Here is a 57,671-nt window from a genome sequence, read left to right on the forward strand (position 1 = left end):
CTGACCAGCAGGCCGACCCGGCAGCCCGCGCGGAGCAGGGTCAGGGCGGCGGACCAGCCGGCGGGTCCGGCGCCGACGACGACCGCGCGATCGCCAGACGGTGGTGACCTCGCAGAACTCGCGGATGCCCTGGCCCGACAGCTCCCGGCCGTAGCCGGAGCGCTTGACGCCGCCGAAGGGGAAGGCGGGATGGGAGGCCGTCATCCCGTTGAAGAACACCCCTCCGGCGTCGATCTCCCGGGCGCAGCGGGTCATCTCCCGCTCGTCCCGGGTCCAGACGTTCGAGCTGAGGCCGAAGGGCGTGTCGTTGGCGAGGGTGATCGCCTCGTCCAGGTCGGCGGCCCGGTAGACGGTGGCGACCGGGCCGAACGTCTCCTCGCGGTGGATGCGCATCGCCGGGCCGATGCCGGTGAGTACCGTCGGCTCGTAGAACCAGCCGGGTCCGGCGCCCTGGGGGCGGGCGGCGCCGCACAGGGCCCGGGCGCCGAGGGCCAGGGCGTCGGCGACCAGTTCCTCCAGATCGGCCCGGCCGCGTTCGGTGGCGACCGGTCCGATCTCGGTCGTCTCGTCCAGCGGATCGCCGACGACGAGGGCCCGCATGGCCTCGGTGAAGCGGTCGCAGAACGCGTCGTGGACATCGGTGTGGACGATGAACCGTTTGGCGGCGATACACGACTGGCCGTTGTTCTGGGTCCGGGCGGTGACGGCGGTCTCCACGGCGCGGGCGAGGTCGGCGGTGGGCAGGACCAGGAAGGGGTCGCTGCCGCCCAGCTCCAGGACGGTCTTCTTGACCTCGTCGCCCGCGACGGCGGCGACGGCCCGCCCGGCCGGTTCGCTGCCGGTGAGGGTCGCGGCGGCGACCCGGGGGTCGCGCAGTACGCCCTCGACGGCGTCGGAGCCGATCAGCAGGGTCTGGAAGCAGCCCGCGGGCCAGCCCGCGCGGCGGAACAGTTCCTCCAGGTAGAGGGCGGTCCTGGGCACGTTGGAGGCGTGTTTCAGCAGGGCCGTGTTGCCCGCCATCAGGGCGGGGGCGGCGAACCGTACGACCTGCCACAGGGGGAAGTTCCACGGCATCACCGCGAGGACCGTGCCCACCGGCCGGTACCGTACGACGACCCGGGCGGCGCCCGAGTCGGCGACGTCGGTGGGGTCGGGGTGCTCGTCGGCGAGCAGCCCCTCGGCCCGGGCCGCGTACCACCGCATGGTCCGGGCGCACTTCGCCGCCTCGGCCCTGGCCTGGGTGAGCGGTTTGCCCATCTCGGTGGTCATGGTGCGGGCGATGTGCTCGGCGTCCTCCTCCAGGAGTCCGGCGGTACGGAGCATCAGCCGGGCCCGGTCGGGGAAGCCGGTGGTGCGCTGGCCGGTGAACGCCTCGTGGGCGAGGGCGAGCCGTTCCTCGATCTCCCCGGGCCCCATCGGCTCGAAGGTGCCGAGGGTCTCCCCGGTGGCGGGGTTCACCGTGGCGATGGGCATGACGTTCTCCTCCTGGGTGCCGCGGGGCGGCCGGTACGGCGGCGGCGCGGGCCGTGGTGGCGGTGACCGTCCGGCCGGCGCCCTTCGACCCTCACCCGGCGGGCCCGTCCCCGCAACGCGACGGCCGGGCCGTGACGGGGCCCGGCGGGTCCGCCGGGGCGGTCACGGCCCGGCCGGGGGCGGTCAGGCGGCCCGGCTGAGCAGCCGCAGCTGGACGTCCTTCTCCTGGTCGCCCGCGGCCGTGCCCTGCCGTTCGACCCGGAACGCGGTGGTGAGGGTTTCCGTCATCCGGTCGACGGCCCAGTAGCCGCCCTGCATCTCGGCCTCCACCGGGGTCGCCAGCGATACGGGCCCGGACGGGGGCCGGGCGGAGGCGGCGTCGAAGGTGGCGGTCCAGACGGTGGGGTGGTCCGGGGAGACGTACTCGGGCCGGTCGGCGGCGCCCCGGTCGCAGTCGTAGGAGTGCCGCAGGAACTCGAAGACGGCGTGGGCGTCCTCCTTGGCGCAGCCGCTGATGGTCACCACGACGGGTTCGGTGTGCTGATCGGGCCTGTTCACGGTGGTCACGGTGGTCCCTCCTCCTCCGGTACGGGCCCTCGCGCGGCCCGCGAAGGGGTGTCGTCTCCAGCCTCGCGCGCCCCGGGCCGGGAGGCGAATCGGCTGCCGGTCCCGGGCCGGGTACCCGGGGCGCGGGCCGTCCACACCAGGATCAGTACGGAGGCGACCGCCGCCAGGGCGCACCAGGTGGAGACGAACGCGTTCCGCCAGAGCAGGGCGCAGACCACCGCGCCCGCGCCGGTGACGGCGCCCAGCAGCCGCAGTACCGGGTCGCGGGCGAGCAGCAGCGCGCCGACGGTGGCCAGCAGATAGCCGGTGATCACGGCGGCGGGGGCGGGCAGCCCGACGGCGTAGCCGACGGTCCGTTCGTGGATCTCGGCGGTCACGGTCGTGTCGGCCAGCCGGTGGGCGAGGACGGCGGAGGTGACGGCCCCGGCGGCGAGGGGGACGGCGATCCGGAGCGGTACGGCCGGGAGCCGTCCGGCGGGGGTCCGGCCGGGCAGGGTGGCGGCGGCGACGGCGAGGGGCAGGTAGAGCGGCAGCAGGGGCAGGGCGATCACGGCCCAGAGCACGACGGCGGGCCCGGTGCCGCCGCCGTCGTGCCAGAGCCGGGCCTCCACGATCTGGTGGGCGCCGAGGAGGAGCGGCAGGGCGGCGAGCGGCAGATCGCGGATCCGGCGGGCCGGGTCGCCGCGGAGGACGCGGACCACGCAGACGGCTCCTACGGCCCCGATCGCGGTGCCCGCGACGAGGTCGGCGGTCGCGCTCCAGCACACGGCGGGGCCCCGGGCTACCGCAGCTTGCGGTTGGCGAGGACGGGGATCGCCGCCCGTACGGTGGCCACCTCGCCGGGGTCGATATCGGCGACCAGCAGGCCGGGGCCGGACATCAGCCGCTCCCGTACGGTGCCGTCGGGGCCGATGAGGGCGCTGTGGCCGATTCCGGTGGGTGCCCGGCCGGTGACGGCGGTCCCGGAGGCGGCCGGGTCGGCCTGGCCGACGGCGGCGACCCAGAGGGTGGCGTCGAGGGCGCGGGCGCGGACCAGCAGGTCCCACTGGTCGCGTTTGCCCTCGCCCGCGCCCCAGGACGCGGGCAGCAGGGAGAGGACGGCCCCGGCGTCGGCATGGGCCCGGAAGAGTTCGGGGAACCTGACGTCGTAGCAGGTGGCGAGGCCGATGGTCAGTCCGTCGAGGTCGAAGGTGACGACCTGTGATCCGGCGGCGACGGTGGTGGACTCGGTGAAGCCGAAGGCGTCGTAGAGATGGATCTTGTCGTAGGAGGTCTCCACGCCGGGTCCGGTGACGAGCAGGGTGTTGGTGACCCTGCCGTCGTCGGCGGGGGTGAACATCCCGGCGACGAGGACCAGCCCGGTCTCCTTGGCGATCTGCCGCACTTCGGTGGCCCAGGGCCCGTCGAGGGGTTCCGCGAGGGGTGCCAGTGGGGTGCCGAAGCGGGCCATGGTGGCTTCGGGGAAGACCACGAGCCGTGCTCCGGCGTCGGCGGCGAGCCGGGCCTGTTCCCGGACGAGTCCGAGGTTGCGGACCGGGTCGGGTCCGGAGGTGAGCTGGCTCAGGGCGATGCGCATGGACGTCCCCCAGAAGGGTCGCGGCGGTCCGGTCCGGTCGGCCGGGTCTCACTCCCAGCATGCTCCAGGCCGCCGCCCGGCGGTGCGCGGGGGCGGATTCGGCGCTGTCCCGGCGCCCGGACAGCGGCGACATCCGGACAACCGGCGCCCGGACGGCGCGGCACGGTCCTTTGGGCCGTCGGCCGGTTCCCGTACGCGGCGGGGCGCCGACTCCGCGCGGGCCGCTGCCGTCAGCCGGTGCCGTCCGGTGGGCGGGCGGCGGGCGGCTGGTGGAGTCCGAACGGCGATCCCTGGTCGTCGTGGCAGAAGGTGAACCGTCCGAAGCGGGCGGTGCTCGCGTCGTCCTGTTCCAGGTCGAAGTCGTCGACCCGGCCGCCGAGTTCGACGACCCGGGCGAGCGCGGCCGACATGTCGTCGACCCGGAAGAAGACATACGGGCCCGCGCCGGTGTCACCGCCGTGGATTCCGCCCGGCACATTGGGTGTACGGACCTCGTAGCCGCCGCCTTCGCCGCTGCCGGGGCCGAAGGACCAGCCGAGGAGCGCTCCGTAGAACGTCCGGGCCCGGTCCGGGTCGGTCACGCCCAGTTCGACGAAGGAGATCTCACCGGTCATCGGAGGGGCACCTCCTCACCCGCGGGCCGCGTCCGACGGCCCGCCGCCGCGGTCCTTCCCACGGTACGGGCGGGCGGGGCGGGCCGCACCCTTACCGGTCCGGGACCGACCCCGCAATACCCCCTACTCCCCCGCGACTCCTTGACGTGCGGTGACGGCGGCGACCAGGGTGGGACCGCCGTCACCGGGCCATCGACCGGCCGGGCGCGGTGAACTCCGCACCGTGCGCCGTGGCCGCGAACCGGCCGCCGCCGGTCGGCGCGCGACGCCCCGCCGGACGTACGGTCCGGACGGCCCGGCGGCCCGGCCCCGCACGGCCGGCCGTGACGCGCGCCCGTGCGCCGGTGCCCCGGACCTCCCCGACGACGAAGCAGGGTGACTCCTTGACAGCAGTGACTTCAGCGCCGCCCGCGGTCCGTGCCCCGGGCGCCGGGCCCCGGACCTGCCCACCGCCCCACGGCGGCGGGCCGTTCCCGGCGTTACGGCACGGTGCGGATGACCATCGGGGTGATGGTGCCGTCCTGGGTCGGGTTGGTGTTCCGCGCGGACACCGAGAAGAACTCGCCGGACGGGAAGACGCTGGTGAAGAAGATGTCGGCGGCGGCGGCCCCGCCGGTGAACGCGCCGCCGCCGGTGGGCACGGAGCCCGCCGGGCACGCCACGGTCACCGTCAGCGAGTGGTCGGCGATGATGGTCTGTTCCTCGCCGACGATCTGGTTGTGCGGGTTCGCCCGCCGGGGCGCGGTCGCGAGGGCCTGGGCGGTAATAGTGCCCGCGGCGAGCAGGGCGAGGGTCGTCAGGGCGATGGCGAGACGGCGCACGGTCGGTTCCGATGGCCGTACGGGACGAGCCGGAACGGGCCCGGGGGACCTTCGCGGTCTCCGCGGCCGACGGCAGGAGCGGGCAGGCCGGACCGCACCGGCTGGTGCGCCGCTGGAGTCCCGCTGGTGAGCCGCTGGAGTTCCGGTGGCACCCGAACGGCACCATCGTCGGCGGGCCGTAAGCTCCCCCGTACCGCGATGACGTGCGTGATCATGGCATTCCGGGGCAAGGGGGACTGTTCGCCGGAGGGCAAGCTCACACTTGGCACGTCTGCTGCGCAGGTGTGCGAATGTCCTAGCATCCGGGCATGACCGTGCTCCCCGACCGCCCCTTCGAGGGGTTCACCCTGGCCGGTGACTTTCCCGACGCCACTCACGAGGAGTGGCGTCGGCTCGCCGCCGGTGTACTGCGCAAGGCGGGCAAGGACGTTCCCGAGACCGCCGCGGAGGACACGCTCGCCACGCTCGTGGAAGACGGTCTGACCGTCCGTCCGCTGCATACCGCCGAGACCGCGCCCGACCCGGCGTCCGCCGCCGGGTTCCCCGGCTTCGCGCCGTTCGTCCGGGGCGGCAGCCCTGCGGGCGGCGCGGTCGCCGGATGGGACGTACGGGCGCGGCACGACCGGCCGGACCCGGCCGCCGCCAACGAGGCCGTACTCGCCGATCTGGAGCACGGGACGACGTCCCTGTGGCTGGCCGTGGGGGCGTCCGGTGTCCCCGTCGGTGGTCTGGCCGCCGCGCTCGACGGCGTGCTGCTCGACCTCGCGCCGGTCGTCCTCGACGCCGGGGACGACACCGGCGCCGCCGCCTCCGTCCTCTTCGACCTCCTCAGGGCCGGGGGCGTACGGCCCGCGCCCGGCGGCAATCTGGGCGCCGATCCGCTCGGGCACGCGGCCCGTACCGGCGGCTGGGACATCGTTCCCGAGCGGCTGCGGGCCGCCGCCGCACTGGCCCGCGACTGCCACGAGGAGTGGCCGGAACTGCGGGCGCTGACCGTCGACGCGCTGCCGTACCACGAGGCCGGGGCGTCCGCCGCGCAGGAACTGGGCTGCTCCCTGGCGACCGGCGTGGCGCTGCTGCGGGAGCTGACGGCCGCCGGGCTGCCGGTGGACGCGGCCCTCGGGCAGCTGGAGTTCCGCTACGCGGCCGGTGCCGACCAGTTCCTGACGATCGCGAAGCTGCGGGCCGCCCGGCGGCTGTGGGCCCGGGTCGCCGAAGCGTGCGGCGCCGGGGCCGGGGCGGGCGCCCAGCGCCAGCACGCGGTCACCTCACCGGTGATGATGGTCCGCCGGGACCCCTGGGTGAACATGCTCCGCACCACGGTCGCCGCGCTCGCGGCCGGGGTCGGCGGCGCGGACGCCGTAACGGTCCTGCCGTTCGATCACGCGCTGGGGCTGCCGGACGCCTTCGCCCGGCGGATCGCCCGGAACACCTCCACGATCCTGCTGGAGGAGTCGGGCGTGGGCCGGGTGATCGATCCGGCGGGCGGCTCCTGGTACGTGGAGCGGCTGACGGACGATCTGGCGCACACCGCCTGGGCCTGGTTCCAGGAGGTGGAGGGTGCCGGGGGCCAGCTCGCGGCGCTCCGTTCCGGTCTGGTGGGCGAGCGGATCGCGGCGGTCTGGGAGGGCCGCCGCCGCAAGCTGGCGACCCGCCGGGAGCCGGTGACGGGGGTGAGCGAGTTCCCGCTGCTCTCCGAGCGGCCGCTGGTCCGCGATCCGGCGCCGATGCCGCCGTCGGGCGGGCTGCCGAGGGTCCGCCGCGACGAGGCGTTCGAGGCGCTGCGGTCCCGTTCGGACGCCTTCATGGCCGAGACGGGGGCCCGGCCGAAGGTCTTCGTCGCGGCGCTCGGCCCGGCCGCCGCGCATACGGCGCGGGCCGCCTTCGCCGCCAATCTGTTCGCGGCGGGCGGTATCGAACCGGTCCACGACCCGGTGACCGTGGACGCCGCCTCGGCCGCCGCCGCCTTCACCGCGTCCGGCGCCGAACTCGTCTGCCTCTGCTCCAGCGACGCGCTCTACGCCGAGCGGGCGGCCGAGGTCGCCGAGGTACTGAAGGCGGCCGGGGCGCGCCGGATCTATCTGGCCGGACGCCCGGGTGAGCTGCGGGAATCGTATGAACGGGCCGGGGTGGACGAGTTCGTGTTCGCGGGCGGTGACGCCGTGGCCGTCCTCACCCGGGCTCTCGATCTGATCGGAGTGGCGCCGTGACCATCCCCGACTTCACCGGGATCGCGCTGGGGCGGGGCGCGTCCGCCGCCGACCAGGACCGCTGGCGCGCCGCGGTCAAGGAGTCCACCGGGCGGGACGTGGACGACCTGGTCTGGGAGACCCCGGAGGGGATTCCCGTGAAGGCGCTGTACACGGCGGACGATCTGGCCCCGGTGGACTTCCTGGGGACGTATCCGGGGATCGCGCCGTTTCTGCGGGGCCCGTATCCGACGATGTACGTCAACCAGCCCTGGACGGTGCGGCAGTACGCCGGGTTCTCCACCGCCGAGGAGTCCAACGCCTTCTACCGGCGCAATCTGGCGGCCGGTCAGAAGGGGCTCTCCGTCGCGTTCGACCTGCCCACGCACCGGGGGTACGACTCGGATCACCCCCGGGTCACCGGCGATGTCGGGATGGCGGGCGTCGCGATCGACTCGATCTACGACATGCGGCAGCTCTTCGACGGCATCCCGCTGGACCGGATGAGCGTGTCGATGACCATGAACGGCGCGGTGCTGCCGGTACTGGCGCTGTACATCGTGGCCGCCGAGGAGCAGGGGGTGGCGCCGGAGAAACTGGCCGGGACCATCCAGAACGACATCCTCAAGGAGTTCATGGTCCGCAATACCTATATCTATCCGCCGAAGCCATCGATGCGGATCATCTCCGATATCTTCGCCTTCACCTCGCGGCGGATGCCCCGCTACAACTCCATCTCGATCTCCGGATATCACATCCAGGAGGCGGGGGCGACGGCCGATCTGGAGCTGGCGTACACGCTCGCCGACGGAATGGAGTATCTGCGGGCGGGAATCGGCGCCGGGCTCGATGTGGACGCCTTCGCGCCCCGGCTGTCGTTCTTCTGGGCGATCGGGATGAACTTCTTCATGGAGATCGCCAAGCTGCGGGCGGCCCGGCTGCTCTGGGCGAAGCTGGTCCGCACCTTCGGCCCGGAGAACCCCAAGTCGCTTTCGCTGCGGACCCATTCGCAGACCTCCGGCTGGTCCCTCACCGCGCAGGACGTCTACAACAACGTGACCCGTACCTGTGTGGAGGCGATGGCGGCGACCCAGGGGCACACCCAGTCGCTGCACACCAACGCGCTGGACGAGGCGCTGGCGCTGCCGACGGACTTCTCGGCCCGGATCGCCCGCAACACCCAGCTGCTGCTCCAGCAGGAGTCGGGGACGACCCGGGCGATCGACCCGTGGGGCGGCAGCGCCTATGTGGAGCGGCTGACGTACGACCTGGCGCGCCGGGCCTGGCAGCACATCGAGGAGGTCGAGGCGGCGGGCGGCATGGCGCAGGCCATCGACGCGGGCATCCCCAAACTGCGGGTCGAGGAGGCGGCGGCCCGTACCCAGGCCAGGATCGACTCGGGCCGTCAGCCCGTGATCGGCGTCAACAAGTACCGGGTCGACTCCGACGAGCAGATCGAGGTGCTGAAGGTCGACAACTCGGCGGTCCGGGTCCGGCAGATCGAGAAGCTGCGGCGGCTGCGCGAGGAACGGGACGAGACCGGGTGCCAGGACGCGCTGCGGGCCCTGACGGCCGCCGCCGGATCGACGCCCGGCCCGGACCTGGAGGGCAATCTGCTGGCGCTGGCGGTCTCGGCGGCCCGGGCGAAGGCGACGGTCGGGGAGATCTCGGACGCCCTGGAGGCGGTCTACGGGCGGCACTCGGGCCAGATCCGTACCATCTCCGGTGTGTACCGAGGTGAAGCGGGACAGTCCCCGTCCGTGACGCGGACCCGGGCCCTGGTCGACCGGTTCGAGGAGGCGGAGGGCCGCCGGCCGCGGATCCTGGTGGCCAAGATGGGCCAGGACGGGCACGACCGGGGACAGAAGGTGATCGCGACGGCCTTCGCCGACCTGGGCTTCGACGTGGACGTCGGCCCGCTGTTCCAGACCCCGGACGAGGTGGCGCGGCAGGCCGTGGAGGCCGATGTGCACATCGTCGGGGTGTCGTCGCTGGCGGCGGGCCATCTGACCCTGGTACCCGCCCTGCGGGAGGAACTGGCGGCGCAGGGCCGGGAGGACATCATGATCGTGGTCGGCGGGGTGATCCCGCCGCAGGACGTGGCGGCGCTCCACGAGGCGGGCGCGACGGCCGTGTTCCCGCCCGGCACGGTGATCCCCGACGCGGCGCACGATCTGGTGACGACCCTGGCCGCGACCCTGGGCCACGCGTCGTGAGGCGGCGGGCCCGGCGGGGCGGGGGCACGGGGCCGCGATGCCGGTGATCGACCTCGACGCGTACGCGAAGGGGGTACGGGAGGGCTCCCGGGCCCATGTCGCCCGCGCCGTCACCCTGGTGGAGTCCCGCCGCCCGGACCACCGGCTGCTGGCCCAGGAACTGCTGACCGAGCTGCTGCCGTCGGCGGGCGGCGCCCGGCGGATCGGCATCAGCGGGGTCCCCGGGGTGGGCAAGTCGACCTTCATCGACGCGCTGGGCACCATGCTGACGGGCCTGGGGCACCGGGTGGCCGTCCTGGCCGTGGATCCCTCGTCCCGGCGGACCGGCGGCTCCATCCTCGGCGACAAGACCCGGATGGAACGGCTCTCCACGGACCCCGCCGCCTTCGTCCGGCCCTCGCCGTCGGCGGGCACGCTGGGCGGAGTCGCCAGGGCCACCCGGGAGACGATGGTGGTGATGGAGGCCGCCGGATACGACGTGGTGCTGGTGGAGACGGTCGGCGTCGGCCAGTCGGAGACCGCGGTGGCCCAGATGGTCGACACCTTCCTGCTGCTCACCCTGGCCAGGACCGGGGACCAGCTCCAGGGCATCAAGAAGGGCGTCCTGGAGCTGGCGGACGTGATCGCGGTCAACAAGGCCGACGGCCCCCATGAGCGCGACGCCCGCTCCGCCGCCCGCGAACTGGCCGGGGCGCTCCGGCTGATGCACCCGGCGGACGCGGCGTGGAACCCGCCGGTGCTGTCGTGCAGCGCCCGTGAGTCGGCGGGCCTGGACACGGTGTGGGAACGGATCGAGCAGCACCGCGAACTCCTGACCTCGACCGGGAGGCTGGCCGCGAAACGCCGTGAGCAGCAGCTCGACTGGGTGTGGTCGATGGTCCACGACGAGCTGACGGAGCGGCTGCGCACCCATCCGGCGGTCCGGGAGGCGATCCCGGACATGGAGCGCGCGGTCCGCGACGGCGAACTGACGGCGACCCTGGCGGCGCGCCGGATCCTGGCGGCGTTCGAACGGCCGCGCTGAGGTCGGCGGCGCTCCGGGGCTGCGGACGGGGATGTTTGCGGGCCGCCGGGAGGTGTAGTAGTTATTCAGGTGGACCCCCGCCAGGATCTGGGAATCCGTATGGCGGGGGCCCACGCGGTGAAGCGAGCCTGATCTGAGCCCCGTATGTGGGGGCTCAGATCAGCCCTTCAACCACCTCCCCAGCTTCCACGCGATCCGGACCAGCAGGTCCTCGGCGCGCTGCCGCATTGATGGTTTCGGCTTCCCGCGACGCCCCATGGGCGCCTCCCCTCGGAACCGGCCGCCGAAATCCCGGTCGACGGCCCTCTTTCGGATTCGGGCCGGGCCCCGAAGGGGTGGGGCCCGGATCGTCCGTGAGGGGAGGCGCACCGCGGTGCGCGTGAGCACAGTACCGCCGAGTCGGCGACGGGTCCGACACTCCGTCAACCTCCGTCCGTACGGCTCACCCTCACGGGCGACGGGTGGCGTTCCGCGTTAGCCTGCGGGTATGAGCCACTCCCCCATGACACACGTTCTGACCTGGGAAATCGTCGACAACCAGGGATATGAGACGGCCTGGGTCGACCTCGGTGACGGTGAGCTGGAGGCGCGGGGGCGGGCGGTCGGGATCAGTCCGGAGCCGTACTGGATCGGCTACACCCTGCGGACCGGCGCGGAGTGGGTGACCCGGGAGCTGAGGGTGACCGCCGAATCGGCGGACGGGGCCCGGGAGCTGGTGCTGGCCCATGACGGGGCGGGGGCGTGGACCGTGGACGGGGAGGCGCGGCCCGATCTCGACGGGGCGCTCGACTGCGATCTGGGGCTCTGTCCGCTGACCAACTCCATGCCGGTGCTCCGGCACGGGCTGCACCGGGCCGGGGACGACGAGCGGACGTTCACCATGGCCTGGTTGTCGGTGCCCGATCTGACGGTGCGCCCGTCGACGCAGACGTACACCCCGCTGGGTCCGACGGAGGACGGCGGCGGGCTGGTCCGGTACGAGTCGGGCGACTTCCGCCGGGACGTCGAGTTCGACGCCGACGGCTTCGTCGTGGACTACCCGGATCTGGCGTATCTGATCGGCCGCAGCTCCCGGGGGTGATCGCGGAGCGCGCGGCAGGTAGCGTGCGCGGTGTGCCGAGTGAGCGACGATCCGACCAGTCCCCCCGCCAGTACCGCGCCCCGGGGGTGACGGCATGAGGCTCGCGCTCCTGGGCGGCGGCGGGTTCCGGGTGCCGCTGGTGTACGGCGCGCTGCTCGGCGACCGGGCGGAGGGCCGGGTCACCGAGGTCGTCCTGTACGACGTCGACGCCGGGCGGCTCGCCGCGGTGGCCCGGGTCCTCGCCGACCAGGCCGCCGGTGTCCCGGACGCGCCCGCGGTCCGGGTGACGACCGATCTCGACGAGGCGCTGCGCGGCGCGGACTTCGTCTTCTCGGCGATCCGGGTGGGCGGTCTCGCGGGGCGGGCGGCGGACGAGCGGATCGCGCTGGCGGAGGGCGTCCTCGGCCAGGAGACCGTGGGCGCGGGCGGGATCGCGTACGGGCTGCGGACCGTGCCGGTGGCCGTGGAGATCGCCCGCAGGACGGCCCGGCTGGCGCCGGACGCCTGGGTCATCAACTTCACCAACCCGGCGGGGTTGGTCACCGAGGCGATGGCCGCGGTGCTGGGCGACCGGGTGATCGGGATCTGCGATTCGCCGGTCGGTCTGGGGCGCCGGGTGGCCCGGGTGCTGGGGGCCGATCCCGGGTCCGCCTTCGCCGACTACGCGGGCCTCAACCATCTGGGCTGGCTGCGGGGGCTGCGGGTCGGCGGGCGGGACGTGCTCCCCGGGCTGCTGGCGGATCCGGCGCTCCTCGGCTCGTTCGAGGAGGGCCGGCTGTTCGGCCCGGAGTGGCTGCGGTCGCTGGGCGCGATCCCCAACGAGTATCTGCACTACTACTACTTCAACCGGGAGACGGTGGCCGCCTACCGGAGCGCCGAGCGGACCCGGGGCGCGTTTCTGCACGAGCAGCAGGACCGGTTCTACGCGGCGATGGGGCGGCCGGGGGGCGCCCCGGCGCTGGAGACCTGGGACCGGACCCGGGCCGAGCGGGAGGCGACCTATATGGCGCACAACCGGGAGGCGTCGGGCGCGGGCGAACGGGACGCCGCCGATCTGGAGGAGTCGGGCGGCTACGAGCGGGTGGCACTGGCGCTGATGCGGGCCGTCGCCCGGGACGAGCGGGCGACCCTGATCCTCAATGTCCGCAACCGGGGCACCCTGCCGTCGCTGGACGACGAGGCGGTGGTGGAGGTGCCGTGCCTGGTCGACGCGAACGGGGCGCATCCGGTCTCGGTCTCCCCGCTGACCGGGCACGCGGCGGCGCTGGTGGGCGCGGTGAAGGCGGTGGAGCGGGAGGTGCTGGCGGCGGCGGAGTCCGGGGACCGTGAGCGGGCGGTGTCCGCCTTCGCGCTGCATCCGCTGGTCGATTCGGTGACGGTGGCGCGCCGTCTGGTGGACGCGTACACGGCCGCCCATCCGGGTCTGGCGTATCTGCGGCGCTGACCGGCGCGGTCGGCTCGGTCGGCGCGCGCCCTGCGGCCCGGCGGGCGCCGGGCCGCGCCCGCCGATAAAATCGGGGGCATGGGCGAGCGCCATATCGCGCCGACCGCCCCCGAACTGCTCATCGAGACGGCCGCCGGGTCAACGGTGATGCGTCCGGGCCGGGCCTATCACGTCGGACGCGACCCGCTGTGCGAGATCGTGCTCGACGACGACCGCGTCTCCTGGCACCACGCGGTGCTGCGCGCCGACGACGGTCACTGGACCGTCGAGGACGAGAAGAGCACCAACGGCACCTACGCCGACGGCGTCCGGATCCGGGTCCGGGACGTGGGCGCGGGCAGTGTGCTGCGGTTCGGCAGCCTCGCCGACGGTCCCCGCGCGGTCCTGGTGGACCACGCGGAGCCCCCGCCGCCGACCCGGGTGGCCCCGCTGCCCGGCGCGCCCGGCGACTCCCCCGGCATGTCCGGTCCCCGGGTCTCCGCGCCCGCCGCGACCGGCACGTTCCGGCAGCCGACGTCGGTCCGGCCGCTGCCCGCCAGGACCGTACGGATCGGCCGGGCCCCGGAGAACGATCTCGTCGTCGACGATCTGACGGTCTCGCGGCACCACGCCGAACTGAGGACCCGGCCGGACGGCTCGTACGAGATCGCCGACATCGGCTCCCACAACGGCACCTTCCTCAACGGTGTCGCCGTGTCGGTGGCCGCCGTCGGCGAGGGCGATGTCGTCGGCATCGGCCACTCCGCGTTCTGCCTCGTCGGTGCCGAACTGCGGGAGTACGTCGACACCGGCGAGGTCAGACTGGACGTCCAGGATCTGACGGTGGCCGTGGACAAGGGCCGGCGCGTCCTCGTCGACGGGTTGTCCTTCCCGGTCGCCGAGAAGTGTCTGCTCGCCGTCGTCGGCCCGAGCGGCGCGGGCAAGTCGACCCTGCTCAACGCGCTCACCGGGCTGCGGCCCGCCGACGACGGCACGGTGCTGTACGACGGCCGGGACCTGTACCGGGACTACGCCGAGCTGCGGCAGCGGATCGGGCTCGTACCGCAGGACGACATCCTGCACACCCAGCTGACCGTACGGGCGGCCCTCGGCTATGCGGCCGAGCTGCGGTTCCCCCGGGACACGGCCAAGGAGGAGCGGCGGGCCCGGGTCGCCGAGGTGATCGGCGAACTCGGGCTCGGGGAGCGGGCCGACCAGCCGGTGCACCGGCTCTCGGGCGGGCAGCGCAAACGCGTCAGTGTGGCGCTCGAACTGCTGACGAAGCCGTCGCTGCTCTTCCTCGACGAGCCGACGTCCGGTCTCGACCCGGGCATGGACCGCTCGGTGATGCAGATGCTGCGGGCCCTCGCCGACGACGGCCGGACCGTCATCGTGGTCACGCACAGCGTCCTCAGCCTCGATGTCTGCGACCGGCTGCTGGTACTGGCACCCGGCGGCCGGATCGCCTACTACGGGCCGCCGGACGAGGCGCTGGGCTACTTCGGGCACGAGCGGTGGCCGGAGGCGTTCGAGGCGTTCGAGAACGACCGCGACCGGGACTGGGCGGGCGCCTACGCGGCCTCGCCCTACCACCGCCGCTATGTCGAGGACGCCTCGGCGCAGCCGGTGCGGTCCGGGCCCGTACCGCGGGCGGGGACGGCCCCGGCGCCGCCGCCGAAGCCCCGCGGCTGGGGCGCCCAGCTGTGGACCCTGGTACGGCGGTACACTGCGGCGCTCTCCGCCGACCGGACCTTCCTCGCCGTGATGATCGCCCTGCCGTTCGTGATGGGCGCCATGGCCCGGGCGCTCGCGGGCAGCGCCCTGACCCGCGAGACCGCGATGAACGCCCTGCTGATCCTCTGCGTCGGCGGGGTGCTGACGGGTGCCGCGAACGCGGTCCGCGAACTGGTCAAGGAACGGGCGATCTACCGGCGGGAGCGGGCGGTGGGGCTCTCCCGGTCGGCGTATCTGATGTCGAAGGTAGTGGTGCTGGGCACCGTGACGGTACTTCAGGCGGTGGTACTCACCCTGATCGGCCTGGCGGGGGTACGGCTGAACGCGCCGGGCGGCCGGGGCGTACTGCTGCCACCGCTGCTGGAGCTGGTGCTCGCGGTGGCTCTGCTGTCGTTCACCGCGATGATGCTCGGTCTGCTGATCTCCGCCCTGGTCCGCAAGGAGGAGGTGACCATGCCGCTGCTGGTGCTGCTGGCGATCGTGCAGGTGGTGTTCTGCGGGGCGCTGCTGAGGCTGGACGGGCTGCCGGTGGCGGAGCAGCTGGCGTGGCTGGTGCCGTCGCGGTGGGCGCTCGGGGCGATGGCGGGCACGATCGGCCTGTCCCGGCTGGTGCCGGGCACGCTGACCGCCGATCCGCTGTTCGAGCACTCCACGGCGGTGTGGCTGACCAATATGGGCATGATGCTGGTACTGGCCGTGCTGTACGGCTGGCTGGTCGCCCGGCTGCTGCGCCGCCAGGAGCCCGCCGTGATGCGGAAGTAGGCACCGCGTATGTCCGAGGAGTTCAGCCCCACGCATGTGGTGCCGCCGGGCGGGCTGGCCGCCTTCGAGACCGCCGGTACGGACCGGCCCACGGCGTCGCTCGACGCGCTGCTCCCGGTCCGGCTGGCCGATCGCACCGGCGACTGGGGGCGGATCGTCTGCGCCAACGGCTGGTCCGCCTGGGTGGACGGACGGCTGCTGGTGGCGGTTCCGCAGCCGCCGCCCGCGACGGGCAGACCACTGACCCGCACGGCCGACCAGCGGCCCCAGCTCGCCCGCGCGGGCGAGGCCGTCGGCCGCTACCGGGGCGCCGCCGACGACCTCGCGGAGGGCCGGATCGACCGGGCCGCGTTCCGGGACCGCACCCGGGGCCTGCGGGCCGGGGTGGTGATCGACGGCGAGTCGGTCTGGCTGTACGACGCCGAGCACGAGCGGTGGGTGTACGGCGACGGGCTCCGGCTGAGTACGTACGCGGCGGCGGGCGCTCCCCGGACAGCCCCGGAGTCCGGCACGCCGGACGGTACGCCGAACGGCCCGGATGCCGCGGCGGGCGGGGAGACCCGGGCGGCGGGGGCTTCGGGGTTCCCGGCTTCCGGGGGCGGCGACCGGCCGGGTGAGCCGCAGTTCGCGGAGACGGCGGAGAAGACGGCGGTCGCCGGGGCGGACGACACCCCGGGCGGATCGGGAGCCGCGCCCACCCGGGCCGTGGGGGCGGAGCCCCCGGCCCGCCCGGACGGTGAGGGCCGGTGACGGCCCCGGGCGGCGAACCGGAGGACACCGCCGCCGGACCGCCGCCCGCGTCCGGCGCGGCGCCGGAACACCCCTCGGGCCTGGTGACCGATCTCGCGGGCCGGAGGATCGCGGACTACCTGGTCGAGGAGGAGGTGGGCCGGGGCGGAATGGCGGTCGTCTACCGGGCCAGGGACCTGCGCCTCGACCGTACGGTGGCCCTGAAACTGCTCGCCCCCGAACTCGCCCGCAACGACACCTTCCGGCAGCGGTTCGCCCATGAGTCCCGGGTGGCCGCCGCCATCGACCACCCCCATATCGTGCCGGTGTTCGAGGCCGGCGAGGCCGACGGGCTGCTCTACATCGCCATGCGGTTCGTCCCCGGCCAGGACCTGCGCACCCTGCTCCGCCGGGAGGGGCCGCTGCCGGTCGCGGTGGCGGGCCGGATCGCCGCGCAGACCGCGTCGGCGCTCGACGCGGCGCACCGGCACGACCTGGTCCACCGCGATGTGAAACCGGGCAATGTGCTCGTCGCCGAAGGCACCGACAGCGACCACCCCGAACACGTCTATCTGACGGACTTCGGACTGACGAAGAAGTCGCTCTCCCTGACAGGCTTCACGACAGTCGGCCAGTTCGTCGGCACACTCGACTACGTGGCACCGGAACAGATCTCGGGACGGCCGGTCGACGGGCGCTGCGACGTCTACGGGCTGGCGTGCGTGGTGTTCGAGATGCTGGGCGGCGCGCCGCCGTTCCAGCGGGAGGACGACATGGCACTGCTCTGGGCCCACCAGTTCGACCCGCCACCACCGCTGACGGCCCGGCGCCCCGACCTCCCCGGGGCGGTGGACGAGGTGATGGCCCACGCGCTCGCGAAGCTGCCGGACGACCGGTACGGGTCGTGCGGGGAGTTCGTGGCGGCGTTGCGCGCGGCGGCGGGGCGGGGGGCGACGCGCCTGGTCACAGCGGCGCCACCGGCGCGGGTGTCCGGCGGGCCGACACCGCCGCCGCCCCCACCGCCGTGGGCCCGTCCGGCCTTCCCGGGCCTCCCTCTGTAGCCCCTTTCCGGGCGCGCCCGGACGGCCCGGTTTGTTCGCGGTCCGCGGACCGTACGTGGTTGCTCTCGCAGTTCCCCGAGCCCCTGGGTTGTCCTCCTCACCGCTCAGGTAGCAGGCGGGGCTCCCTTCCAGGAGCCGGGAGTGGGAGAGCGTTCAGGGGCGCGGGGAACTGCGAGACAAGCCACGTACGGTCCGCGGATCGGGACCGGGCAGCAACCCTCCGGACGCCACGGGGTCTCAGGGCGCACCATCGGAGGCGCGGCGGCCCCGGAGGGTGGACGCGCCCGCGAGGAGACCCGTGACCACACCCCAGAGCGCCGCCGCGAGCAGCGCCGTCCACCAGCGGGGCGCCAGCTCGACGTGTCCGGCGAGACCGCCGTCGACATCGCCGAGGCCGAGCAGCGAGAGCCCGTATCGCGCGTCGATCCGGCAGAGCAGACAGACCGTCAGCACGGTCAGGACGAGCCCGGCTCCCATCCGCAGTCCGTGCTGCCACGCCCGGGTGCCCGCCGGGGAGCGCCGTGCGGCGACGATCGCCGCCGCGACCGCCCCGACGGCCGCCGCGACCAGCAGCCACCATGCCGCGCTCTCCTCCGACGCGAGGCCGCGCAGGTCGAGGGTCGTACCGCCGGGGGCGCGCAGGACGGTGTCCAGGGCGCGGGGTACGGGCAGCCCGAACGGACCCTCGGCGGTGCCGTCCCAGACGGCGCCGAGGCCGAGGGTGAGGGCGAGCCAGGCCAGGTTGGGCAGGCCGAGCAGGATCACCGCGAAGGTCTCGGCCGGGTGGCCGCGGGTCGCCGCGGTGACGAGTCCGGCGACGAGTCCCAGGGCGACGTACCCGAGCAGCAGGAGCACCATCGCGTGGGCGACGGGCCGGACGGGCCCGAGGGGGCGTACCAGCCGGGCGGGGACGGCGGCGCCGTACGAGGCGAGCAGGGCCACCACCAGCAGGGCGGCCAGCCAGAGGAGCCCGTACAACAGGCTCAGGGGTACGTCGGCGGCGAATCCGGCGGACGCGGTGATCCCGAAGATGTCGCCGATGTCGGCGATCGTGCCGCCGGGGGTGAGGTCGAAGTCGTGCCGCGCGGCAGCGGCGAGTCCGATCAGGACGACGGCCCACAGCAGGGCGAGCCTGGCGGCCCAGGCGGCGAGTTCACGGGCGCCGACGACGGCGTGCAGCCGCAGGGGCCGCAGAAATCCATGGGCGAGGGCGAGGGCGCCCGCGAGGGTGACGGAGAGGGGGACGACGTCGAGGACGCCGCCGCCGACGGCGAGCGGTCCGGCGGAGCCGGTGAGTTCGACGGTGCCGCCCGCGCCGAGGACGGCGACGGCGGCGACGACGCCGGGGAAGGAGCCGTCGGGCAGGTCTGCGGCGCCCGCGGCCCACAGTCCGAGCGCGGCGGTGACGACGAGCGCGACGAGTCCGGCGGCGACGGCGAGGAACGCCTGGATCCAGCCGTAGGGGGTACGGCCCGCGGGGAAGGGGGCCGGGCGGCGGCGCCCGGGCTCCGGCTGCTGGGTCACGTCGTCACGCTATGCGGCGGTGGCGCGGCCCGCGCGCCGGGCTGGTCCGACGGCGTAGCGCCGACGGCCCGTCCCGGCTTGCGGGTGGTTCGCGGTGGACGCACACAATGGGGCTGCGGACACGCCCCGGGGCGGCCGGGAAGCCCGGCGCGCCGGGTACGGCCCGCCCGGCGGCGCGATGTCCCCGGGCCCGGTTCCCGTACCGCCCGGCACCCGGCACCCGTCCGTATGTCCGATCGATCTCCTCCGAGCAGGGGTGGAGCACGTGAGCGCCGAACCGCCGCCGTCCGAACGTCCCACCGGTCCGCCGTCCGGTCCGCTCGCCGGGCCGGACTCCGCGCCGCCGCCCACCCGGGTGTCGGAGCAGGTCCCGGCCGGGCCTTCGGGCCCCGGCGACGACGACGGGGACCGGTACGGAGGCGGCGGGGGCGGCAGCGGTGGCGGGGGTGACGGCGGCGGTCCGGGGAAGCCGAAGAGCCCGGACGACGGCGGGGGCGGCGGCCCCTGGTGGCGGTCGGCGCCCAGGGTCGCGCTGCTGAGTCTCGGGGTGGTCGCCGCGGTCGCCGTGATCCTGGTCCTCACCCTGCCGGGTGATTCGGACGAGCCGGGTTCGGGCACCACCGCCTCGGGGGAGATCTTCCTCCAGGCCGCGAGCGCCACCGGGCCGGATCCGTATACGGCGTCGACGGCGAAGGAGAGCAGGCCGCTGTCGGAGACTGCCCAGCCGACGGGCCCGCCGCCGGACGGGAACGAGGTCCGTTCGGTGTCGGGGGCGACCCCGGGGCTGTACGGCGGGACGCGGGACCGGCCGAGTTGCGACGTCCAGGCGCAGATCGGTCAGCTCGCCGCCGACGGGGCGAAGAACGCGGCCTTCGCCGAGGTGCTGGGAATCGAGCCGAACGCCGTCCCGGATTATGTGCGGTCGCTGACACCGGTTCAGCTGCGGATCGACGCCCGGGTGACCAATCACGGCTGGCGCGACGGCGCGACGACCACGTACCAGGCGGTCCTCCAGGCCGGAACGGCGGTCCTGGTCGACACCAGGGGCGTACCGAGGGTCCGCTGCAACTGCGGCAATCCGCTCACCCGGCCGGTGGCCCAGTCGGGTACGCCCCGGATCGAGGGCGACGCGTGGCCGGGGTACTCGTCCGACCGGGTGGTGGTCGTGGCACCGGCGACGAAGCATCTGAGCGAACTGACGGTCCTCGCCCCGGACGGGGGCTGGTTCACCCGGCCGACGGGGTCCACGGGGTCGGGCGACCGTCCGACGAAGCCCCCGGAGCAGAAGCTGCCGTCGTCCCCGCCGCCGTCGGACGAGCCGTCGGATTCGGCGTCGCCGTCCGCGTCGGATTCGGCGTCGCCGTCGAAGCCGGATCCGGACTCGTCGCCGCCGTCGTCGAAGCCCGCGGAGCCCGGGTCGTCGCCGCCTCCGGAGGAGTCGGCTCCGGGGCAGGTGTCCCCGCCGCCGGAGTCCCCGCCGGAGTCGCCGCGGCAGCCCGAGCAGCCGTACTCGCCCGGCGGCACCCCGGCCGCCCCGGACACCGGGCCGGCGAGCTGAGCCGTCTCGTCCCGCCCCGGCCCGGCTCCCGGGCCGGGGCGGGCCCGCGCGGCGCGCCCCGGAGTTCCCCGGCCCGGTGCCGTGGCCGGGTCAGCCCAGTTCGAGACTGGTGACGCCGAAGACCCGCTCCGTACGGACGGCGGGCGCGGGGCCGGTGTACATCCGGGTGGTGGGGAACTGGGCCGTCAGCCCCCTGCCGACGGCGAGCGCGGCGCCTTCCCGGTGGGGTTCGGGGACGTCGACGGCGACCGCGTCGCCCTCGGCGAGTCCGGCGGTCAGGCTGTCGAAGAGGGCTTCGGCGTCCTCGGTGGTGTCGGCGAAGAGGGGGCCGATCCGGTGGGCTTCGCGGCCGGGCCTGATCGCCCCGTAGCCGGTGATGCGGCCCCGGTCGAGCCGGACGTACGCGGTGTGGCCCGGCGCGGTCAGCCAGCGGGCGACGAAGGCGTCCCGTTCGGCGGGGAAGCAGGTGCGGTCGTACGCGCCGATCGCGGTGAGCAGATCGGCGGTGACCGGTACGACTCCGGGCGCGATGCCGCCGCCCCGGCGGGGGACGCCGCCGTACCGGAGGGTGTTGTACGCGGCGCCGAAGCCGGAGCGCTCGTAGTTCCCCTGCTGGGCGGGGACGGCGTCGAGGCCGATCAGCCGGGTTCCGGCGTGCGGCAGGGCGGCGCGCCAGGTCGCCAGGCCGATGCCGCGGCCGCGCAGTTCGGGGCGGACGAGGTAGTGGCCGAGGAAGGCGTAGTCGGCGCCGTAGCGGACGATGGAGACGGCGGAGACGACGGCGCCGTCGATCCGGCCGACGAAGAAGCCCTCGGGGTCGGTGGGGTGGAAGCAGGCGGCGTCGCCGTCGCCGGGGTTCCATCCCTCGGCGGCGGCCCATTCGGCGATCCGGCGCCACTCCTCCAGGGTGGCCGGGGCGACGGTGAGGTCGGTGGTGTCCTGGATTCCGGTGAGGGGCTCGGTCATCTGAGGTGCGTCCCTTCAGGGGGTGGTTGCTGGGGAGGTCGGGAGGTCGGTGTCCGGTGGGGCGGCGGTGGCTCGCGGGCCCCGGCCCCGGTGGTGGTCGGCGGGTCAGATCAGGTCCATCGCGGCCACCTCGTCGGGGCTGCCGTAGCTGACCGGCCCCGAGAAGCGCCGCCGGGCGGTGGCGAACCACCACACGGTGGCCACCAGGACCACCGCGACCAGGGCGATCGGAGCGTAGTTGAAGGTGGTGGGGGTGATGGGCAAGGCGTGCGGAAGAACGAAGAGGACACTGCTCAGTCCGATCCAGACGACGGCGATCCGGGCCACCGGCACACCCCATCGGCCCAGGTTCCAGGGGCCGGGCCGGAATTCGCCCTTGAGCCGTAGCCGCAGAAAGATCGGGATGCCGTAGGCGAGATACATGCCGACGACATTGACGCTGATGATGGCGGCGAACGCGGTATGGGACCAGGTGCCGGGCACGGTGAGGACGAAGGAGCATCCGGCGGCCAGCCAGACGGCGTTGACGGGGGTCCGGGTCCGGGGGCTGACGGTGTGCCAGCGCCGGGACCCCGGCATCGCGCCGTCCCGGGAGAAGGCGAAGATCTGCCGGGCGTTGCTGGTCATGTTGGCGAGCCCGCAGAACAGCATGGAGCCGATCACGACGAGGAGCAGCAGTCCGGCGACCCCGGTGCCGAGCCCGTCGACGAGGACGCGGACGGGGGGCGCGGAGGCGGCGGCCGTGGCGGCGTAGTCGTCGATGGAGTAGACGAGGGCCAGCATCAGGGCGAGTCCGGCGACGGCGGACCAGGCGATGGCCCGGACGATGCCGCGCGGGGTGCTGACGGTGGAGCGGACGGTCTCCTCGGACATGTGGAAGCTGCCGTCGAAGCCGGTGTAGGTCCAGCTGGTGACCAGCAGGCCGAGGAGTGCGGCGTAGACCCCGCTGGTGAAGCCGGTGTCGTTGACGAAGTGGGTGATGAAGGCGGGTGACCGGTGGCCGTCGGGGATGACGACGAGACAGCCGACGATCAGGGTCACCCCGCCCGCCAGCCACCAGACGGAGATCCGGGTGACCACGACGACCAGGTCCACGGTGTAGGTGTTGGCCAGGGCCTGGGCGAGCAGGATGACGGCGGTGATGGCGACGGTCCTGGGGCCGGTGGGTTCATAGGCCGGGTGGCCGAGGGCGATGAACGCCTGGATGAAGGTGGCCGCGGCATAGGCGGTGGCCGCCGTACCGCCCACCTGTCCCACGAAGTTGAGCCAGCCGGTGAACCAGGACCAGGCGCCCCGGTGGTTTCTGGCGAGCTTTCCGGCGGCGAAGTAGAGCGCGCCGCTGGTGGGGTAGGCGGAGGCGATCTCGGCCATCGCCGCGCCGACGAACAGCACCATCACGGAAACCGCTATCCATCCCGCGACCAGGATCAACGGGCCGCCCGCCGCCATTCCGTAGCCGAAGGCGGAGAAAATTCCGGAGATGACATTGATGATGGTGAAGGAAATGGCGAAGTTGTCGAAGGCGCGAAATCTCCGGGTGAGTTTGCGCGGATATCCCATGGCGTGCAGAGTGGCGTCGTCGTCGAGGGCGACGGTCCCGTCGTCGCGGTGACGATTCCTGCGCCGGACGGCTGCGATGTTCTCCGGCACCGGCGGCCCCTTTCCGAAGTTTCCCGAAGTTCCCGAATTCTCGTACGGCCCCGTGGGGTTTCCGGGCGGTCCCGGGCCCGCCCGCGGCATCCGGTACCGGTCGCGGCCGGGCGGGCGGTACGGCACCGAGGTGCCGTACGGGTCGTACGGGGACCGGATCCGGCCTCCGCGGCGGGCGTCGCCGGTCCGGACCGGGCCGGGCACCCGGCACGCTCCGGCGACACGGTGCGGGGACTTCGGGCGGTACGGTCCGCTCATGCGGCGGGTACCGGCAGGCCCAGGGTCCGCCGGGCCCTGGTGAGCTGGTCGCAGGGGTCGCCGAAGGCGCTCCACGGCATCCGCGCGGCGTACGGCCCCATCGCCGTCAGCACCTCCCGCGCCTCCGCCTCCTGACGGCTCATGAAGAGGGCGTGGGCGAGATAGGAGAGGTCGAGGACGGGGGTGAAGCGGTAGCGGGGAACCTCGGGCAGCCAGTGCCGGTGGCCGTGGAGGGCGGTGGCCACCCACTGCGGCCGGCGCCAGGCCCGGTGGGCCAGCAGCGACGAGGGGTCGTACTCCTCGGCCAGGGCGACCAGCGGCAGCAGCCGCAGCGCGGAGGTGACGGGGGCCCGGTTACTGAGGAAGGCGGCGACGTCCCAGCGGGCGCTGGCGGTGCCGCCGTAGCGGGCGAAGAAGAAGGCCAGAAAGCGATGGTGGGCCTCGCGGTTCCAGGGGTCGAGCCGCAGTACGCGGGCGAGCAGCGGCCAGGGGCCGGGGGGCGCGGTGAGGAGTCCGGTGGGCGCCGGGTCGCGGGGGCGGCGGATCCGGGCGAGCGCCAGCTGGACCACCCAGGGGGTGGGGTCGCGGGGGTTGAGCCGGGCGGCCCGTTCGCAGGCGCCCTCGGCGATGCCGAGCAGGGTTCCGGCGTGCCGGGCTCCGGCGTCGTCGGCGCGCAGCGCCCTCAGCATGGCGACCCGGGCCCACAACAGGGCGGACTCGGGGCCCGGTTCCTCGGCGAGCCACCGTTCGGCGAGGTCGGAGTCGGCGGCCTCGGAGGCCAGGACCAGGGAGCGGTGGGCCCGGGTGGAGAAGTCGGCCCTGGTCTCGCGCAGGGCGCGTTCGGCGCCGAGGTAGCGGCCCGCCTTGACGTCGATACAGGCGCGGGCCAGCCGACGGTCGTCGGCCGCCGGATGCCAGACGTACTGTCCCCCGAAAGACCCGGCAGGCACGTTCCCCTCCCCCGTCGCCCCTGACGTCACCGCCTCCGGCGCGCATTCCGGTGACGGGCCCGGTCACGGCCGTCGGAATGCGGCCGGTTCCCCGTGGATCACCGGCGGCGGGACCACACCCTACTCATCAACAAGTGGCGGAGAAAACACTCGTCCGGGTAACGGATGCGTTCTTCACCCCGAAGGGGTCGGTGACGGTGGCCGGTTCCGGCATATGCCACCACCGCACGCCACCAGCCCCTTTACCATGCGCCACAGAGGATTCCCCAGAGTTTACCGAGCAAACTCACCCGAAGGAGGGGATCGCCGTCTTTATCTCCGTCCGTTCCGGGCGGCGTTTGGCCAATTGGCGACTTGACCCGGAGTGAGCCTCCGCTCCGCCGCTCCGGCATCCGCTCCGGCCCCGGGGGGCGGTATCGGCGGGACGGCGGGACGGCGACGGCCGGTGCGCCCCGGGGGCGATCGGTTACGGACGGTCGCCGATGGCCGGATCCACCGGGTCCCGTCGGCCCGTCGGGGAGGCCCCGAAGGGGGCCGCCGTTCAGCCGATCCCGCGCGCCGGGATCATGATCAAACGATTCGTCCGGCGGTGTGGCAGGCCGACACCGGCCCGGTCCGGGCTCGTTGGGCGGGCATGATCAACGCTCGCCGCGCCGCGGTTCTCCCGACGCTCGCCCTCACGGCCGCCCTGACGGCCGTTCTGCTGCCCGGTACCGCCCGGGCCCAGTTCGCCCCCGCTCCTCTCACCGTCGACTCCACCGCGAAGCTCGCCGCCGACGGGTCGGTCACCCTCACCGGGACGTACTACTGCGCGCCCGGCTCCGGACCCGTCCTCCTCGACGGCGAGGTGGTCCAGGGCGACCGGCGGGCCGACCTGGACGGCGTCCTGGCGGTCTGCGACGGCCGGCTCCGCACCTGGAAGGCCACGGGCAGCCCCGATTCGGGTTCGTTCAAGCGCGGCGCCGCCCGGGGCGAGGCCGTGCTGATGGAGCTGTCGAAGGGGCTGCCGTTCCCGGTCGGCGTACGGACCGCGGAGAAGGCGATCACCCTGACCCGCTGAGCCGCCGGCCCGGTGGGAGTGACGGCCGCGCGGCCGTCACTCCCACCGGGTCGCCAGCAGCAGCGCGATGTCGTCCGGGCGGTCCTCCGCCTGACGCGCCTCCCTGATCAGCCGGTTGGCGACCTCGGCCAGCGGGTCGTCGCCGTGGTCGGCGAGGGCGGCGCGCAGCCGCTCGACTCCGGTGTCGATATCGGCGCCCGCCTGTTCGACCAGGCCGTCCGTGTAGAGGGCGAGCAGCGCGCCGGGTTCCAGCGTCAGTCCGGTGACGGGGTACGAGGCCGCCGGATCGACCCCCAGCACGACACCGCCCGCCAGATCGAGGACGTCGGTTCGCCCGTCCGGGTGACGGAGCAGCGGCTGTGGATGTCCGGCCCGTACGGCCTGGGCCCGGCCGGTCGCCGGGTCGAGGAGCAGATAGACGCAGCTGGCGAACTGGCCCGGGTCGAGGTCGATCAGCAGCCGGTTGGTGCCGCTCATCACCTCGGCGGGGTCGTGGCCGCCGAGGGCGAAGGCCCGCAGGGCACTGCGAAGCTGGCCCATGGTGGCCGCCGCGGCGACACCGTGTCCCTGGACGTCCCCGATGACGAGGGCGATCCGGTCACCGGTCTCCACCACGTCGTACCAGTCGCCGCCGACGTCCATGCCCTGGGTGCCCGGGAGATAGCGGCCGACGGTGTCGACGTGGTCGAGCACCGGCAGCCGGTGCGGCAGCAGGGCGTCCTGGAGCCCCCGGGCGAGGGCGGCCTCGGTGTCGTACCGGCGGGCCCGCTCCAGCGCCTGGGCGATCAGTCCGGCGAGGGCCGTGAGGACGGCACGCTCCTCGGCGGAGAAGTCGCGCGGCTGGTCGAAGCCGAGGATGCAGGATCCGACGGGCCGCCCGGAGGCGATCAGCGGGAGGAAGGCCCGGGCGCCGACATGGGCGTCGAGGGGGATACCGGGATAGGCGGCGGCCAGATGCTCCATGGACTCGAAGAAGATGGGGCGGCCGGTGGTCAGGGTCTCGACGCCGGGCAGTCTGGCGTCCAGGCCGACGCCGTCGAACCGGTCGAGGAAGCCCTGCGGGAAGCCGGTCTCCCAGGCCAGGAAGAGATGGCGCTCGTGGAGCAGGTAGATCGCCAGCTGACGGCCGCCGAACGCGGGCAGCAGCTCGTCGGTGACGACGGCCGAGACCTGGCGGGCGGTGACGGCCTCGGTCAGGGCGATGGCGAGGGCCACCGGCCGGTAGAGGCCGGTGGACCGCCCGGTCAGGGCACTCAGCGGACCTGCGGGACGGTCACCCGGCGGCCCGGCCGGGGAGCCGACCGGCCGCTCCGCGGGGTCGAGGGTGACGGTGACCCCGTCGTGGCCGGAGTACAGGGTCACCTGGAGCCAGCCGTCGTCGCCCCGGCGGGCTGTGAACGAGACGGGGGCGCGGGCCATCAGGGCGGCCCGGAAATGGTCCTCGTAGGCGGGTTCGGCGAGCCAGGGCAGGGCCTCCCAGAGCACCCGCCCGGCCAGTTCGGGGCGGCCCCGCCCGAGCATGGTCTCGGCGCTGTGGTTGGCGTAGGTGACCCGGCCGAGCCGGTCGAGGGAGAGCACACCGCGCGGCAGCCGGTCGCTCGCCTCGGTGACGGCCTGCCCGGGGCCGAGGTCGACGAGGAAGCCGTGGAGTACGGCCGGACCGGCACCGGATCCGGCCCCCGGGGCGCGGGTCGGGGCGCCGCCCGCCGGGCCCGGCCGGGCCGGGAAGGCGACGGGCCCGCCGCCGTGACCCGGCTCGGGCTCGGGGCGGACCGGTGTGACGGAGAGTTCCACGAGATGCGCCCGGCCGTCGACCCCGCGCAGCCGGATCCGCCGGGACTCGGCGCCGCCCACCTCCCGCACCCGGCGGGCGACCGCGCGCAGCCCGAGGCCGTCCTCCGGGGTCAGCCGGTCGGTGAAGGCCGTCAGGGTGCCCGGGAAGTCCTCCGGGCTGTGCCCCAGGACGCGGCAGAACAGGGCGTCCCCGGTGACGGTGTCGGTCCGGAGATCCCAGGTGAAGTGGCCGACCCGGACGGGCGGGGCGCTGAGCGACGGCAGCTGCGCCGAGAGGGGGTCGGCGGTCCACACGACGTCCGTACCGCCGTCCCGCAGGGCGTCGAGCGCCGCGCCGAGCCGACGGGCCGCCTCGTGCATCCGGCGCCGGTCGCCGTGGAGCGCGGCCCGGCCGGGGGTGACCGCGCGCAGGACGGCGAGCACCCCGTACCGCTCGGGTCCGTCGCCCACCGGCGCGTAGAACCCGCTGAACGGGAACGGCAGGCTCACCATCAGCTGCGGGAAGCGGCGCATGGCCTCCTCGGCGTCCGCGAGATACACGGGGCGCCCCGTGCGGAAGACCCGGGCCGCGGGGAAGGGCCGGTTCAGATGCACCCGCCACCAGGGGCGGAAGAGCCTGCTGGGCAGCCCGGTCATCACGGCGAGCCGGAGCAGTCCCTCCGTACCGGACCGCAGATAGACACCACCGGAGAAGCCGCCGACCGCCTCCGTGGCCCCCACGGCGGCCTCGGCCAGCAGAAGCTCCAGCTCCGTCGGTGTGCCGGGGGCGGCGGGAGGCCGCTGGGGGGTGTCCCCGGTCGCGCCGTGCGAGGTCACACAGCCAGCATGCCCGGGGGGCGCGCGGGGCGCGCGCCGCGCGGGGTCCGTACGGGAAACCGGGCCCGGCCTCCGGGGGCCGGGCGGGCGGTGGCTTCCTCCGGAGGAGTTCGGGCCGCGGACCGTCCGCAGCCGCTCGCGCGGCTCCCCGCGCCGCTGGATCCTCGCGGGTGATCGGCCCTCCGAGGGTCCGTCACGGCGCCCTTCACCCGGGCGGGAGCTACCGTCCGGTATCCGAGATGGTGCGCCATCGCACCCCTGATGCGCCCCCTGGACTGGGCTATGTTGAGCGGGAGCGGGACGAGAAGGAGTGACACCGGTGCCATCAGATCAGCGGGCACGCGCACAGGCGTCTGCGATCACGCCGGGAGGGCGGGAGCCCGCCGACGAACCCGCCCCGGCGGACCGCGTTCTGGCGCTCTTCGGCGGGCACCGGCTCTCGCCCGGCCAGCGGCGGATCGCCCGGTACATCACGGACCATCTCACCGAGGCCGCGTTCCTCTCGATCACCGATCTCGCGGACCGGGTCGGGGTGAGCCAGCCGTCGGTGACCCGGTTCGCCGGGTCCGTCGGGTTCAGCGGCTATCCGGCCCTGCGCGAGGCGCTGCAGCCGATCGCCCTGAACGCGATCGCGGGGATCACGGACACCCGCGCGGAGATCCGCCGCAATGAACTCCAGGCGGCGGTCGACGCCGAGATCGAGAATCTGGAGAGTCTGCGGCGGCTGCTCGCCGACACCGACCGGGTCCTGGACATCGGCCGTGAGCTGGCCCGTTCCGTCCCGCTGACCGTGCTCGGCCTGCGGATCTCGGTCTCCCTCGCCGAGTACTTCGCCTACGCGGCCCGCCGGATCCACCCCGATGTCCGAACGGTCACCCGGGGCGGGAGCGTGGCGTACGACGCCCTGCTCCAGTCCCGGGAGGCGGGCGGCACCTGGGTGCTGGCCTTCGCGATGCCCCGGCACGCGAACGAGACCCTGGCCGCGATGCGGGCCGCCCGTACCGCCGGGCTGAAGGTCGCCCTGATCACCGATCTGCCGCTCGGACCACTCGCGGACGAGGCGGACGAGACCCTGGTGACCGCCACCGGGTCACGGCTGGTCTTCGACTCGTACGCGGCACCGGGCGTACTGTCGGCGGCCCTGCTCCAGGCGATGGCGGACGCGGATCCGCAGCGCACCCAGACCCGGCTCGAAAGCTATGAACACGCGGCCGAGCAGCACGACTTCTTCCTGGACGACTGAGCCCGGCTCGTCACGCGCGCCGGAACCGGCTCCGTTGCGACATCCCGCCGGAACAACCCTGTTGGACATTCCCCGATCAACCGGACTGCATGAAAATTTTCTTACCCTTGCTTACTCGACGGTATATATATTTACTTCGGGGAGTGGCCCGGAGATCAACCGGATCGATCGGATCCCGTGACCGGCCACGCCCCCAGGAAGGCCGGCCGCCCGCGACCATGCAGACGTACCACCGCGCCACCGGCCTCCCTCTCCCCGGCGCACCACGCGCCGCGCAAGAACCGGGCATCGCGCCCTGACGCTCTCCTCCTCGCGTCCACACCGCGATGTCCCGTACGGGCCTCCGTCCCCTCGGAAGCCCACCCGGCGGCCTCGGCCAACCCCTAGGCCGGGGCCGCCAGAACCCTCCCGGGCGGCCGCCCGCCGCCCCGGACCCGCCACGGCTGGAGCGACGACGATGCCCCGGACCCCCTCCTCACCGGCCTCTCCGGACTGGCCTCTCCAGGTCGCCGCGCCCGGCACCCCGGAGTGGGAGCGGACCGCCACCGACTGGCTGCGGACCCTGGTCCCGGCGCGATACGCGGCGTATCCGACCCTCACCCGCCATCCCGTCGTACTCGCCCGGCACGCCCAGCTCCAGCTCCAGCACGAGATCAGGGCCGTACGGGCCGGACTCCAGACCTGCCGGGCCGAGTTGCCGCCGCTCGGCGTCTCCCCGCGGATCGCGGAGAGCACGATCCTGATGTACGCGGCCGAACTGGACCAGCTCGACCGGCTGGCGCGCGGGGTACGCCTGGTGACCGCGGCGCTCGTCGCCGAGGCCCGGCACCGGACCGAGCCGGCCGCGACCGGGCCGTCCGGCCGCCGGGGCCGCGCCGCGGTCTGACGCCACCCACTCGCCCACCGCCCGGCGTGCCGATCAGGCATCGCCGGGCTTACGCATGCCATCGCCCCTGCTCAGCGGCGTACGGGGCGGACAAGGCCGCCCTCCCCCAGGCCCGGGAAAAAGATCGCCGTCCCCCCTTGCACATTCGATACCCCCTAGGGGTATATTCCTTCTCGCCCGAGGGGGATACCCCCGAGGGGTATCGAACTCATAGAGGAGGGGACGGTCATGCCAACCGTCAATCCACGGCGCTGGTGGGCACTTCTGGTGCTGGCCACCGCGCAGTTCATGGTGATCATGGACACTTCGATCATCGGTGTGGCGCTCCCCGAGATGCAGCGCGATCTCGGCTTCGCGCCCGAGGACCTCCAGTGGGTCTTCAACGCCTATGTGATCGCCTTCGGCGGACTGCTGCTCCTGGGCGGCCGCCTCTCCGACCTGCTCGGAGCCCGCCGGGTCTTCATCAGCGGCTGGGTGGTACTGATCGCCGGATCGGTGGTGGCCGCCGCCGCGACCACCGCCTGGGTGGAAGTCGTCGGCCGCGCCGTACAAGGCGTCGGCGGCGCGCTGATAGCCCCCGCTTCGATGACGCTGCTGATGATGCTCTTCGGACACAACCCGAAGGAACTGGGCAAGGCGATGGCCCTCTACGGTGCCGCCGCACCGGCCGGCGGCACCGCCGGAGTCTTCCTCGGCGGGGTCTTCACCGAATGGGCGAGCTGGCCGTGGATCTTCATCATCTACGTTCCGATCGGCCTCGCCACACTCGCCGCCGCCGGGCTCCTGCCCGCCGCCGCGCCGCGCCGGGGAGCCGTCGACGTCCTGGGCGCCGCCGCCGTCACCGCCGGTCTGGCCCTCGCGGTCTTCGCCGTCGTCCGGGCCCCCGAAGTCGGCTGGGGCGCCACCGCCACGATCCTCCAGCTGATCGGCGCGGCCGTCCTGCTCGGCCTCTTCCTGGTCATCCAGAAGTCGATCCGCACCCCGCTGATGCCGCTCGCCATCTGGCGGACCCCCGGCCTCGGCATCTCCAACCTCGGGATGGCGCTCCTGGGCGCCGCGTGGATCCCGATGTGGTACTTCCTCAACCTCTACCTCCAGCAGGTCCTCGGCTACGGGGCCTTCGCCAGCGGCGCCGCGCTCCTCCCGATGACGGCACTCCTGATGATCTTCATGACCCTCATCACCGCACGGCTGCTGGGCCGATGGGGCGCCAAGCCGCTGATCTCCGGCGGACTGCTGGTCCTCGCGGCCGGACTGCTCTGGCTCTCCGCGATCGAGCCCACCGGCAGCTTCCTGGTCGACGTACTGCCCGCGTCGCTGGTCGCGGCGGTCGGCATGTCACTCGCCTACATCCCGGCGATGATGGCCGCGATCTCCGGCGCCAAGCAGGAAGAGGCCGGGCTCGCCTCCGGCATCGTCAACACCACCTACCAGGTCGGCTCCGCCCTCGGACTGGCCGCGCTCACCGCGGTCGCGACCTCCCAGGGCGCCGGGAAACTGGGCGACCTGCCCGCCCTCACCGACGGCTTCAGCGCGGCGTTCGTCGGAGCCGCGGCCGTCGCGGCGGTCGGCGGAGTCCTCACCGGCACGCTGATGCGGAGCGGCAGCCGGGCGGGGGGTGAGGGCTGATTGCCCCGGTGTAGCCCCCGCCGCCGACGCGCCGCCCCGTTACCCCCTCCTCCACGACCCGCCCCACGCCGGGTCGTGGAGGAGTTTTTAGGCGCCATGCCCCTGATCCCTGTGCCGCGGCCCTCCGGGGAGGACCCGTCACTACCGGGCCGCGCCCGGCAGCCTGATGTTGTTCGCGGCCTGCGGACCGTGGGTGGCTGGTCGCGCAGTTCCGCCCCCTATGCCTTCGGCAATGAGGGGGGACCCCCAGCGCCTTGGCCCTCCGGGTGAGGCCCACAACCCCGGGCCGCGCCCGGCAACCTGATCTTGTTCGCGGCCTGCGGGCCGTGAGTGGCTTGTCGCGCAGTTCCCCGCGCCCCTGGTTGCTTTCCCGACCGCCCTCGGAATGGTGATGCCCTCCGGGCGGGGTAGGTAGTGCTTCCTCCGGAAGTGTTTCGACTGCGGGCCGTCCTGGGCCGTTCGCGCAGTTCCCCGCGCCCCTAAAAGCCTCTCCCTCGCACCGGATAACGAGAGGGGAACCCACTCCTCCCCGGAGGAGCCCCGCACCTGGAGCGGGGGCCCTTTCGGAGGGCGGCAACGGGGGGAACCAGGGGCGCGGGGAACTGCGCGACAAGCCCACCACCGGGCAGCGGGTGGACCGACAAACACCAGGTCGCACCCTCCCCCTCCCCCGGGACGGGCTCCAGCCCCGGGGGACAAGTTCAGTCGGCGTGGTCGGGGGGTGCAGGGTCGCCCCCGCAACGGACGGCGGAAAAGAAACGGGTCTCCCAGACAAGACCCCCACTTCCGCCGTCCGTGAGGAGGTGAGCCCGGAGGCCACCGACCCTCCCGACGCCGAACAAGACCGCCCGCATACCGCCGGAGCAACGGTCACATCTTCAACAGCCCCTTGGGGGTCCCCCCAAAGGCAGCTTTGGGGGAGGCTGAGGCGCGAACACCCCGCACGCCACGAGGAACCCCACACCAGGCGGCGGGGACCCCTCAGCGGGAGGCGCCCCGGCGCGAGCGCGTCAGCGACCAGCCCAGGCCCCCCGCCGCCACCAGCGCCAGCGCCAGTTCGGGCCAGGCGCCCGCCCGCGTCGCCGGGGTCAGGGACGAACGCAGCGGCACCTCCGCGACGAGTGCGCCGGGGGTGAAGAGCTTCGTCTGCTCGACGACCTTGCCGTCCGGCATGATCACGGCGCTGACGCCGCTGGTGACGGGGACGACGACGGTGCGGCTGTGTTCGACGGCCCGGATCCGGTCCATGGCGAGCTGCTGGTAGGTCATCTCGCTCCGGCCGAAGGTGGCGTTGTTGCTCGGTACGGAGATGAGCTGCGCGCCGTTGGTGACGGTGTCCCTGGCCATGTCGTCGAACGCGGCTTCGAAGCAGGTGACCAGCCCGACTTTGGTACCGGCGAGATCGAAGACGCCGACTTTGTCGCCGGGGCCGAAGTCGCGGCGGACCCGGTCGACGTCTTTGCTGAAGAGCCGGACGAAGGACCGCATGGGGATGTATTCGCCGAAGGGCTGGACGTGCCGCTTGTCGTAGGTGTTGACGGGCCCCTGTTCGGGGTCCCATTCGATGAGGGTGTTCCGCAGCTTCCCGGTTTCGGGGGTGATGACGGCGCCGACGACGGTGGGGACGCCGATCGCCTTGACGGCCCGGTCGATGACCATCCGGGCGTCTTCGTTGGCGTACGGGTCGATGTCGGAGGAGTTCTCGGGCCAGAGGACGAAGTCCGGCTGGGGTTCCTTGCCCGCCTTCACGTCGGCGGCGAGTTGTTCGGTCCGGCGTACGTGGTTGTCGAGTACGGCGCGCCGCTGGGCGTTGAAGTCGAGGCCGAGCCGGGGGACGTTGCCCTGGACGGCGGCGACGGTGGCCGTTCCGTCTTCGGCGGCGGTGTCGATCAGGGGGCGGGCGGCGACGGCGGCGGTCGCGGGGACGAGGACGGCGAGCAGCGCGGCGGCGAGCGGGCCGCGCGGCAGGGGTCCGCCGCGCCGCCGGTGGGCGAGGATCCGGCGCCCGGTGTCGTAGAGCCCGAATCCGCACAGGACGACGGCGAAGCCCAGGACGGGCGTGCCGCCGAGGGCGGCGAGCGGCAGGAACACGCCGTCGGCCTGGCCGAACGCGATCTTGCCCCAGGGGAAGCCGCCGAACGGGACTCGGGCGCGGGCGGCCTCGCCGAGGATCCAGACGGCGGCGGCCCAGACGGGCCAGGCGGGGAGCCGGGAGACGACGGCGATCCCGGCGCCGGTGGCTCCGATGAAGAGGGCTTCGACGGCGGCGAGGGCGACCCACGGCACGGGGCCGACGTCCTCACCGGTCCAGATCAGCAGCGGCAGCAGGAACGCGAGCCCGGCGAGGTAGCCGAGGCCGAATCCGGCGCGGGCGCGGCGACCGCGCAGTGCCCAGCCGAGGAGGGCGAAGGCGGGCAGCGCCAGCCACCACAGGGGGCGTGGCGGAAAGCTGAGATAGAGCGCGGCGCCGGCCACCAGCGCGGCCCCGGGCCTGAGCAGCCGCGCCAGGGGGTGCGGCGGCGCCGGGTCGGGCGCGGTCGGTTCGGTCGGGGCGAGGGTGGCGGTCACAGCGGCGAGTCTACGGGAGGGGGGTATGGCCTTCCCGGGACCCCGGCCAGGTCGGGGCTGGATCGGGGGCGGGGCGCACCACTACGGTGAACGCGGCGGGCGACGGGGACCGCCGGAGTACGGCTCGGGGGGTCGGCATGATGACGGCTGCGCGGGGGGAGCGCACCAGTACGGCGGACGGCGTGGGGATGGCGGTGCTGGGTGCCGCCGTCGGCTGGGCGCTGGTGAGCGCGGCGGGTCGGCAGGCCGGTCCTGAGGGGGTACTGCTCGCGGTGGTCGCGGTCGCGGCGGGGTACGCCTGCGGCCGGATGTCGGGCGCGCTGGTGCCGGTGGGGTCGGCGACGGCGGCGTCCCTGGCTCTGCTGGGTCTGGCGGTGTTCTCGCCGGAGGGGGTGCCGGGGGTGAACGCGCAGTCGCCGGTGGAGCCGGGTGACACGGGCGCGGCGGCGGCTCTGCTGGCGGTGAGCGCGGGGGCGGCCTGTTGTGCGGCGTCGGCGGCGCGGCGGCCGGGGACCCGGATCGTATTGCGGGTGCTGGCGGTGGGTGTGGTGGGTACGGCGGTGGCCCTGGGGTCGGCGGCCGGGGTAGCGGCGTCGGCGGCGGTGGTGCTGTGCGCGGTCGCGGTGTCCGGGCACCGGCGGCGGGCGGCGGCACTGGCCGGGCTGGCCCTGGTGACGGTGTCGGTGGCGGCGGTGTCGTGGGCGGTGGCGAAGGGCGCTCTGCCGGACGGTCCGGCGGAGTACGCGCGGACGCAGCTCACGGAGAACCGGGTGGCGCTGTGGCGGGACGCGGTCGCCCTGGCGGAGGAGGAGCCGGTACGGGGGGTGGGGCCGCAGCGGTTCGAGCATCTGAGCGGCACGGCGCAGCGGACGACGGGTTCCGACGGCAAGCCGCATTCGGCCCTGTTCCAGCAGACCGCCGAGCAGGGGCTGGTGGGGGCGGGGCTGCTGGCGGCGGCGTACGGCTGGCTGCTGTACGGCCTGTGGCGCTCGCCGCGGCCGACTCCGGTGGTGCTGAGCGCGGCGGCGGCGCTGACGGCGCTCGCGGTATTGGCGCTGCTGGGCAACGCGCTGAGCTTCGCCCCGGTGACGGCGGGGGCGGGCCTCCTGGCGGGCCTGGCGACGGCCCGCCCGCCGTCGCCGGCGTTGCCCCGCACGGCGTGCGGGCCGCCGACGCGGGTCGCCTGACGCGTGTCGCCCCTCCCGGTTGCCGCCCACTACCCGGGCCGCGCCCGGCGACCCGCGGCCCGCCTGTGGCTGGTCGCGCAGTTCCGCCCCCTGCGCTTTCGGCGATGGGGGGACTCCAGCGCCTCGGTTCTCCGGCTGAGGCCCACAACCCGGGTCCCGCCCGGCGACCCGATGTTGTTCCCCGCCTGCGGCCCGGCCGTGGCCGTTCGCGCAGTTCCGCCCCCTATGCCTTCGGCAATGGGGGGACCCCCAGCGCCTCGGCCCTCCGGCTGAGGCCCACACCCCCGGGCCGCGCCCGGAGGCCTGATGTTGTTCGCGGTCCGCACCACCGTCGTGGTTGGTCGCGCAGTTCCCCGCGCCCCTAAAAGCTCCCCCGGCGCCGCCTCTGGGAAAGAGGGCCCGTCTCTCCAGGAGGGGGACGCGAAGGGCAACCCAGGGGCGCGGGGAACTGCGCGAACAACCACGGCCGGTCCGCAGGCGGGGAACAACATCGGGTCGCCGGGCGGGCCCGGGTAGTAAGGCGGTGCCCCGGAGAGCCAAGGCGCTGGGCGCGGGAACTGCGCGACCAGCCACCCACGGTCGGCGGACCGGATACGGCCTCGGGCACCAGGCGGCGGGGCAACCACTACGCCGCGCGCGGCGCCAAGCGGGCGTGGATCGCGCGGACCGCCGCCTCCGCGTCGTCGACGGTGACGGTGAAGCGGAGGCCGTCACCGAGGGTGACCACGATGCCCTCGCCGCGGCGGACGACGACCGCCGTGCCTTTCTCGGGGCGCCATCGGTAGCCCCAGCCGCCCCATTGCCGGGGGGTGACGCTGGGGACGACCTCGGCGTGGACGACGGTGGAGAGCGGGATCCGGCGGCGCGGCAGTCCGATGTGGCCGCAGCGGATCTCCACGGCGTCGCTGTCGACGGTCACGGCGACATGGACGAAGGCAAGGGTGCCGTAGAGCATCAGCAGGCCCGCCGCGACGCAGCCGACGACGGACATCACGAGCGCGACGACGCCGGAGGTCCAGTCGGCGACGACGGCCAGTTCGATGCCGAGGGCGAGACAGGCGGCGCCCGCGACGGCGAGCAGCCACTGGACACGGTTGGTCGCCCGGCCCGTCCATACGGCGGGGACGGGTTCGGCCGCCGCGCCCGGCTGCTCGGGCGGTTCGGGGAAGTGGTCCCTCATGCGAAGCAGGGTAACCGGCGCCGGGCCGCACGGCGGGGACGGGTTCGGCCGCCGCGCCCGGCTGCTCGGGCGGTTCGGGGAAGTGGTCCCTCATGCGAAGCAGGGTAACCGGCGCCGGGCCGCGCGGCAGGGGGTCCGGGGCGAGGATCACACCGGCGCGTGACGCCGCCGGGGGTTGTTGTTCCGCAGGTCAGCGGGTGGGGACCGTGGTGAGCAGCCGATGGGCCTCGGCGTACTCCAGCGCCTCGGGCGGCAGCGTGTCGACGGCCGTACCGCTGAGGACGACGGTGGGTTTCCCGGCGGGCGCGGCACCGGGTTCGGGCGTTGCTCCGATCCGGCGAAGGGCCTGGGCGGCGACGGCGGCGGCGGAGCCGTGGAGGGTGACGGGGCGGCCGACGGCGGTCCGGATGCGGTCGGCGACGAGTTCGTAGTGGGTGCAGCCGAGGACGATGTCGGTGACGTCGGCGGGGGTCAGGGCCGCGGCGGCGGCGACGGCCTGGGTGATGCCGGGGCCGTCGGCCCACTGGATCACATCGGCCAGGCCGGGGCAGGGGACCTCGGTGACGGCGGTCCCGGCCGCGAAGTCGCGGATGAGTCCGCGCTGGTAGGGGCTGCCGGTGGTGGCGGGGGTGGCCCAGATGGCGACGGTGCCGCCGCTCGCGGCGGCGGGTTTGATCGCGGGGACCGTGCCGATGACCGGGATCGCGGGTTCCAGTTCGGCCCGGAGTACGGGCAGGGCGTGGACGGAGGCGGTGTTGCAGGCGACGATCAGCGCGTCGGGCCGGTGGGCGGCGGCGGCGCGGGCGGTGGCGAGCGCGCGGCGGACGATGTCCTCGAGGGGGCGGGGTCCCCAGGGCAGCCCGTCGGGGTCGGAGGAGAGGACGAGTTCGGCGTCCGGCCGCAGTCCGCGCACGGCGGCGGCGGCGGGCAGGAGGCCGATCCCGGAGTCCATGAGCGCGATCTTCACCCGGTCACCATAGTCGACGGAGCGTGCCCGGCCGGTCCCGTGGGGCAGACTGCGGCGCATGAGCGTCCTCGCCGCGATCGCCGTCGTGTCCCTGCTCGCCTGGGGGTGGCTGCTGCTGGCCCGGGGGTTCTTCTGGCGGACGGATCAGCGGCTGCCGTCCCGGCCCGGTTCGGGGCGCTGGCCGGATGTGGTGGTCGTCGTCCCGGCCCGGGACGAGGCGGGGGTGCTGCCGCTGAGTCTGCCGTCGCTGCTGGCCCAGGACTATCCGGGGCGGGCCTCGGTGGTGCTGGTGGACGACGGCAGTACGGACGGTACGGGGGAGCTGGCGCGGGCCCTCGCCGACGAGTGCGGCGGGTTGCCGCTGCGGGTGGTCCGTCCGGGTGAACCGGGGCCGGGCTGGGCGGGGAAGGTGTGGGCGCTGCGGGCCGGGATGGCGGCGGCCCGCAGCGGCCCGGCGGACGGCGAAACCGGGGGCGACGAAGGCGATGGCGGAGACGGGGGCGGGCGGCCGGAGTATCTGCTGCTGACGGACGCGGATATCGCGCACGCGCCGGATGTGCTGCGGTCGCTGGTGGCGGCCGCCCGCGCCCATCGGCTCGATCTGGTGTCGCAGATGGCGCGGCTGCGGGTGGCGGGCGGCTGGGAGCGGCTGATCGTGCCCGCGTTCGTCTACTTCTTCTGTCAGCTCTATCCGTTCCGGTGGGTGAACCGGCCGGGGGCGCGGACGGCCGCGGCGGCGGGCGGCTGTGTCCTGTTGTCGGCGACGGTGGTGGAGCGGGCCGGGCTGCCGGACGCGATCCGGCACGCGGTGATCGACGATGTCGCCCTGGCGCGCGCGGTCCGCCGGTCGGGGGGCCGGATCTGGCTCGGTCTGGCGGAGGGGGTGGTGAGCGTACGGCCGTATCCGCGGCTGGCGGATCTGTGGCGGATGGTGTCCCGGAGCGCCTACGCCCAGTTGCTGCACCATCCCCTGTTGCTGCTGGGGACGGTGCTGGGGTTGCTGTTGGTGTACGTGGTTCCGCCGGTGGCGCTGGTGGCGGGCGTGGTGGCCGGTGATCCGGGGGCGGTGTGGGCGGGTGGCGCGGCCTGGGCGGTGATGGTGGGGACGTATCTGCCGATGCTCCGCTACTACCGGGTGTCGCCGCTGCTGGCGCCGGTGTTGCCGGTGACGGCGCTGCTCTATCTGGGGATGACGGTGGATTCGGCGGTCCAGCACTACCGGGGTCGCGGCTCGGCGTGGAAGGGGCGGGTGTACGCCCGTCCCGGCGCGGCGCCCGAGGAGGGGTGAGCCGGGCGGGGCCGCGGCCGGGTGCCGCGGCCCGTGGCGGGGTCATTTGCGGCCGGGGGTCCAGTTCATGCCCCAGCCGTATGCCTGGTCGATGGTCCGCTGGGGGCTGACGCCGCGTTGCGGGACGAGGAATTCGGCCTCTCGTTTGACGACGAGTTCGGAGCCGGTGTTGGTGATCAGGGCGAGGGCGCAGACGGTGGAGGGGACGGTGCACTCGCCGAGGGTGAATTCGATGGGCGCGCCGTGCTGCGGGGTGAGGGTGACGGTGGCGTCCAGGTCGGCGAAGCTGCGAGCGCCTTCGTAGATGGTGACGAAGATGACGATGCGCCGGAAGTGTTGTCGGTGGTCGAGGTTGACGGTGAGGTTCTCGCCGGTGGTGCCGCCGGTGCGGTCGTCGCCGTCGAGGTGGATGAACGGGGGCCGGTGGAGTGATCCGAAGGCGTTGCCGAGGGCCTGGACGACGCCCTTGCTGCCGTCGGAGAGTTCGTACAGGGCGCAGAGGTCGAGGTCGAGGTCGCCGTGGAGGGCGATGGCGCGGCCGAGTTTGGCGCCCCAGCCCTTGAACTGTTTGCGGACCTGCCAGCTGAGGTTGACGCGCAGGGCGCCGGAGGTGCCGCCCTGTTTGGTGAGGGAGACGGTCGGCGATTCCTTGGTGAGCGTGACCTTCGTCAGCCGGACGGGAGCGTTGGTGGACGGCGGCCCGGACGCGGAGGCGGAACCGGCCGCGGACCGGGCGGACGGCGGTACGGGCGCGGGTGGGGCGGCGGGGGCCGGGGCCGGAGCGGGCGCGGCGGCCGGGGTGTCGACGGTGATGCCGAAGTCGGTGGCCAGGCCCTCCAGTCCGCTGCTGTAGCCCTGGCCGACGGCCCGGAACTTCCACGCCCCCTGCCGCCGGTACAGCTCGCCGAGGACGAGGGCGGTCTCGACGGTGGCGTCGGTGGTGTCGTAGCGGGCGATCTCGGCGCCGGTTCCGGCGTCCAGGACCCGGACGGAGAGGCCGGGTACCCGGCCGAAGGGGCCGCCGTCGGCGGAGGCCGCGAGCACGATCCGGCCGATCCCGGGCTCGACCCGGTCCAGGTCGACGGCGACGGTGTCGATAGTGTCGCCGGGCCCGGTCCGCCTGCCCTCGTGGCGTACGGCTCCGGAGTCGTGCGCGGGCTGGTTGTAAAAAACGAAGTCGCGGTCGGACCTGACTCTGCCCGTGGTCGCGTCGAGCAACAGGGCCGAGAAGTCGGTGTCGGGCACTGCGGGGCCCGCTCGCCGGGCCAGTTCGACACGGACCCTCGGCGCCGGTACCGGAGTATTGGCGCCTTTGATCATGGACATGGAGCTTCCCCCATCCCGAGGTTCGGGTTCCCGGACGCTCCGCCCGGGAGTTCGCCGGGCCAAGGTAGCTTCCTCCTGCCCGGAACGGGCGGCGCCACCCCCGACGCCCCCGACAACGCGCCGCCGACTCGCCGCGGCCCCGCCGACGACCGTAAGCGACCGCCGACAACTCGCCGGTAACCCGCTCTCAACTCGCCCTTTACCCGATTCTTGCGCTCATTCCTGACCGATTTCCCCGGATTCGCTCGCATTAGCCCACCCCGACCCGTCGCGTCCCGCGAAAGAACCCCCTTTCCGGACTCCCCAACCGACAGCACAACCCTTAACTTATGAGCCATGACCTCCCCCCGCTCCTCCTACGGCGGCGGTTACTACTCCGCACCCTTTTTCGCCGACACCCCGATCTACGACTCCCTGGTCGCGGAGCGGGGCACGCCTCAGATCGCCCCGATCAGAGTGCCATCCCCCTATGACAACGGCGGCCACGGCTATCCGCCGGCGCTCCCGGCGGCGCTTCCCGCCCTCCCGGCGGGCCCATCGGCGGCCCAGCCGGCGCCCTCGTACGGCTACGGGCAGCAGGGGGGTCACCCGGGACAGCTCCAGCAGGCGGCCGCCCCTTACGTACCGCAGCAGACCGCGCCCCCGCGCGGCTATCCCGGCCCTCAGGTCCCGCAGCCCCAGCGCCCGGCGCCCGCCGGGTACGAGGCGATGCGTCCGGCCCCGGTCAGGCCCGCCCCTCAGCAGGGGCACGGACCGGCGGCCTACAACCCCCAGTACCAGCGCCCCTATCCGGGCGGCCAGGGGTACTGACCCGCGCCCGGACCGGGTTCCGGCGTCCGACCGGCGGGGCCGCGCTGCCCCGCCGGATCCGGCCGTCCGACCCGTTCCGGCCCCTCCCGGCGTGACAATCGTCTCCGCGTTCCCGCCAACACGCGGCTGACCTCGCGTTCCGTCAACTGCCGCCGCCCGGGCGCGCTACGGTGGTGCGACCCGCTGAGGCGGGGTCGCGAAGGCGCTGCGTTCCCGGGGTCGCCGGGCGCCGCGCGCACACCACGAGGTGGGGGCAGAGCAGCACGATGTCAGAGGGCACGGTCCAGGTCACCCACACCGGCACGTCGCGGTGGCGGCGGCGCACCGGGGAGTACGCGTCCCTCACGGCGGCCCTGGAGGCCGCGGGGGACGGTGATGTGCTCACCGTGGCGCCGGGCACGTACCGCGAGAACCTCGTGGTGAGCCGGGCCGTCACCCTTCGCGGCCCGGAGGGCGCCGTCGGCTCGGTGCGGATCGCGCCCGTGGACGGGGTGCCGCTGACGGTACGGGCGTCGGCGACCATACGGGATCTGTACGTCGAGGGGCAGGACGCGACCGCGGCGGCCCTGCTGGTCGAGAACGGTACGCCGGAGCTGTCGGATCTGCGGATCTCCACCCGCTCGGCGGCCGGGATCGAGGTACGCGACGGCGCGCGGCCGACGGTGCGCCGGGTGGCCGTGGACAATCCCGCCGGGGTGGGGATCGCCGTACTGGACGGCGCGGGCGGGGTGTTCGAGGAGTGCGAGGTCGTCGCGGCGGGCCGGGCCGGGGTCTCGGTCCGCGACGGGGGGCGGCCCCGGCTGGAGCGCTGCCGGGTGCACCACACCTCGGGCGCCGGGCTGAGCGTCTCCGGCGACGGCAGTGTGCTGGAGGCGGTGGGCTGCGAGGTCTACGAGATCAAGGGCGCGGGGGTGCAGGTCACCGCCCGCGCCTCCGCCCTGCTGGACGGCTCCAGTGTGCACCGGACCTCCGCCGACGGGGTCACCCTGGACACGGACGCGGTCCTGACGCTCTCCGACTGCGATATCCACGACGTGCCGGAGAACGCGATCGATCTGCGGTCCCGCTCGGTGCTCACCCTCACCCGGTCCACGGTCCGCGCCTTCGGCCGCAACGGTCTCTCGGTCTGGGACCCGGGGACCCGGGTCGACGCCAACCAGTGCGAGATATATGACAGTACGGGCGACTATCCGGCGGTCTGGATCAGTGACGGCGCGACGGCCGTACTAGAGGGCTGCCGGGTCCACGACGTACCGGACGCGATCTTCGTCCTCGACCGGGGCTCCCGCGCGGACGTGGTGGACAGCGACCTCTCGCAGATCCGCAGTACCGCCGTGTCGGTGAGCGACGGCGCCACCGCGCAGCTCGACGACTGCCGGATCACCCAGGCGTCGACGGGGGCCTGGTTCCGCGACCACGGCAGCGGCGGCACCCTGAACAACTGCACCGTCGACGGGGCGCAGACCGGGGTGATCGTCACCAAGGGCGCGGATCCGCTGATCGAGCGGTGTACGGTCACCTCGCCTGCCGAGGCGGGTTTCTATGTCTCCGCCGAGGGCCGGGGCACGTTCCGCGGCTGCCGGGTCACCGGCAGCGGGGGCTACGGTTTCCATGTGATGGACGGCTGCCGGTCGGTCCTGAGCGGCTGCCGTACCGAGCGGTGCGCCCGGGGCGGCTACGAGTTCGCCGATCCGGGGCTGCTGACGGTCGACGACTGCACGGGCGACGAGTCGGCGGTACGGTCCCCGGCTCTCGCCCCGCCGCCCCTCGCCGGGATGACGGCCGCCGTCACCGGGACGGCGCCCTCGGTCCCCGGGCCGCTCACCGCGCCCGCCGCGGCCGTCCGGCCGCCCGCCGCTCCCCCGGTGGCGGTACCGCCGCCCCCCGTGGCGGCCCGCGCCTCCGAGGACGTACTCGGCGAACTGGACGCCCTGGTGGGCCTGGAGAGCGTGAAGCGGGAGGTCCGCTCCCTCACCAACATGATCGAGGTGGGGCGGCGCCGTCAGGAGGCCGGGCTGAAGGCGGCGTCCGTCCGCCGTCATCTCGTCTTCACCGGTTCACCCGGGACCGGGAAGACCACCGTGGCCCGGCTCTACGGCGAGATCCTCGCGGCCCTCGGGGTGCTGGAGCGGGGCCATCTGGTGGAGGTCTCCCGGGTGGATCTGGTCGGGGAGCACATCGGCTCCACCGCGATCCGGACCCAGGAGGCGTTCGACCGGGCCAGGGGCGGGGTGCTCTTCATCGACGAGGCGTACGCCCTCTCCCCCGAGGACTCCGGCCGGGACTTCGGCAAGGAGGCCATCGACACCCTGGTGAAGCTGATGGAGGACCACCGGGACGCGGTGGTGGTGATCGTCGCCGGGTACACCGCCGAGATGGAGCGGTTCCTCGCGGTCAACCCCGGGGTGGCGTCCCGGTTCTCCCGGACCATCACCTTCCAGGACTACGCGGCGGACGAACTGCTGCGGATCGTCCGGCGGCAGGCCGACGAGCACGAGTACCGGCTGGCCGACGGCACCGAGGACGCGCTCGTCGCCTACTTCGACAAGCTGCCCAAGGGCCCCGCCTTCGGCAACGGCCGGACCGCGCGGCAGACCTTCGAGGCGATGGTCGAACGGCACGCGGGCCGGGTGGCCGCCCTGGACGAGGCCGATACCGACGCCCTCACCCTGCTGTACCCGGACGATCTGCCGGAGCCGCGCTGACCGCGCCGCCTCCGCCGCGCCCGGGACCGGGCTGCCGGGGTACGCCGGGGATCAGCCGCAGCAGCTCCGTACGGGCGGCGGCGAAGGCCGGATCCGCCTGGTAGTCGGAGTGCCCCAGGATGGGTTCGGGCAGCGGTCGGCGGGCCGAGCGCCCGTAGGCCACGGGGTCCAGCAGCGCCGGGCGGTCGGGCGCGGGCCGCGCACCTTCGGGTACCAGTACCGGGCCCCCGATGGGGTCGGTGTGCCGCCAGAGATTGGTCCAGCAGTGCGTCTCGTCGCGGAGGGCCGCCAGCGCCTCGGGGCCGAAGTAGGCGGGGAACCAGCGGCCGTAGAGCCGCTCCAGCGGTGAGCCGTACGTCAGCAGCGCGACCCGGGAGCGGACCTCCGGCCGGAGCTGCCAGACGGCCGCCGCCGCGAGCACACTGCCCTGCGAGTGGCCGGAGATGACGAGCCGTCCGCCGCTGCTCCGGGTCCGTTCGGTCCAGGTCGACATCCGCCAGGTCAGATCGGGTACGGCGCGCTCCGCGTAACAGGGCGGGGCGAAGGGGTGGGCGGCGCGCGGCCAGAAGGTGCCGACGTCCCAGAGGATGCCGATGGTCCGGCGGGCGGACGGGTCGCGGTAGGCCCGGCGTCCCCAGGTGACGAAGAGCAGGAAGCCGAAGCCGATCAGCCAGGAGCCCAGTGACTGGGCGGTCTCGGCGGCTGCCTCGGCGAAGCCGCCGTCGAAGGCCCGGCCGGGTACGTCGCCGCTGAGCCGGGCGCCCGCCACGGCACCGGCGCCCAGGACGACGGTCGCCGCGCAGACCGTGCCGATGATGGCGGGTGCGGAGTCGGTGACCCGGGCCGCCGCGCGGACCCGGGCGATGGTCCCGGTGCGGATGGTGTCGGGGCGCCAGCCGGTGTCGCCGAGGCGGGCGATGCCCGTGGTGCCCGGCCGGGACTCCAGGGCGGCGTACTCGGCCTCGACGGTACGGGCCAGCCGGCGCGACCGGCGCCAGGTCCGCAGCGCCAGGGCGGCGGCGGGGGCCAGCAGCAGGACCAGGAGGACCGGGATCACGGACGCCTGCCAGCTCAGCAGGGTGGGCGGGCCGGGGATCCGGCCACCGGTCCCGGGGGTGCCGGAGCGGTCCAGCCAGTCCGCGACCCGCTGGGCGATCCCTCCGGTCATCACCCCGCCCAGGGCGCAGGCCAGTACGGTGACCGAGGGTCCGCCGAGGCCGCCGAGTACGCTGCGGGCGTGCCGGGCCCGGCGCTGGAGGACGACCGCGACGACCGCGAGTACCAGGACGAACGCCCCCTGGATCACGGCGATCACCGCGAACAGGGACGCCCCGGGCAGGGCGCCGGACGACTCCCAGCCGGGCCGGGACCAGGCCGCGTACAGCACGGACAGGGCGAGCAGGGCGAGGGCCGCGCCGGGCAGGGCGGTGACGGCGGTCCGGTCGGCCCGGGCGTCGAAACGGCGTTCGGTCCTGGCGCGCCGGGAGACCACCCAGACGACGGCGACCAGGCCGAGCAGCAGCGCGCCTTCGAGGAGGCGGCCCCAGATCACCGGGGTGCCGGAGCCGACGGTCCGGTCGTGGCGGGCGGCGGCCCCGGTGACGGCGGCGGCGACGGTGAGGAATCCGGCGGCGGTGTGGGCGGCCCGGAGGCGGGCGACATGGCGGCGGCCGTACCAGAATCCGGGGCGGCCGAGCGCCGGGCGCAGCGGTGGTCTCGGCGGGGTGCCGGGCTCCCCGGGCTCGCGTCCGTCGCCGGGGGTGTCGTACTCCTCGGGCTGCTCCTCCTCGACGTCCGGTTCGGACTCCGGTCCGGGGTCCTCCACCGGCCCCGTTCCGCCGTCGGCGACATCGGCGCCGGTCGGCGGGCGCTGGGACTCGTAGGCGGTCCAGGTCCGGTGGGAGAGGTACCAGAGCAGTCCGACCAGGGCGGCCGGGATCAGGGCGGCGAGGGCGAGCCGCCGTCCGGGCTGGGACCACCAGCCGCCCTGGTCGGCCGCGAGGAAACCGAGCCAGGACCGTCCCTCGGCGCACCGTTCGGTGCCCGCGCACTGCCAGGCCAGCAGATCGAGGGCGACCTCGCAGGCGGTGGCGGTCATCAGCACGGTCAGGCTGAGGGCGATCAGCCGGACCAGGGCCCCGTACAGCCGCATCGACTTGGCCCGGCCCCAGGCGCGCGGGCGCATCCAGTGCGCGAGGTTGACGACCATGAAGGGGAGCAGCAGCAGCCAGAGGGCGCGGGCGCTGTTGCCGGAGGTGAGATTGGACCAGACGTACGCCTCCGGCACCGGCTCGGCGCGGTCGCGCGCCGGGTCCTCCTCGGCGTGTTCGTCGTCGGCGCGGCGGAAGACGGCGGCCTTGTCGTCACCGGATATCCGGACCGTGCGGGGGTCGCCGAGCATGGACTGGGGCGTGGTACCGCCGACGCCGTGGACGAGCAGTTCGAGCGCCGGGCCCGGTCCGGGCGGGGGCGGGGGTTCAGCGGACACGTCAGCGGCTCGCTCTCCGGGTGCGGGCCCGTGGGGGCGGGCCGTCGGGTGCGGCGGTGCGGGCGCCGCGTCTCAGCGCCCCGGATTGTGGCAGTTCCCGGGCCCGGGGTCACGGAGTCGCCGCATCTGCGCGCGGGGCGCGTCGTGGCAGGATGAGAGTTCCGGCCGGGGGACCGTCAGCGCGCGGGTTCCGCGCGCCGTGTCCGCCGGGCCGGTGCCGACGACGAAAGGACCGGCTCCGACGGTGACCGACCAGCAGAACCTGCTCGCCGAACAGCGGCGCGCGCTCATCCTCGACGAGGTGCGCAGACGCGGCGGGGTACGCGTCAACGAACTGACGCGCAGGCTCCGGGTCTCCGATATGACGGTACGGCGCGATCTGGACGCCCTGGCCAGGCAGGGTGTGCTGGAGAAGGTGCACGGGGGCGCGGTGCCGGTGGCGGCGGCCAGGACGCACGAGCCGGGGTTCGAGGCCAAGTCGGTTCTGGAGCCGCGGGCCAAGGAGGACATCGCCCGGGCGGCGGCGGCGATGATCGCCCCCGGTACGGCGATCGCGCTGGCCGGGGGGACGACGGCGTTCGCGCTGGCCCGGCGGCTGACCGATCCGGAGGCGCTGCCGGATCTGACGGTGGTCACCAATTCGGTACGGGTCGCGGACGCGCTGTACCACGCGCACCGTAGCCGCTCCGGTGCGGCGTCCACCCGGCCGGGGGGCGCCGCGGTGGTCCTGACCGGCGGGGTGCGGACACCGTCCGACACGCTCGTGGGTCCGGTCGCCGACTCGGCGATCCGCTCCCTCCACTTCGATGTGCTCTTCATCGGGGTGCACGGCATCTCGGTGGAGGCCGGTCTGTCGACCCCCAATCTGGCGGAGTCGGAGACGAACCGGCATTTCGTCCGGTCCGCCCGCCGGGTGGTGGTGATCGCCGATCACACCAAGTGGGGCACGGTGGGCTTGAGTTCGTTCGCCCGGCTGGCCGAGGTGGACACCCTGGTGACGGACGCGGGGCTGCCCGCCGAGGCGCGGGCGGAGATCGAGGAGCGGCTGCCGGGCGGTCTGGTGGTGGCGGACCGGTCCGGGGGCGAGGGGCCTTGACCGCCTTCCGGCTGGAGCGCGCGGTGGCCGCGCCGCCGTCCGAGGTGTGGCGGCGGGTGACGGACTGGCGGGCGCACGCGGCGCTGGTACCGCTGACGTCGATGGTCTCCGCCGTGCCCGGGCCGCCGGGTCCGGGCACGGTGTTCGTGATGCGGACGGGGATCGGCCGGGTCGGGTTCGACGATCCGATGGAGATCGTGGAGTGGTCCCCGCCCGGTCCGTCCGGGCCGGGCCGTTGCGAGCTGGTGAAACGGGGCCGGGTGATCCTGGGCTGGGCGGTGATCGAGGTACGCGCGGCGGGCTCCGGGTCGGTGGTGGTGTGGACCGAGGAGGCGCGGGTGCGCGGGGTGCCCCGGCGGCTGGCGGCGTGGGAGGCCCGAGTGGGGCGCGCGGTGTTCGGACGCGCGCTGGACGCGCTGCTGCGGTCCGCCGGGTAGCCGCCCCCGGTGGGACGCGTCCGCCGTCGGTGCACCCGGCGGGCGGGACGGCCGGTGTGACCGTCCCATGATCGACTCGTTGGACGGTCACGGGGGGGTGCCGGGGTGTCACGACGGCCCCGGGGGCACCCGGGCGGCCGACGCGGCCCGGGCGTGCCACCGCTCCCCCGCCCCCGTTCAGCCGGACTCCACGGACGACACCGAGACTCGGCCGTACGCGGCCCCACCGCGACGCGTACGGACCGGAAGGGCCGCGCCCCGATGCCGACACACCGTCAACCATCCCGTCACCAGCACCGCCACGCCGTCTGCGGTGGCCGCCCCGGGGCGGAGGAGGTGGAGGCGCTCCTCGTGGAGCACTATCCCCGGCTCGTCCGGCTGGCGTATCTGACCCTGCCCCCGGCTCTGGGGCGGCACCGCCGGGTCCTGGCGGCGCACGCGACGGTCCAGCGGGTGCTGCCGGTGGTCCGCCCGGTCGGGGCGGGCCTGCCCGGGACGCGGGCGCGGCCCCCGGCGGGGCGGGGCCCCGCCGCCCGGCCCGCGACAGCCGGGTCCGCCGGGCCGACCGGGTCCGCCGGGGACTCAGCTGCGTACGGGTCCGCCGGGGCGCCCCGATACCCCTCCGGCTCGGGTTACCCGGGGGAATCCGGGTCCGCCGGGTCCGCCGGGTACTCAGCTGCGTACGGACACACCGGGCCTTCCGGCCTCGACCAAACCGCCGGGTACCCGGCGGCTTCCGGCCCCGGCGACGGCTTCGGTGCGTACGGGCACGCCGGGTCATCAGGCTTCGACGGGGTCTCCGACGCCTCTCGGGCCGACGGGGCCGCGGAAATCCCGGGGACCGGGCGGGCCCCGGGGGGCTTCGGCGCCCGGGGTCCGGGGGCGGCGGCGGCCGAGCCGCCCGCTCGGGAGGTCGCCGCGTCCGCCGGATACCGCTGGGTGCGGTACCGGGTGCTGCGCGGCGCCCTGCGCGGCCGGCGCGGGCTGCCCGCCGGGCCGCTGCCCCGGGTAGCGGGGCTGCGGCTCTTCCCCAGTGCGGGCGGCGCCGATGAACTCGCCCTCGACCAGGCCCTGTCGTCGGTTCCGGCGCCCGCCCGGGCGGCCTTCGCGCTCGGCGTGCTGGAGGGGCTGCCGGACGCGGAGGTCACCGCCCTGCTGTCGGCGTGCGGCACCGAGGAGCCCGAGGCGGCGCTGCGGATCGCGGGGCGGCTGCGGGAGACCGGGGGCGGCCGGGTGGAGTCGCTGCTGCGGACGGCGGAGTTCGACCCCTGTGTCGTCCAGACCCGGCCGACGGATCTGCTGCGGCGCCGGAGCCGGTTCCGGGCCGCGGCGGTCGCCGCGCTCTGTGTGCTGCTGGTGGCCGGTTCCGCGATCTCCGGCGACCCGGGCCCGGACGGCACGGCGACGGCGGTCGACGGCAAGGGGTGGGCGGCGTCGAGGGCCCGGGCCGTCGATCCCGTACGGCTGGAACGGGCCCCGCGCGACGCCTGGGCCGACACCTCACGGGTCGACTTCTCGGCCTGGCCCGCGCGCGGCGGGCGGACGGCGGACACCGAACTGCTGCGGCGGGCGCTCGGCGCGTGGGCCTCGCCCGGCGCCGGGGTACGGGTGTCGGCGACGCCGGACACCCCCCGTACACCGCCCGCCCTGCCTCCCCGGCTGCTGTACGCCGGGGAGGCGGACGGTGCCGCCGTGGTCCTGCTGCACGAGGGCGGGCGGGTGGTGCGGTACGCCGAGCCGCTCTCCGGCCGGGGCGCCGCAGCCCTCGATCTGGCCCGGGTCGACGACGCCGATGTGACGACGGGCGCGGCCGTGGTGGTGAGCCGGACGGCGACGGGGGCCAGGCTGCTGCTCGCGCCCTGGATCGCCGGGGCGGCCGTACGGGATCTGCTGGCACCGGACCGGGGCGCCCGTCCGCTGGCCGTCGCGGCGGACGGGGTGACACCGCTGCTGGCGGCGCCCGCCGGGGCCGGTACCGCCTGCACGGCCTGGCCCGCCGTCCAACTGCGGTCGTCGGCCCGGATCGTGGAGGACCACGCGTTCCTCGTGACCGACCTCGGCGATCTCGTACCGGCGCATCTGACCCACACCCCGGCGCCGGGTTCGGGGGCGCCCGCCCGGCAGCCCCGGGAGGCGACGGGCGGACCGGCGCTGGCGAACTGGGCCCGGGCCGCCTGTCTGCTGCCGGGTCTGCGCGGCGCGGGCGTACGGACCGTGAACGACTGGACCTTCGCGGAGCAGGGGCTCCCGGACGGCGGCGGCCGGGCCGTCTGGGTCTGCACCCGGGCGGAGACCTGGCGCGGCCCCGGCCGGGTCCTGGTCCGCTTCCAGCCGCCGGATCCGGGCGGGGCCGCCGACGGCGGTCCGGGGCCCGGCCGGGTGGTCGCCGAGGCGCGGGACACCGCCGCCTGCGGCCGGTTCGGCCAGCACGTCCTGGCGGGCACCCGCTGGCGCTCCCCGGAGGGGCGCTGGTATCTGCTGGCGGCGGGGAGCCGGCGGGTCACCCGGATCACGGCCGCGGGCGCGGTCACGGCGACCGCCCCGGGACCGACCCTGGCGGCCCCCGCGCCCGACGGCGCCGGTGAACCGGGGTCGGTCCGGCTGTCGGCGCTGCTGAGTACGGGTGACACCCTGACGCCGCTCGGCCGTGACTGACGCCCCCCGGCCTCCGGCCACAGGGGTAGGTCAGCCCGGTCGGCCCCGACCGGGCCCGGCGGCGTAACGCCCGGGTGTGATGCCCAGATGACGGGTGAAGTGCCGGTTCAGATGGGACTGGTCGTAGAAGCCGACCGCCGTGGCGACCTCCGCGGGCCGTTGCCCGGCCAGCAGCAGTCTCCGGGCCCGGTCGACGCGCCGCCCGGTGAGATAGCCGTGCGGTGGCAGGCCGTAGCTCTGCCGGAAGCAGCGGATCAGATGCGTGGGGTGTACGCGCAGGATCCCGGCGGCCTCGTCCAGGGACACCCCGGTGGAGATCCGGGAGTCCAGCAGTTCGCGCAGGGCGGCGGCGACCCGCCCGGCCTCGCGTCCCGGTGCTCCGGCCCCCGGGGCGCGCAGGTGGTGGAGCAGTCGGTCCCGGACCAGGGCCAGCCCCGATTCCGCCTCGAACTCGTCGCCCCGATGGGCGAGGGCCCGGTGCAGCCGGTGGATTCCGTGGCGCAGTACCCCGTCGCCGTGGACCGGGCCGTCGACGGCGGCCCCCGTCAGCCGCTCGGGCAGGACCGTGGTGGCGAGGTAGAGCACCCGCTTGCGGAACCCCGACGGGTGCGCCGTTCTGCCGTCGTGGGGGACGCCGGGCGGCAGCAGGATGACCGGGCCCGCCCCGGCGGCTCCGTGACGGCGGCGGTCGACGGTGAAGTCGACCGAGCCGTCGTCCAGAAGCATCAGGGACCAGGTGTCGTGGGTGTGGACCGGGTAGGCGTGTTCGGTGAAGCGGGCGTGGAAGACCTCGGCGATCCCCGGTACCGGGGGCCGCCAGGCGCTGATCCGGTTTCCGGGCCGGTCGTCGGTCATGCCAGGAACGTACAAGACCGGAGATCGCCGCCGGGGGCACGCTCGGTCCATGAAACCGACCGCCGTGAATCTCGCCCGCGAACTGGCCCGCTTCGACGACTTGTGGGCCCAGCGGACCATCGCCGGACTCAACGACTACCAGGTCAAACTCGCCAAGGTGAAAGGCGAGTTCGTCTGGCACACCCATCACGACACCGACGAACTGTTCCTGGTGATCGCCGGACGGCTCACCATCCAACTCCGGGACGGTGATGTCACGCTCGGGGCGGGCGAGTTGTTCGTGGTGCCCCGGGGCGTCGAACACTGCCCCGTGGCCGACGAGGAGACACACATCCTGCTGGTGGAACCGGCGGGCGTCATCAATACCGGTGACGCGGGCGGCCCTTTGACCAAGGCCGCGGAGCCCCTGGGCTGAGCACGGAGCCCGAGGTCCGGGGCCCGGCGACCGGTCCCCGGGCCGCCGGTACGGCCCCGTTCCCGGGCGGCACGGGACCCGTACCGCCGCTATCGTTACCGTCCCGTCCACGCCTCGGGAGGAATCCGCATGGTTCGCCGACTGCGCCCCGTGGAACTCGACTTCATCGCCACCGCGCCGGTCCGGCCGGTCTTCACCGCGAATCTGCGGGCCTCGCCCCAGGACGTGTACCGGGCACTCGCCGAGGACGTGCCGGGCTGGGCCGGGTGGTTCGACGCGGTGCGGGAGGCGGAGCCGACCCGCGGGGGCGCGGGCCGCACGGTCCGGCTGCGGATCGGGATCCGGTTCGAGGAGACCATTCTGGCGACCGATGCCTTCACCCGGTACGCGTACCGGGCGGACACCACCAACGCGGCGGGGCTCACCGCGCTCGCCGAGGAGTGGCTGATCACGGCCGAGCCGGGCGGCGGCTGCCGGGTGCGGTGGACCTTCGCCCTGGACGGTGGGCGGGCCGCCCGGCTGGCGATGCGGGCCGTCGCGCCGGGGCTGCGGGTGTCGTTCCGGGGTGCCATGCGGGCCCTGGACCGGCGGCTCTCCGCGAGCTGACCGCCCGTCGGCGCGGGGCCGGGGCCGGGATCGTACGGCCCCGGCCCCGGCCCCGATCCCGGCTGGCGGGGGCCGTACCCGGTGGTCAGGCCGACCAGGCGCCCGTGGTCAGGAAGCGGTCGAGCGCGGCACTGTACGGCGCGATGTCCAGGCCCTGTTCGGCGAGCCAGGCATCCGAGTAGTACTTGTCGAGATAGCGGTCGCCGGGGTCGCAGAGCAGGGTGACGACGCTCCCCCGCCGTCCGGTGGCCACCATCTCGCCGACGATCTTCAGCGCGCTCCACAGACCGGTTCCGGTGGAGCCGCCCGCCTTGCGGCCGATCGCCGTGTCGAGGGCGCGGACCGCCGCGACGCTCGCCGCGTCGGGCACCTTCATCATCCGGTCGACGGCGCCGGGAACGAAGCTGGGCTCCATCCGGGGCCTGCCGATGCCCTCGATCCGGGAGCCGCGGGCGCTGGTGGCGCCCGGGTCGTCGCGGGTCCAGCCGTCGAAGAAGCAGGAGTTCTCCGGGTCCGGGACGCAGATCCGGGTGTCGTACTGCATGTAGTGGACATAGCGGGCGATGGTCGCGGAGGTGCCGCCGGTGCCCGCGGTGGCCACGATCCACGCGGGCTCCGGGTAACGCTCCAGCCTGAGCTGCTGGTAGATCGATTCGGCGATGTTGTTGTTGCCGCGCCAGTCGGTGGCCCGCTCGGCGTAGGTGAACTGGTCCATGTAGTGGCCGCCGGTCCGGGCCGCGAGCGCCGCGGACTCCTCGTACATCCGGCGCGGGTCGTCGACGAAGTGGCAGCCGCCGCCGTGGAACTCGATCAGCCGGATCTTCTCGGCGCTGGTGGTGCGGGGCATCACGGCGACGAACGGGACGCCGATCAGCTTGGCGAAGTACGCCTCGGAGACGGCGGTCGAGCCGCTGGACGCCTCGATGACCGGTTTCCCGGGCCGGATCCAGCCGTTGCAGAGCCCGTAGAGAAAGAGGGAGCGGGCCAGCCGGTGCTTCAGGCTGCCGGTGGGGTGGGTGGACTCGTCCTTGAGGTAGAGGTCGATACTCCACTCGTCGGGGAGCGGGAAACGCAGCAGATGGGTGTCGGCCGATCGGTTGGCGTCGGCCTGGACCTTGCGGACCGCCTCCTTGAGCCAGTCGCGGTAGGCCGGATCGCTGCGGTCCACGTCGCCGAAGCCCGTATCGGGTCCGGTGGTGGCCGTGGTGGCCGTGGTGCCGTCCACAGGCCGTCGTTCGTCGTTCATCCCGCCGTCCGCCCGTTCTCGTCGCCGGTGTGCCCGGTGGTCCGCTCACGGCTCCCCGGGACCGCCCCGGACGCTCGCGTCCCTCCCGCCACAGTAAGCCCGTCACCTGCGCAAACATCCGCTTGGGGCATCCATAGGCATGACTTGTGGGCCGAACGCACCCACCCGCGGGCCGGGGGCGGACCCCGTCCGGCCGCCGTACTGGTGCGGGTGGGCCGGTATGTTGCAAACTGCCAGCAGACGACGCGAACGATGGGGAGGAGGGGCCGGATGGCCATGGCGGAGCCCGAGTTCCGGGCCACGGGGGTGCGGATCGAGCGGTGGCCCCGCTCGCTCACCAAGGCCGGTCAGGTGCTCATCCAGGACGGCAGGCTCCAGTTGCTGACCAGTTACGGCCGGGTGATCGACAGCGCCCCGGTCCGGGCGGTCAGGGCGGGGAAGGCGTGGTTCTCGGACGAGTCGAGTACGGCGCTGACGGTGAACGGCAGGCGCTACCGGCTGACACTGGGTCAACGCGACGAGGCGGCCGACCCCGAGAAGCTCGCGGGGCGCTTCCTGAAGGCCGTGCGCAAGGCCGGTGGCGGCGAGGGCTGACCCCGGAGGGACGGCCCCGTACCGCACCTGGGACGGGCCCGGGCGACCGGTCGACGGCCGCCCGAGCCGCCCCGGGCGGTACGGGCACACCCGGAAGCAGCACGCCCCGGCTCGGGTAGGACCGAGTCCGGCGGCTCGGTGACGGGGCCGCACGGGTGGCATGGGCGGCACGGAACATGCACGGCAGTCGGCCGGGGGTTTCGCGCGGCGCCGAGTTGCGGTGGCCGTGCCGGTGCCGCACGCTGAACACATATCACTCAGGGTGAAGCAGTGGTCACGCTGTGATCCAGCCATCGCCGTCAGGCGGACCGCCGCCGTTCGTCGGATCCGATCCCTCCGTCTTCTTCCGGACCTCAACTTCGGGGAGTCGCAGCTGTGATCACCGAACCCAGCAGACATTGCACGGTGGAGTTGCAAGCCGTGCCCTCGCGGATCGGTCAGGTCCGCAGAATCATCTCGGCGCAACTGCGCCACTGGCATCTCGATCCGCTGATCGACCCGGCGGCGCTCGGGGTGACCGAGCTGCTGACCAATGTCCTTCAGCACGCGGAGCCCGACAAACGGTGCACCGTCGACGTCGAACTGCTCCTGGACCGGCTCACGGTCTCGGTCCGCGACCGGGATCCCCGGCTGCCGACACTCGGGGCCGCCGATCCCCTCGCCACCTCGGGCCGCGGTCTCGAACTGATAGCGGCGGTGAGCGAGAACTGGGGCGCGCGGCCCCGGGACGAGGGCGGCAAGGAGGTCTGGTTCACCCTCGCGGCCGACTGACCGGCCGGCCGCGCCCTCGACCGGCCTCCGCCCCCGGCCCTCCACCGGGCCGGGACCGGAGGGGGCGGCGGAGCCGGGATCCGTGGTGGAACGGCGGCGGTCAGCGCCGCCCCTCCACGGGGCCGAACCGCTCGTCGAGTACGGACAGCCGGCGCCAGTACTCGTCCTCGTCGATCTCACCGGCCGCGAAGCGGCGGCCGAGGAGTTCCACGGGTGACGGTGTCACCGGCCCGCCCGCCGGGCCGCGCCCCGTCGCGTACCGCGGTCCGCGCCCGGACGGGCCCCGCCACAGCCCCGTCCGCCGGACCAGGGCGACGGTGCCGATCACGACGGCGGCCCAGATCAGCGGGAAGAGCAGAATCCACGGTCCGGGCCCGTGCCCGTCCCCGAACGCCAGGGTGTTCATCTTCGGTCAGCTCCTCGGTGGAGGGCACCGCCGGTGCGGTGCCGCGACACCTCCGAGGCTCCCGCCGGGGCCGCGCCGTGTCGTCGTCCGCGCGGCGTGACCGCCCGTACCGCCCGGGGAGCAGTCCGGGCCGCCCCGGCTGCTCCCCGGTCAGCGGGGGGTGGGCCCGGTGCCGTCGAAATCGGGCAGTACGGCCCGGGCGATCCGGCGGCGGACCCGTTCCTCGTGCACGAGCCTGCCGACGAGCGCCCCGCCGTAGACCACCACACCGACGCCGACCAGCCACGACTGGAGGACGAGTACGGTGCCGAAGGGGCCGTAGGTGACGGCGTTCGAGGCGATCAGCGGGGAGAACACCAGCTGTGAGAAGACCCGTAGCCCCAGCATGAACAGGGCGGTCGCGACGGCCCCCGGCAGCAGCGCGCCCCAGCGGACCCGGCCGCCGAGCAGCAGCCGCTGGGCGACCCAGAAGAAGACGAAGGTGCCCGTGACATCGGCGACGGCGGTTCCCACGGCTCCGATCGCGTCGTCGCCGAAGGCGGGGGTGTTGACGAAGACCAGCAGGGCGAAGACGAGCAGGGCGAGAAAGACGATATGCCGCCACATGGTGTGCCAGCGGGCCGTCGGCAGGTCCCACACCTTCTCGTAGCCCGTCTGGACGGCCGATCCGAAGGTCAGCCCGAAGACGGCGAGGGCCGCGAGACCGAAGGCCGTGGTGCGCTGGAGGGCGGTGCCCGGCGGTGCGAACAGCCGCTCGACCTGCGCCTGGGAGGCGGTGGACACGCCGAGGGCCTGACCGAGCCAGCGGGCGAAGCCCTGGCTGCTGGCCGGGTCGGCGGCGGCCACCACCACCAGCAGGGGGACCAGGGTGAGGAAGCCGAGAGCGGCGAAGCCCATCGCGCGGTGCAGGAGCTCCATCTCGCGGCCCCGGTTCCAGCCGAGCCCGACCGGTGACGCGGCGACGGCGTCGTGCAGCCGCCGGAACCGGTCGGCGACGCTCGGCGAACGGACGCCGGGTGGCTGGATGGTCATGGTCGTCGCCTACCCGTTCCACCGGGGCGAGGTGTCAACCGTGCCCCCGGACGGGTGGCGGCGGGGCGTGGCGGCGGGCGGGGAGGCCGTGGGATCCGGTCGCCGTACGCCTTTGGGCGGATCGGGCCGTACGCCGCGAGGTCAGGGCGTGTTGCGAAAGTCCCGCCTGCCCCGCGACGCCTGGCACGCCCTCCCCCTGGGCCTGGCGGCCCGGGCGGTACCCCCAGGCCGCGTTGTCGGGATCGTCCGAGTACGCCCGGGCCCATCCCCTACGAGACGACCGTCCCCCTGGCTTCGCCGGGGGGACCCCACCGCCATCGCGATCGCACGCACCGGACGCCGCGGGGCCCGCCCTTCGGGCGGACGGCGCTACTTTCGAAACACGCCCTAGGCGAGGGCGTGCAGCGGGTCGTCCAGCACCGGTTGCCAGGCGAGTTCGGCCGCGCCCACCAGGCTGTTGTGGTCGAGGGTGCAGGGCAGGATCGGTACGCCGCCGCTGCGGCCCCACAGGCTGCGGTCGGCGACGACGGCGCGCAGCCGTCCCGGGTCGGCGGCGAGCAGGGCCCGGTGGAGTCCGCCGAGGATGATCCGGTCGGGGTCGAGCAGGTTCACCAGTCCGGCGAGCCCGAGGCCGAGCCGGTCGGTCAGCTCCTCGCAGGCGGCCCGGACGGCCGGGTCGTCGTACTCCGTACGGAGCAGTTCGCAGGCCTGCGCGAGCAGGGAGACCTCGGGGCCGGGCTCGCGGCCCGCGGCGGTGAGGAAGGCGAGCGGGTCGGTCTCGACGTCGAGACAGCCCCGGCTGCCGCAGTGGCAGGGGCGGCCGTCGGGGCGGACGGTGAGATGACCGACTTCGAGTGCGAGCCCGGAACTGCCGGTGTGGAGCCGTCCGTCGAGGACGAGGGCGCCGCCGACGCCGCGGTGCCCGGTGGCGACGCAGAGCAGTTGCCGGGAGCCGCGTCCCGCGCCGTGCCGGTGTTCGGCGAGGGCGGCGAGATTGACGTCGTTGCCGGTGAACGCGGGGCCGCTGATTCCGGCGGCCCGGATGTGCTCGGCGAAGATCCGCTGGACGGGCGAGCCCGCGGGCCAGGCGATGTGCAGCGGGTTGAGGGCGGTGCCGTCGGGTTCGGCGACGGCCGACGGCACGGCGAGGCCCGCGCCCGCGCACCTGCGGCCGTCGGCCCGGAGCAGGGCGGCTCCGGCGTCCACGACGGCGCCGATGACCTGTCCGGGGTCGGCGGAGGGGGTGAGGCAGCCGGGGGCGGTGGCGACGATCCGGCCCCCGAGGCCGACGAGCGCGGCCCGGAATCCGTCGACATGGACCTGGGCGGCGAGGACGACGGGTCCGCTGTCGTCGACGGAGAGCCGGTGCGAGGGCCTGCCCTGGGAGCCGGTGGCGGCGGCGGGCCTGGAGTCGACCCGGATCAGGCCCAGTGCC

The 57,671-nt window shown here is 74.4% G+C and carries 45 protein-coding genes and 1 pseudogene (1 of these 46 running past the window's edge); 25 read left to right on the forward strand and 21 right to left on the reverse strand.

Features of this window, described 5'->3' with window-relative positions; translation table 11 throughout:
* The 6 genes from AB0G74_RS24370 to AB0G74_RS24395 form a co-directional block, all read right to left on the reverse strand.
* The coding region (locus AB0G74_RS24370; RefSeq protein ID WP_361149888.1) for an NADP-dependent succinic semialdehyde dehydrogenase at positions 1-1,473 on the reverse strand (1,473 nt) is incomplete at its 3' end.
* A 183-nt stretch (positions 1,474-1,656) separates the two neighbouring features.
* Positions 1,657-2,040: a hypothetical protein gene (locus tag AB0G74_RS24375; protein WP_361149890.1), complete on the reverse strand. Its 384-nt coding sequence runs from the start codon at positions 2,038-2,040 to the stop codon at positions 1,657-1,659.
* The gene (locus AB0G74_RS24380) at positions 2,037-2,807 is read right to left on the reverse strand and encodes a DUF6629 family protein (RefSeq protein WP_361149892.1); all 771 of its coding nucleotides are present in this window, start codon (positions 2,805-2,807) and stop codon (positions 2,037-2,039) included. The genes AB0G74_RS24375 and AB0G74_RS24380 overlap by 4 nt, the downstream gene beginning before the upstream one ends.
* Positions 2,808-2,821: 14 nt before the next feature.
* A complete protein-coding gene (locus tag AB0G74_RS24385; RefSeq protein WP_361149894.1) occupies positions 2,822-3,616 on the reverse strand; it encodes a carbon-nitrogen hydrolase family protein in 795 nt (264 codons plus the stop codon).
* Positions 3,617-3,846: 230 nt separating this feature from the next.
* A complete protein-coding gene (locus tag AB0G74_RS24390) occupies positions 3,847-4,230 on the reverse strand; it encodes a VOC family protein (RefSeq protein WP_361149896.1) in 384 nt (127 codons plus the stop codon).
* A gap of 479 nt (positions 4,231-4,709) precedes the next feature.
* The gene (locus tag AB0G74_RS24395) at positions 4,710-5,051 is read right to left on the reverse strand and encodes a hypothetical protein (RefSeq protein WP_361149898.1); all 342 of its coding nucleotides are present in this window, start codon (positions 5,049-5,051) and stop codon (positions 4,710-4,712) included.
* 11 nt (positions 5,052-5,062) lie between these two features.
* Here AB0G74_RS24395 and AB0G74_RS24400 point away from each other — a divergent pair, with 11 nt between their 5' ends.
* The 9 genes from AB0G74_RS24400 (at position 5,063) to AB0G74_RS24440 (ending at position 17,270) form a co-directional block, all read left to right on the forward strand.
* Complete coding sequence (locus AB0G74_RS24400) at positions 5,063-5,233, forward strand: hypothetical protein (protein WP_361149900.1); 171 nt, start codon at positions 5,063-5,065, stop codon at positions 5,231-5,233.
* Positions 5,234-5,359: 126 nt separating this feature from the next.
* Positions 5,360-7,261, forward strand: coding sequence for a methylmalonyl-CoA mutase subunit beta (locus tag AB0G74_RS24405; protein ID WP_361149902.1), 1,902 nt, complete (start codon positions 5,360-5,362; stop codon positions 7,259-7,261).
* Complete coding sequence (gene scpA, locus AB0G74_RS24410; protein ID WP_361149905.1) at positions 7,258-9,456, forward strand: methylmalonyl-CoA mutase; 2,199 nt, start codon at positions 7,258-7,260, stop codon at positions 9,454-9,456. Before AB0G74_RS24405 ends, scpA begins: the two co-directional genes overlap by 4 nt.
* Positions 9,457-9,493: 37 nt before the next feature.
* Positions 9,494-10,480: a methylmalonyl Co-A mutase-associated GTPase MeaB gene (meaB, locus tag AB0G74_RS24415; protein ID WP_361149907.1), complete on the forward strand. Its 987-nt coding sequence runs from the start codon at positions 9,494-9,496 to the stop codon at positions 10,478-10,480.
* Positions 10,481-10,967: 487 nt separating this feature from the next.
* Positions 10,968-11,561, forward strand: a complete 594-nt coding sequence (locus AB0G74_RS24420) for a putative glycolipid-binding domain-containing protein (RefSeq protein WP_361149910.1) — start codon at positions 10,968-10,970, stop codon at positions 11,559-11,561.
* Positions 11,562-11,655: 94 nt separating this feature from the next.
* Positions 11,656-13,005, forward strand: a complete 1,350-nt coding sequence (locus tag AB0G74_RS24425) for a 6-phospho-beta-glucosidase (protein WP_361149913.1) — start codon at positions 11,656-11,658, stop codon at positions 13,003-13,005.
* A 78-nt stretch (positions 13,006-13,083) separates the two neighbouring features.
* Positions 13,084-15,480 carry an FHA domain-containing protein gene (locus tag AB0G74_RS24430; RefSeq protein ID WP_361149915.1) on the forward strand — a complete coding sequence of 799 codons (2,397 nt, stop codon included), beginning with the start codon at positions 13,084-13,086 and terminating at the stop codon, positions 15,478-15,480.
* 9 nt (positions 15,481-15,489) lie between these two features.
* Positions 15,490-16,230: a hypothetical protein gene (locus AB0G74_RS24435; protein ID WP_361149917.1), complete on the forward strand. Its 741-nt coding sequence runs from the start codon at positions 15,490-15,492 to the stop codon at positions 16,228-16,230.
* An 80-nt stretch (positions 16,231-16,310) separates the two neighbouring features.
* Positions 16,311-17,270, forward strand: a complete 960-nt coding sequence (locus AB0G74_RS24440) for a serine/threonine-protein kinase (protein WP_361150025.1) — start codon at positions 16,311-16,313, stop codon at positions 17,268-17,270.
* Positions 17,271-17,507: 237 nt separating this feature from the next.
* On the opposite strand, the gene AB0G74_RS24445 is transcribed toward AB0G74_RS24440, so the two are convergent.
* Entirely contained in the window at positions 17,508-18,794 is a 1,287-nt protein-coding gene (locus AB0G74_RS24445; RefSeq protein ID WP_361149920.1) for a streptophobe family protein, read from the reverse strand.
* A gap of 265 nt (positions 18,795-19,059) precedes the next feature.
* On the opposite strand from AB0G74_RS24445, the gene AB0G74_RS24450 reads away from it, so the two are divergent.
* Positions 19,060-20,352, forward strand: a complete 1,293-nt coding sequence (locus tag AB0G74_RS24450) for a DUF6777 domain-containing protein (RefSeq protein ID WP_361149922.1) — start codon at positions 19,060-19,062, stop codon at positions 20,350-20,352.
* Between the two features lie 90 nt (positions 20,353-20,442).
* Here the strand turns inward: AB0G74_RS24450 and AB0G74_RS24455 are convergent, their stop codons facing one another.
* The 3 genes from AB0G74_RS24455 to AB0G74_RS24465 form a co-directional block, all read right to left on the reverse strand.
* Positions 20,443-21,318 carry a GNAT family N-acetyltransferase gene (locus tag AB0G74_RS24455; RefSeq protein ID WP_361149925.1) on the reverse strand — a complete coding sequence of 292 codons (876 nt, stop codon included), beginning with the start codon at positions 21,316-21,318 and terminating at the stop codon, positions 20,443-20,445.
* Between the two features lie 105 nt (positions 21,319-21,423).
* Entirely contained in the window at positions 21,424-22,878 is a 1,455-nt protein-coding gene (locus AB0G74_RS24460; RefSeq protein ID WP_361150028.1) for an amino acid permease, read from the reverse strand.
* Positions 22,879-23,222: 344 nt separating this feature from the next.
* A complete protein-coding gene (locus AB0G74_RS24465) occupies positions 23,223-24,176 on the reverse strand; it encodes a hypothetical protein (protein WP_361149928.1) in 954 nt (317 codons plus the stop codon).
* 634 nt (positions 24,177-24,810) lie between these two features.
* Here AB0G74_RS24465 and AB0G74_RS24470 point away from each other — a divergent pair.
* Positions 24,811-25,236: a DUF6299 family protein gene (locus tag AB0G74_RS24470; protein WP_361149930.1), complete on the forward strand. Its 426-nt coding sequence runs from the start codon at positions 24,811-24,813 to the stop codon at positions 25,234-25,236.
* A gap of 36 nt (positions 25,237-25,272) precedes the next feature.
* Here the strand turns inward: AB0G74_RS24470 and AB0G74_RS24475 are convergent, their stop codons facing one another.
* Positions 25,273-27,846, reverse strand: coding sequence for a SpoIIE family protein phosphatase (locus AB0G74_RS24475; protein ID WP_361149933.1), 2,574 nt, complete (start codon positions 27,844-27,846; stop codon positions 25,273-25,275).
* Positions 27,847-28,165: 319 nt separating this feature from the next.
* Between AB0G74_RS24475 and AB0G74_RS24480 the strand changes: the two genes are divergently transcribed.
* From AB0G74_RS24480 to AB0G74_RS24490, 3 genes are all read left to right on the forward strand, one after another.
* A complete protein-coding gene (locus AB0G74_RS24480; protein ID WP_361149936.1) occupies positions 28,166-29,089 on the forward strand; it encodes a MurR/RpiR family transcriptional regulator in 924 nt (307 codons plus the stop codon).
* A gap of 457 nt (positions 29,090-29,546) precedes the next feature.
* Positions 29,547-29,975, forward strand: a complete 429-nt coding sequence (locus AB0G74_RS24485) for a hypothetical protein (protein ID WP_361149937.1) — start codon at positions 29,547-29,549, stop codon at positions 29,973-29,975.
* 228 nt (positions 29,976-30,203) lie between these two features.
* Positions 30,204-31,604 carry an MFS transporter gene (locus tag AB0G74_RS24490; RefSeq protein WP_361149940.1) on the forward strand — a complete coding sequence of 467 codons (1,401 nt, stop codon included), beginning with the start codon at positions 30,204-30,206 and terminating at the stop codon, positions 31,602-31,604.
* 981 nt (positions 31,605-32,585) lie between these two features.
* Here AB0G74_RS24490 and lnt read toward each other — a convergent pair.
* Positions 32,586-34,112: an apolipoprotein N-acyltransferase gene (gene lnt / locus AB0G74_RS24495; protein WP_361150031.1), complete on the reverse strand. Its 1,527-nt coding sequence runs from the start codon at positions 34,110-34,112 to the stop codon at positions 32,586-32,588.
* 197 nt (positions 34,113-34,309) lie between these two features.
* Here lnt and AB0G74_RS24500 point away from each other — a divergent pair, with 197 nt between their 5' ends.
* Positions 34,310-35,359 carry an O-antigen ligase family protein gene (locus AB0G74_RS24500; RefSeq protein ID WP_361149942.1) on the forward strand — a complete coding sequence of 350 codons (1,050 nt, stop codon included), beginning with the start codon at positions 34,310-34,312 and terminating at the stop codon, positions 35,357-35,359.
* 625 nt (positions 35,360-35,984) lie between these two features.
* Here the strand turns inward: AB0G74_RS24500 and AB0G74_RS24505 are convergent.
* Entirely contained in the window at positions 35,985-36,539 is a 555-nt protein-coding gene (locus AB0G74_RS24505) for a hypothetical protein (protein WP_361149945.1), read from the reverse strand.
* Positions 36,540-36,729: 190 nt separating this feature from the next.
* Positions 36,730-37,566, reverse strand: a complete 837-nt coding sequence (locus AB0G74_RS24510; RefSeq protein WP_361149947.1) for an aspartate/glutamate racemase family protein — start codon at positions 37,564-37,566, stop codon at positions 36,730-36,732.
* Here AB0G74_RS24510 and AB0G74_RS24515 point away from each other — a divergent pair.
* The gene (locus tag AB0G74_RS24515) at positions 37,565-38,794 is read left to right on the forward strand and encodes a glycosyltransferase (RefSeq protein ID WP_361149950.1); all 1,230 of its coding nucleotides are present in this window, start codon (positions 37,565-37,567) and stop codon (positions 38,792-38,794) included. The genes AB0G74_RS24510 and AB0G74_RS24515 overlap by 2 nt on opposite strands.
* A 42-nt stretch (positions 38,795-38,836) precedes the next feature.
* On the opposite strand, the gene AB0G74_RS24520 is transcribed toward AB0G74_RS24515, so the two are convergent.
* Positions 38,837-40,120 carry a TerD family protein gene (locus tag AB0G74_RS24520; RefSeq protein WP_361149952.1) on the reverse strand — a complete coding sequence of 428 codons (1,284 nt, stop codon included), beginning with the start codon at positions 40,118-40,120 and terminating at the stop codon, positions 38,837-38,839.
* A gap of 336 nt (positions 40,121-40,456) precedes the next feature.
* On the opposite strand from AB0G74_RS24520, the gene AB0G74_RS24525 reads away from it, so the two are divergent.
* Both AB0G74_RS24525 and AB0G74_RS24530 read left to right on the forward strand, forming a co-directional pair.
* On the forward strand, positions 40,457-40,930 hold the full coding sequence (locus tag AB0G74_RS24525) for a DUF6643 family protein (protein WP_361149954.1): 474 nt from the start codon (positions 40,457-40,459) through the stop codon (positions 40,928-40,930).
* 266 nt (positions 40,931-41,196) lie between these two features.
* Entirely contained in the window at positions 41,197-43,635 is a 2,439-nt protein-coding gene (locus tag AB0G74_RS24530) for a right-handed parallel beta-helix repeat-containing protein (RefSeq protein ID WP_361149957.1), read from the forward strand.
* On the opposite strand, the gene AB0G74_RS24535 is transcribed toward AB0G74_RS24530, so the two are convergent.
* Positions 43,595-46,123 (reverse strand): hypothetical protein, encoded by a 2,529-nt coding sequence (locus AB0G74_RS24535; protein ID WP_361149959.1) that lies wholly within the window; start codon positions 46,121-46,123, stop codon positions 43,595-43,597. The genes AB0G74_RS24530 and AB0G74_RS24535 overlap by 41 nt on opposite strands.
* Positions 46,124-46,367: 244 nt before the next feature.
* On the opposite strand from AB0G74_RS24535, the gene AB0G74_RS24540 reads away from it, so the two are divergent.
* The 3 genes from AB0G74_RS24540 to AB0G74_RS24550 all read left to right on the forward strand — a co-directional run bounded on the left by AB0G74_RS24540 (position 46,368) and on the right by AB0G74_RS24550 (position 50,311).
* Positions 46,368-47,219 (forward strand): DeoR/GlpR family DNA-binding transcription regulator, encoded by an 852-nt coding sequence (locus AB0G74_RS24540; protein WP_361149961.1) that lies wholly within the window; start codon positions 46,368-46,370, stop codon positions 47,217-47,219.
* Positions 47,216-47,656: an SRPBCC family protein gene (locus tag AB0G74_RS24545; RefSeq protein ID WP_361149964.1), complete on the forward strand. Its 441-nt coding sequence runs from the start codon at positions 47,216-47,218 to the stop codon at positions 47,654-47,656. The genes AB0G74_RS24540 and AB0G74_RS24545 overlap by 4 nt, the downstream gene beginning before the upstream one ends.
* 261 nt (positions 47,657-47,917) lie before the next feature.
* The gene (locus AB0G74_RS24550) at positions 47,918-50,311 is read left to right on the forward strand and encodes a hypothetical protein (protein WP_361149966.1); all 2,394 of its coding nucleotides are present in this window, start codon (positions 47,918-47,920) and stop codon (positions 50,309-50,311) included.
* Positions 50,312-50,341: 30 nt separating this feature from the next.
* Here the strand turns inward: AB0G74_RS24550 and AB0G74_RS24555 are convergent, their stop codons facing one another.
* Entirely contained in the window at positions 50,342-51,166 is an 825-nt protein-coding gene (locus tag AB0G74_RS24555) for an AraC family transcriptional regulator (RefSeq protein WP_361149969.1), read from the reverse strand.
* Between the two features lie 49 nt (positions 51,167-51,215).
* Here AB0G74_RS24555 and AB0G74_RS24560 point away from each other — a divergent pair, with 49 nt between their 5' ends.
* Together AB0G74_RS24560 and AB0G74_RS24565 are read left to right on the forward strand one after the other, a co-directional pair.
* The gene (locus tag AB0G74_RS24560) at positions 51,216-51,581 is read left to right on the forward strand and encodes a cupin domain-containing protein (protein ID WP_361149971.1); all 366 of its coding nucleotides are present in this window, start codon (positions 51,216-51,218) and stop codon (positions 51,579-51,581) included.
* Between the two features lie 129 nt (positions 51,582-51,710).
* Positions 51,711-52,187: an SRPBCC family protein gene (locus AB0G74_RS24565; RefSeq protein WP_361149974.1), complete on the forward strand. Its 477-nt coding sequence runs from the start codon at positions 51,711-51,713 to the stop codon at positions 52,185-52,187.
* An 85-nt stretch (positions 52,188-52,272) separates the two neighbouring features.
* On the opposite strand, the gene AB0G74_RS24570 is transcribed toward AB0G74_RS24565, so the two are convergent.
* Positions 52,273-53,433, reverse strand: coding sequence for a PLP-dependent cysteine synthase family protein (locus AB0G74_RS24570; protein WP_361149976.1), 1,161 nt, complete (start codon positions 53,431-53,433; stop codon positions 52,273-52,275).
* A gap of 270 nt (positions 53,434-53,703) precedes the next feature.
* On the opposite strand from AB0G74_RS24570, the gene AB0G74_RS24575 reads away from it, so the two are divergent.
* Both AB0G74_RS24575 and AB0G74_RS24580 read left to right on the forward strand, forming a co-directional pair.
* Positions 53,704-54,027: a hypothetical protein gene (locus tag AB0G74_RS24575; RefSeq protein ID WP_361149978.1), complete on the forward strand. Its 324-nt coding sequence runs from the start codon at positions 53,704-53,706 to the stop codon at positions 54,025-54,027.
* 375 nt (positions 54,028-54,402) lie between these two features.
* Positions 54,403-54,873: pseudogene (locus AB0G74_RS24580) on the forward strand (ATP-binding protein); the annotation flags it as partial.
* Positions 54,874-54,898: 25 nt separating this feature from the next.
* Here the strand turns inward: AB0G74_RS24580 and AB0G74_RS24585 are convergent.
* The 3 genes from AB0G74_RS24585 to AB0G74_RS24595 all read right to left on the reverse strand — a co-directional run.
* Positions 54,899-55,204 (reverse strand): SHOCT domain-containing protein, encoded by a 306-nt coding sequence (locus tag AB0G74_RS24585; protein ID WP_361149981.1) that lies wholly within the window; start codon positions 55,202-55,204, stop codon positions 54,899-54,901.
* Between the two features lie 150 nt (positions 55,205-55,354).
* Positions 55,355-56,236 (reverse strand): YhjD/YihY/BrkB family envelope integrity protein, encoded by an 882-nt coding sequence (locus AB0G74_RS24590; RefSeq protein WP_361149983.1) that lies wholly within the window; start codon positions 56,234-56,236, stop codon positions 55,355-55,357.
* Between the two features lie 387 nt (positions 56,237-56,623).
* Positions 56,624-57,671 carry the 3' portion of an ROK family protein gene (locus AB0G74_RS24595; protein WP_361149986.1) on the reverse strand. The gene runs 167 nt beyond the window's last position, so the window shows 1,048 of its 1,215 coding nt (coding positions 168-1,215); its start codon lies off the right edge, out of view; it ends in the stop codon at positions 56,624-56,626.

This window comes from Streptomyces sp. NPDC020875, from assembly GCF_040641415.1.
GTDB lineage: Bacteria > Actinomycetota > Actinomycetes > Streptomycetales > Streptomycetaceae > Streptomyces.

What these genes read in the sequence shown, in the direction of transcription:
- AB0G74_RS24425 (WP_361149913.1), top strand. Translation starts at nt 11,656, where the DNA reads ATGAGGCTCGCGCTCCTGGGCGGCGGCGGGTTCCGGGTGCCGCTGGTG.
- AB0G74_RS24485 (WP_361149937.1), top strand. Translation starts at nt 29,547, where the DNA reads ATGCCCCGGACCCCCTCCTCACCGGCCTCTCCGGACTGGCCTCTCCAG.
- AB0G74_RS24390 (WP_361149896.1), bottom strand. Translation starts at nt 4,230, where the DNA reads ATGACCGGTGAGATCTCCTTCGTCGAACTGGGCGTGACCGACCCGGAC.
- AB0G74_RS24520 (WP_361149952.1), bottom strand. Translation starts at nt 40,120, where the DNA reads ATGTCCATGATCAAAGGCGCCAATACTCCGGTACCGGCGCCGAGGGTC.
- AB0G74_RS24555 (WP_361149969.1), bottom strand. Translation starts at nt 51,166, where the DNA reads ATGACCGACGACCGGCCCGGAAACCGGATCAGCGCCTGGCGGCCCCCG.
- AB0G74_RS24420 (WP_361149910.1), top strand. Translation starts at nt 10,968, where the DNA reads ATGAGCCACTCCCCCATGACACACGTTCTGACCTGGGAAATCGTCGAC.
- AB0G74_RS24505 (WP_361149945.1), bottom strand. Translation starts at nt 36,539, where the DNA reads ATGAGGGACCACTTCCCCGAACCGCCCGAGCAGCCGGGCGCGGCGGCC.
- AB0G74_RS24430 (WP_361149915.1), top strand. Translation starts at nt 13,084, where the DNA reads ATGGGCGAGCGCCATATCGCGCCGACCGCCCCCGAACTGCTCATCGAG.
- AB0G74_RS24490 (WP_361149940.1), top strand. Translation starts at nt 30,204, where the DNA reads ATGCCAACCGTCAATCCACGGCGCTGGTGGGCACTTCTGGTGCTGGCC.
- AB0G74_RS24585 (WP_361149981.1), bottom strand. Translation starts at nt 55,204, where the DNA reads ATGAACACCCTGGCGTTCGGGGACGGGCACGGGCCCGGACCGTGGATT.
- AB0G74_RS24565 (WP_361149974.1), top strand. Translation starts at nt 51,711, where the DNA reads ATGGTTCGCCGACTGCGCCCCGTGGAACTCGACTTCATCGCCACCGCG.
- AB0G74_RS24510 (WP_361149947.1), bottom strand. Translation starts at nt 37,566, where the DNA reads ATGCGCCGCAGTCTGCCCCACGGGACCGGCCGGGCACGCTCCGTCGAC.
- AB0G74_RS24570 (WP_361149976.1), bottom strand. Translation starts at nt 53,433, where the DNA reads ATGAACGACGAACGACGGCCTGTGGACGGCACCACGGCCACCACGGCC.
- AB0G74_RS24515 (WP_361149950.1), top strand. Translation starts at nt 37,565, where the DNA reads ATGAGCGTCCTCGCCGCGATCGCCGTCGTGTCCCTGCTCGCCTGGGGG.
- meaB (WP_361149907.1), top strand. Translation starts at nt 9,494, where the DNA reads ATGCCGGTGATCGACCTCGACGCGTACGCGAAGGGGGTACGGGAGGGC.
- AB0G74_RS24530 (WP_361149957.1), top strand. Translation starts at nt 41,197, where the DNA reads ATGTCAGAGGGCACGGTCCAGGTCACCCACACCGGCACGTCGCGGTGG.
- AB0G74_RS24405 (WP_361149902.1), top strand. Translation starts at nt 5,360, where the DNA reads ATGACCGTGCTCCCCGACCGCCCCTTCGAGGGGTTCACCCTGGCCGGT.
- AB0G74_RS24460 (WP_361150028.1), bottom strand. Translation starts at nt 22,878, where the DNA reads ATGGGATATCCGCGCAAACTCACCCGGAGATTTCGCGCCTTCGACAAC.
- AB0G74_RS24560 (WP_361149971.1), top strand. Translation starts at nt 51,216, where the DNA reads ATGAAACCGACCGCCGTGAATCTCGCCCGCGAACTGGCCCGCTTCGAC.
- AB0G74_RS24550 (WP_361149966.1), top strand. Translation starts at nt 47,918, where the DNA reads ATGCCGACACACCGTCAACCATCCCGTCACCAGCACCGCCACGCCGTC.
- AB0G74_RS24470 (WP_361149930.1), top strand. Translation starts at nt 24,811, where the DNA reads ATGATCAACGCTCGCCGCGCCGCGGTTCTCCCGACGCTCGCCCTCACG.
- AB0G74_RS24500 (WP_361149942.1), top strand. Translation starts at nt 34,310, where the DNA reads ATGATGACGGCTGCGCGGGGGGAGCGCACCAGTACGGCGGACGGCGTG.
- AB0G74_RS24435 (WP_361149917.1), top strand. Translation starts at nt 15,490, where the DNA reads ATGTCCGAGGAGTTCAGCCCCACGCATGTGGTGCCGCCGGGCGGGCTG.
- AB0G74_RS24385 (WP_361149894.1), bottom strand. Translation starts at nt 3,616, where the DNA reads ATGCGCATCGCCCTGAGCCAGCTCACCTCCGGACCCGACCCGGTCCGC.
- AB0G74_RS24525 (WP_361149954.1), top strand. Translation starts at nt 40,457, where the DNA reads ATGACCTCCCCCCGCTCCTCCTACGGCGGCGGTTACTACTCCGCACCC.
- AB0G74_RS24590 (WP_361149983.1), bottom strand. Translation starts at nt 56,236, where the DNA reads ATGACCATCCAGCCACCCGGCGTCCGTTCGCCGAGCGTCGCCGACCGG.
- AB0G74_RS24455 (WP_361149925.1), bottom strand. Translation starts at nt 21,318, where the DNA reads ATGACCGAGCCCCTCACCGGAATCCAGGACACCACCGACCTCACCGTC.
- AB0G74_RS24575 (WP_361149978.1), top strand. Translation starts at nt 53,704, where the DNA reads ATGGCCATGGCGGAGCCCGAGTTCCGGGCCACGGGGGTGCGGATCGAG.
- AB0G74_RS24400 (WP_361149900.1), top strand. Translation starts at nt 5,063, where the DNA reads ATGGCCGTACGGGACGAGCCGGAACGGGCCCGGGGGACCTTCGCGGTC.